Here is a 57,671-nt window from a genome sequence, read left to right on the forward strand (position 1 = left end):
CAAATGCTGCAGCTTTCGGTCTTTTTCCCAGACAGGGTCGGTCAACACTTGCGTTAGATTCGCGACTTCCCCCTCGGGGGAATCTGTGCTTAAAAGAGTTTACACAAAATTATTGACAGACCCCTCAACTTCATAACGTTCTGCCATTCTGCAAGTTTATTTTCTCAGTCCAATAATTAATTTTCTTCTAACAACTCAAAACTCGATAAGCTTAAACCATCACTTTAGTTTAATTAATTTTTTTAACAATATATCAAACTCTTTTATTCTTTTATTGTGAATTGTTTCGTCAGTAATGATTTCATATACATCCGATATATCGGAAACGTCTCCGTTAAATGGTATTTTGTTATTGATTATTTTTTCAATTTCTTTTAGGACATCATCATCTGAAAGAAGTGAATAATTTTTATCCTTAATTGAAGTCAAATTCGAAAATGTTTGATTCATTTGATTCAAAAAATTAATCATCGCATTATTGCTTTCTTCCATTTCTGGCCGCATGAAAACTTGTTTTGAAGTGTAGCCAGAAAAGTACTTATATAAAGCTTGATAATTCCCTTTCAGTGTCGATAATACACTGCAGATTTCTTCAAATACTTTCTTTACCTCTGAAGAGTGCACAGGAAGATATTTTTTTACTATTTCCGGGAAATTATCTTGAAGTAATTTTGAAATCTTAGAGTTTGAATAAAACTTGAACTCACATTCGTACTCCTTAGCTTTCACCTTGCACATTTCGATTTCAACATTCTGGGGATCGAAGTTCAGAAAAGCAATGCACAAAGCTCCAACGTTTTTATCTAAACTCTTTAGCTGGTTTAAACTTTTATTTAGATCGTCTATGATTTTACCTTTTTTTGGGTCACCTGTAGCCTGGATATAAACTAATGTACCATCCTCTCTCTCACACCAAGCATCAGGTGTACCCTTTCTAGTTTTGTTGGTGCCTTCTACTCCTCCGCTTTTATTAATTCCCTTCCAGTTTGTATGTAGAAGAGGAAGCATATCACAAGCTAATCTCTGCAGTGATCCCGAATCTAAGGCCCTTAGCATTATTTCAATTGCATCCATATAAATTTCTCCTCTTCATTAAGAATACGATGCATTTTCGATCCATGACTTCGGTCGAGACATCTAATCCGCTCTTCACACTAATAAGCCATGTTTAATTAGTTTTGTCCCTAAGTAAGTTACATAAAACTGAGAATGCTCATATATCTCACCTTCAAGTCCAAAAGCAGACAAATTAACTTGGCTAGGATTTAAGCTAAATCCTGTGTTTTCGATTAACATTCCAGTGGCAACTAGATGTTCATAATCAGTTCCCAATAACCAAACTTTCTGTGTACCCTCAATTGGCGACTCAAGTTGTCTCTGTTAGTTCAGAGTAACCTTAGCGAAATGCACTCGCTGCTCTGGATCATCTGCAGGCTGTTGGCTTACGCGGTCCCAAATCACTTGATAGCATAAGCAACCTCGGACACATGTCCTTCTTCTCACAACAACTCCGGGCGAAAATCCCAATGAATCCATCCTTACAGATGGCCTCAAAGGCATGTGCTGATCTTGTTCAAGTGCTTCGTACCATCCAGAAGAATACTTGGCCAGAGTCACCAGATGCATCCTAGCACCAGCCGCAAAAAATCAAATTATTACAATGAGCTGAGATCATCAAACGTCAGCCAGTTACAAGCCAGCTTCTGCTCGATGCTCAACCCACACTCCTGGTTTTTTCTGAATGTGCTGGGGTGCCGCGATTGACAAGCGGCTATGACGGGTTCAGTTTCACACTCGCTGCAGTTTAAAAAGCGCTTAGAGAATGTCTCTGTAAGTGGCTTGAAATTATTAATTTAACGCTCAAAAAGGAGGTTTTTCGAGGGGAACTTAAGTTCTTGTTGACGATACACTTGCGGTGACACTCTAAAGTAAAATCGAAATACTTTACCGAAATAGCTGGCACTGTTGAAACCACTCTCTAAAGCAATCCGATTAATCGGCCAATCCGTCGTTTTTAGAAATAAAGCCGCTCTTTCTAACCGACGTCTTTTCACATATTCAATAGGCGTGATATTCATGTGCTTCACAAATGTCCTGCATAAGTGGTGCTTGGAAATTCCTACGTATTCAGCAACCTCATCCAAGCTGAGATTAGTAGCAAGCCTTTCCTTCATAAAATTGATCGCATTATTTAAACGTTCATTCTTACCAGGAGGTATTTTATCCGGGCTTATTAGCCATCTTTCCATCACAAGAATCCAGTGAAAGAGTTGAGTGTTAACTTCTAATTGACTGTTCTCTTGCTCCTGAATCGAACGGTATAGGTTCCATAACAAGGATATAGGGTGCGAGTCGTGCGGAATATGAATGACTGACCCATCCTGTTGAAGAGTATAGCGCCAAATTTGCGTTGCCAAAGGACCTCTCACGTTCAACCATATAAACTCCCATGGATCTGAATTCTTCTCCGGATAATAGTAAATATGAGAGCCGGGGATCTCAACCAGAAAGGCCGTTTCTTTACTTAAAGTATGGATCTTTCCGTCAATTTTAATATAACCTTCGCCTGATAAGGTGTATTGAAAAATAACGTGATTCGTATCCGGACGGGTCAGGCCATTAAACGCATATGGTTGCTTTACAGATTCCCAGCCAATTGAATCAAGCATAAGCATAGGTGTTTTGCTGTCTGATTGAAAGAAGTACGATGTTGGATACACTTAGCTCTTCACCATCCTCTTGTTATCAATATTATACTATTAAAAATTCAATTTTTAAGATTGTAACACCAGACCGCCTTCCCTACAATCAAGTCATAAGGTGGATTTCTTTAAAGAAGTCTTCTTGGAATGAATATATCAGATGAATTGGAGGAATGAATTATGTTAAAGCTGAGAATAACTTTTTCATTATTAACTATTACCACTCTCCTGTTTACCATTTCATGGATGTCCGGCCAAGTGAAGGCGGCGGGCAGCACCACCTATCAACCAACCGAGAAAACCACAGGGTTGGTTAAAAATCCTGCAATGGGTTGGGTGCTTTATTGTGATGCATTTGGTCAAATGACCAACAATAGTTTTCCCGAAATGAACAAATGCGTTTCGAATCCCTCCTTATTTTGGGAAACATTTGACCAGTCCGGGGCTACAGCAAAGGCTAGTATTTTTTATTTACGGGCACCTTGGTCTTTCTATGAGCCAACTGAAGGCAACTACGGGTGGGAAAACAACGGAAACTTTACAGCACTGGTAGAAGGCGCAAAGAACCGTGGACTAAAGCTTGCTTTCCGTGTCTATGTCGATAGTCAGGATTCATACCAACAGGCCACTCCCCAATATGTGCGCGATGCTGGGGCAAAAGGCTATACCAACACTTTTTGGACTCCATATGTGAACGACCAAGTTTTCCTCAATAAACTTAGTGCTTTTATTTCTGCATTTGGCGAGAAATATAATGATCCGACTACTGTCGATTTTATTGACGGCATGGGTCTGGGTGCTTGGGGAGAAGGACATGATCTTCGAATTGACAGTACCCAGCCGGGGACCATCAATTCTAGTGTTGCTGTAGTGACGCAATCTTATCGCACCGCGTTTCCCAAAATACTCATTGGAGGCCAACAGGGTGGATCCTTAGCGAGCACTGCACAATCCTTGGCTGAATCAGATAAATTCGACATTTTGAGACGAGATAGTATTGGTATGGCCCAGTATTTTACGCAGGCAGACAAAAATTTCTATGTGAAAGAATTGCTTACGTTTGGCATACCTCTATTTGCGGAGAATGGTTGGAATTACTTCGCTCATGATTTTGCTGGATATATGAGTCGAAACGGTAATCCATTCTCTAACATCCGCGATATGTTGGTCTACAGTCTCAATGATGCAAAAGCCGCCCGGGCCAATACATTTGATTTACGAGTACCCGAAGATGCGGTTAAGTGGATGGAAAATGTGGATCTGGTAGATGATTTCATCATTAACGGAGGGTATAGACTTGTCCCCGTCCAATTTATAGCACCTGATGCGGTTACATCAAATAACTATGTAACTATAGAAAGCAGTTGGAAAAATACAGGACTGGGCAAACTGCCTAATAGCAGACCAGCCTGGAATTATAAATACAAAGTTGCATACGCACTTTTAAATTCAACGACCAAACAACCGATAATTACCCGTGTCACCAATATTGATCCGTCCGAATGGCTGAAGGGTAGTTTGTATGATTACGAAACCGCTTTAAGTTTCGGTAATATTGCCAATGGAACTTACGATTTAGCATATGCGATAGTGGATACAACCAGAGGAAATGTACCTGCAATTAATCTGGCAGTAACCAATCCGGTAAACACGAATGGGTGGTACAGCCTTGGACCGATTAACGTTTCCGGAATCGGATCGACGGCTCCCATGACGGATCTTCCTTCTTATCGCTTCTCAGAGGACTTCAATAATATTCAAGGCGCGAAGCAATGGTATTACATGCAGGGCTCCGGCTCTACCTTTACTAACATGACATGGCTATCAGGTACAAATCAGTGGAAAGGCGCATATGATTATAATCTTATTGGAGTAAATGGACTTATACATCCGGATACCAATGATACCGTGATAGCATGGAAAGCACCTCAAGCTGGAAATATCACTATCAAGGGAAGAGTAGCGAAGCAAAATTCCTCGTGCGGTGATGGAGTAAAAGTGAAGATATTAAAGAACAGCAGCCCGTTATGGCCAAATAGCGGCTGGCAAGATATCGCCGCAACAGATACTATAGGAGTGAACCATGAACTCATAACAACGGTAGCACAGGATGATTATATTTACTTTGTCCTCAACCGTAATAGTACGAATGCCTGCGATGGATCCCGATGGAATCCAGTGATCGAATATAGAGTACCCTCTGTGAATATTGCGCCTCAGGCAACTGTAACTACCACATCAGGTGCAAGTATAGGGCAAATTTCCAATATCAATAATGGAATCATTACTGACTCTTGGAGCAGCCAAAATGGAATTACTTTTCCTACTTACATCACACTAGATCTTAGTACAACAGCCAAGAGGACCAATAAGATAACCTTAGTCTCGCACTACGGGATAGGACAGGGGATCACCAATGTTGATATTGAAGTTAAGAATAATGGTCAATGGACCCCCGTTGCAACCCAAGTACCTATAACTTGGAATTCTAATACTGATGAAGAAGAATATCGCAATATCACCTTTAGTACTGTAACTACCAGCCAAATCCGCATTAAAGTTAACAACGGAAATCTTTCCTGGGGACACATTGCACTGAATGAAATTCAGTGGTGGAGCTTCTAAAATCAAGTAAATTGAAATTCTAAGGGGTTGTCCCAAACTAATATGGGTTGAAGGGCACCATCATGAAGAAAAATGTCTTGGCTTGTGAATCTGTGTCTTTCATAATGGAAGTGTAGGTCACAGGCCGAGACTTTTTGGGACGGCCCCTGCAATATCTCTCATACACTAATCAGTACGGCGGTATCTGGGCAGTCTCTCCAATGGAGCTTTAATGGAGATTGCGCAAGGACCGAAGACGATTTTCCCGTCGTCTCCGAGCCAGTTACCTTCTGGAAAAGACACAGTTCGACTGAGAGCCCCCTTCTCCAGAACCGGTGCTACAAGCACCTCATCCCCAAGCATGAATTGGTCAGTCACGTTCTCAAAGTTCTCCTCCGGAAATACATATGCCATGTGACGGAGGATAGGTTCCCCTGTAGCTGCCGCATGTTCGGCCAACTTCATGATCTCGGCTGCATAATCGGCGTGTAATCTCGCCGCCTCATAGCAAAGAGATGCATGCTTCTGATCCAACACCCTCCATGGCGCTGCCGAGAATTGCATCATCGGAAACAAGGCAGAGCACTGTGCGTATCTGACAAACAGTTCCTGATCCAGAGAATCGGCATTGGCTGTAAAATGGATGTATTCACCTCCACCGATCATATCCGGACAGGTATAAGCATAACCCATCAGCCCTTGCGCCAATCCGCATGGAATTAACGAGGCCAGACCATTCTCGTTCCAGCTATGATGCTTATCCATCAGTCGTTGTACTAGCGGCTGGCCTGCCATTTTCCAGCAAGCACGGTATTCGTTCAGCGAATACTCCAGTCCGATGTGCGCCCAAGCTTCGCACTGTTCGTTCTTCGTAGAAGGAAGATAGCTCCGGTCCGTTGAATCATAGGAGAACAAATCGCCGGCGTCAAATTTGAAGCCATCTACTCCATACCTTTCCTGCAGGCTGTTCAGCTGGGTACGCAGCCACTTTACCGTATCCGGATTGGTGCAGTCCAGCACGGCGCTATATCCGTTCCACCAGTGCCGGATCACCGTTTGCCCGTTATGATCTCCCAACAGCATTCCCGTGCTCTCTAATTGCCGAAATATCAAGCTATCGGGCGATACTAACGGACAAACCCATAACATCAGCTGAAAGCCCATTTGATGAAGCTGATCCGCCATCGCCTTCGGATCAGGAAACCGTCCGCTATGGAATTCCCAGGTTCCATAGGATTCATGCCAGTTATCATCAATCATAATTACGCCGACAGGCAATCCTTCCGAAAGTACCTTTTCCGCATATTTCAGCACTTTTTCCTGGGTAGGCTGATACAGCATCTCAATCCAGAGATTGTACTGCGGCGCCGTAAATAATAATGGAGCCGGTAAATCTCCGGTAGACGAAAAAAAGGTTAAGCTGACATATTGGTACACTTCTCTTAACGTGCTCCCCTGCTGCCCAAAATTCAGTTCCCCATCATATTGACCCTCTACAACTAATTCTGAATGGTCTATTCGAAAAGAAAAGGGCTGTTCGGACCAAACATATCTCCCCCGGTTCGAGAGTAATAACGGACAGGCTTGGTTCCCCCCTAGATCTTCTGACAAATCCATCTGAAATTCAGTTGGGGCATAAGGCATTAGCGTACCGTCAGCCACTCTTCCTCCCCACCAATATTCTTTTTCCAATAAAGACACGCGAAGTTTCTTCTGTTCCATAGACCCTTATCCTCCTACTCAAATCCTTCAAATTGCACAACTTCATAATGACAACCTTTAGAATGAACAATTTTGTTTGCAGTATAACTGCCTTCAGTAACAATTGCAGCTTCAACCGAGAACCGGTTTATCCACAAATGTAACGACTGGCTCCATTACACCGTGCAATTCAAACAAAATAAGTTCATTATCTCCTTGGCGCAGCAGCGGCGCTGGTACATACATCGTTTTTGTTGGACCTTTTTCCCAGTAACGGCCCAGATTAAAACCGTTTATAAAAACCTGTCCCTTGATCCAGCCATCCAACCTCAGGAACGTATCCTCCGGCTCATTGACCTGAAAACTCCCTCTATAGAAGGTTGTCTGAAGGCGAGCTCCGCAATTGCTTTGGGCAAATTTAAGTCCTTTCAGATCTGTTAACGGCAATGAGCGAATGCTCCAATTATGTAAAAATTGATAACCCAGCCTTACACCGCAAGTTATACCTTTCGGGTCACGAAGCTGTGGTCCATAATTTACGCGGCCCATGTTTTCCACAAGGATGTCAATTTGTAAGCCCTCGGCAGGAATCGTGAGTGGAATCCCATGCGGGTTCCAGCGTTCAACAGTATCGATGAATACACCATTGGCGAAAACAAGAGCCCGGTCACGCACTTCTTGCAGAACAAGCTCCATACTGCTGCGTGGCCCGGTAATCTTCGTTGAATACAGGATGAATCCATATGCCTGGCCAAGTTTCTCCATGGGCTCCGGATTTTCTCTCTGCACAGGATGCGACAAAGCGTCCAGCTGGGTCAATAAGGACGCTGATTCTGTCATCTGCACTTTGCCGTAAGCCCGTGACTTTATGACTGGGGGCAGCACCAATGACGGCAAATCTACATATTTCTTAATGATTTCTCGAGCTGCGTAGAATTTATCTGTAGGGTTACCGGATTCATCCAGCAACGTGTCATAATCGTAGCTGGATACAAGGGGTTCATACTCATCGAACAGGTTTGCCCCGTTCATAAATCCATAATTCGTTCCCCCATGGAACATATAGAAGTTGACAGAGGCGCCCATTGCCAGCATCTCATCCAGCGTCTCTGCCACTTCAGATGCTGGGCGGGTGTGATGCGGCTTCATCCAACGGTCAAACCAGCCATTCCAGAACTCCATACATACCAGCGGCCCCGCAGGCTGATACTCACGTAGTTTAGCGAAGGACTCCTTTGCCCGAGAACCGAAATTCACTGTGGCAAATACCCCTTTGATCATACCTCCTTGGAGCATATGATCTTCAGGCCCATCTGAAGTAAACAGCAGAACATCCATGCCGCGGGCGATCATGCCCTCTTTTAGATAATCCAGATATCCCTTGTCACTTCCAAAGCTCCCATATTCATTCTCTATCTGAACAGCGAGTACAGGCCCGCCATGAGTGCTTAACAGAGGCCGCAAACGTGGCAGAAGCTCATCGAAGTATGCATCTACTTTTTTTAAATAAACTTGATTATTACATCGTAGCTGCATAGTATCATCCGCGAGCAGCCAGGCAGGCAACCCGCCGAATTCCCATTCGGCACAAATGTAAGGACTCGGCCGCAAAATCACGTGTAAGCCAAGCTCTCCGGCAAGCCGGACGAAAGCCTCAATGTCTGTTTGGCCTTCGAAATAGAAGCAGCCTTCCTCTGGTTCGTGTAAATTCCAGGGAATATAGGTTTCAACGGTATTCAACCCGCATGCCTTCAACTTTAGCAGACGATCCTGCCAATATTCCGGCACAACCCGGAAATAATGAACCGCACCCGATAGCAACTGGAAGGGTTGACCATCCAATTCAAAACGATCGCCTGATATGGATAACTTCCGCATGACTTCATCCTCCAATGTTGATATATATTATTTAATTATATGAAAGAAAAATACGCTGCAGTATGGACAATACTAGTGAATGGCATGGAGAATCTATTGGTTGAAGGAGGCTTTTTGGACCTTTATACTATATTTAGGGGAGGTCATAATAATGGAAAGAAAAACTCATATCTGGTTAATTACTACAGATCAAATGCGTGCAGATGCAGTTGGAATTGAAAACGCTACCGTACTGACACCTGAGTTGGATAAACTTGCAGCAGAAGGAACCTTCTTCACCGGTGCTTATTGCGCCAGTCCCGTTTGTACACCCTCTCGTGCCTCCATCTTTACAGGAAGGTACCCGCATGTACATGGTGCCTGGAGCATTGGAACCACATTAAAAGAAGATGAAATCACCTTATGCGACCATTTAAAAAAAGCCGATTACAAAACCATAGGTATAGGAAAAATGCATTTCCGTCCTCAAATGAAAGAAGACTTCTCACAAGAATATGAGGATCCTATTCACCGGGATCGCGGTAGGTCTTTTGATGGTACGTACTATGGATTCGATGAACACCATATTACGGAAGACAACTGTATCGGTGAATACTTGGAATGGCTTAAAGCACAGGATCCTGACACAGCAGAGCGATTCCTCAAAGACCGCTTCAGATCCTCAGATGCTCAAAGTGACATATGGGAAAGCGAAATACCTCCCGAGCTGCATCAGACCTACTGGGTTGCTGAACGGAGCATCGAGGCCATTCTCTCTCACAATACAGACCAGCCACTGTTTTTGTGGTCCAGTTTCGTAGATCCCCATCATCCTTTCGACCCTCCAAAAGCGTATACAGATATGTATGCTAATATAGAAATTTCAGCGCCAATCAGAGAAGCAGACGATGTGAATCTACGTCCCCAGCATCTGTTGCGTCAGGGCCTGAGGGGTTATTGGCCTGGGGGCGGGCAGGAACATTCTCTAGATGAGAACAACATAAAACGGCTAATACGTAATTACTATGCAATGATTACCTTCATTGATGAGCAGATCGGACGGATTAAAAAAGCTTGGCGGCAAAAAGAAATTTACGATGATTTAATCATTTTGTTCACCAGCGACCACGGAGAATTACTTGGCGACCATGGACTCTTGTATAAAGGGCCGTGGTTTTATGAAGGTTTAACACGAATCCCGATGATTGTATGCGGCCCAGGGATAGCCTCCGGGCAACGCACATCCGCATTTATGGAACATGTTGACATTGTCCCCACACTGCTCGAAGCCGTAGGACTCAACAGCACCTACGGAATTCAAGGTGTGTCGCAGTTAGGGGTGCTTGCTGGTAGAGTATCTCATGTCCGTGACTCTGCCCTTACTGCTTATATAGCTCATGATCGGGGCATCAACGCCAAGTGCCTACGTACTTCACAATATAAGCTGGTTGTCTTCGCAGGAGAGACTTACGGTGAGTTGTATGATTTGAAAGAAGATCCCCAAGAAAACATCAATCGTTTTGAAGATTCAGCGTTTAGGGAAATCCGCAGTTTTATGATGGAGTTGCTCGCTCATCGGATGATTCAGGATCAGGATCCTTTGCCAGAACGCCGGAGTAGCTGGTAGCTTAAACTTATTCACCATAGTAACAAACATAGGACAACCTGACAGTTCAGGTTGTCCTATGATATCGGTCCGATTTCCCTTCCTTAAACCCCCGCGATTACGGATGTTGTAGCTATCGTATGCCATAAATTTGCACTAATAGCTCTAGGACCACCTTCATCAACGAGCCCGTCGAACGTCAGAATCTCCTCTTCCAATTCCGTAAGCTCATCTAATTCCCCTTCAGCATAGCGATTCAATCGGTGAATAGCCGTCTCAATCCTCTGAAGCATGCCCCCCATCCGCAGATCAAAGACGTCAAGACCGAACACTTTATTCTCCTGCTCCCATTGCACATGATAAACTTTGATAAATTGTCTCGCCAAACCGGAAAGTTTCGGTAAAGTCACAGCAGCAAAGTGAGCCAATTGCTCCACGTCACCATGTCTATAAGCTTTCCGAATAGAAATTCCAATTTCACTTTTCAGTTCGAGAAGACGGCACAGGCTGGCCTGGACAGAAAATAAGGATTTCCAAGCTGAATTTCGTGATACTGCCTGCTCGATTTTTTCTGCACTTTGCCGGTAATGCTCCGAATATGCATCCGGCAGGACGTGCCGGTCGAACAACCCGCACAAAATATCCTGGTACAGCAAATATTTAGCCGGATTAATGGAACAACCTCCAGGTGCGAGATTACCCGGCACCAGGTTAGCCGCATCGAGCGCCATGAAATCATCATAATTGCCCTCTGTGCAGGTGCTGAATCTTCCCCGGACATATTCTTCCTCGGAACATCCCATGTAGCATAATTCTGCCCAAAGCTGGAGAGAAGGAAGCACTGAGTAAACGGAAGCTTCAGCACCGTTATCCCCCCAAGCAGTCACCAGCATGTCTTTAATTCCATACTTAACACAGCTTTCATGAGCCAACAGACTGACCCGGCGGCTAAATTCATTGTTCGGAGTGAACCCCATCCATTTCCAAGCTCCGCCTGCAAATCCGATATGATCACTGAGCTGTTTGTGTTTGCGAATCATTCCATCGTATTTCTCCTGCGTTTCCGAGTAGTAATCCCAATAGACCAATGTAACATCCTCAGGAATCAGCTTTACAATATCGGAGCTAATTGGACTGTCTGCATCGTAATATTCTCCAGAACTGGCCAGGCGGAAAAACATATCGCTCCACATCATTGTGCAGTAACCATATTTTCTGGCAATCTCCATAACCTTGCCGAAGTGTTTCAGCATCAAGAAGGATCGGTCCTGGTACCCATGTTTGTCCAGGTACTTGCCAAGTCCCATCATATGCGCTTCGTCCATCCCTATATTTATACGGCGGCTGCGTACATTGGCCGACATGAAAGCAAACATTTGATCAATCAACGCATATGTCTGAGGATCATCAATAAGCAGAATATCCTGGCAATCCACAAGCGGCGCATGCGCCTGCCATTTCAATGCTTGGCCGAGGTGGGCCAGCGTCTGAATACACGGAACCAGTTCGATACCAAATAACGCGGCGTACTGGTCCATTTCCTGGGTTTGCTCCGCAGTGTATCTTCCTCTTAAATAGCCGAAATAAGGATATTGCTCCAGTTCGTATGTATCTTCTGTATACAGTTGAACCGTCGAATATCCCATGAGCGCCAAGCGCCGGATCAATTTCTTAAATCCTTCATAATGTAGAACAGCATTTCGCGAGCAGTCCACCATGAAGCCAAGCTGTTCATAAACCGGAAATTCCCTTATTTCGCCTGCCTCTCCCTGGCCTACGTATTCGACAAACCGGCTGAGTGCCCGAAATAATTGATGTTCCTTTTCATACTCAATGGTTACCCCAACTCCGTCGGCAGCGATTCGGATACCTGTTCCTTGGTTCCTACAAATCACCAGAAGTCCAGCAGAATCTATTGTAATCCCTAAAATTCCGGCTACCTCAGAGACAGCAGACAACTGCTTCTCGGTTAACCCCGTTAAGTTCATGTTAAGCATCATCGACGCTCCCTTCCAAATATATAAGGATGCGGCTACTGCCGCATCCTGTCTAATTTTGGTGATTATTCGATGCCTTCTGCCCTTGCCTTCTCATTGACTTCGTCAATCATTTTGTCGAGTCCCTTGGCCTTATAATCGTTCACGATTTTATTCCATTCTTCCTCAACCGGTTGTTTAGAAAGCATAATATTGAGGATATCGTCATGGTCAAGCACAGTAAACTTATCCTTGGTAGGTGTAGACATATAAGTCAGTCGAATATCGTAATCTGGTACTTTTGTGTTTTTCAAAATCCAGTCGATATAATCGACAGCTTCTTTTCGGATGGATTCGTTAGAAATTGTCGGATTTTCTAAGTTATAGCTATCCGAAGTTTCATATGCTACCAAATTCTTCAGGAATGAACGAGCGGGGTACTTCTCATTTAATGACCCCTTTTCAACCATAACTATTTTCCCATTTTCGCTTTTATAATCTTCGCCCTCGATTCCATAATTCAACAAATTTTTACCTTCTGGGGATAATACATAATCGTATAGCGCCATAATACGGTCCATTTTCTTATCATCAACCTTGCTGCTGAAGTAACTTTCCGACCAGTATGTTTTAAAGATGGCGTGGGAACGTTCTCCATCAGGTCCAATAAGCGGTTTGAGCACTTTTACTTTCTCAGTGATTTCCTGACCGGGATACGCTACTTTCCAGCGTTTTTCATAGATTTCGCTATCTAAATTGATAAACCCGCCAGCGGTTAGGAGGGCAGCCGATTTGCCTGCCACAAAATTATCGTAGGAATCCGCAGGCTTAACAAGCGCGATGTCAGAATTGATCAATCCCTTATCATACATATCCTTCATGTTCTGGAGCGCTGGAAGTGCGTTCTTCGAAAATGCAGCCGGGACATATTTACCATCCTCTTTAATCCATTTGAAATCACTGCCGCTGCCATCGCTCGTGGCGACCGGGTTGCCATACAGCCAGAAAAATCCACCCAGTAACTTCGTTGTTGTTGACGTAAGGCCGGAAATATTCTTACCTTCTGAATCGGCCTTTACAATGGCATCCAGCATGGCCTCAAATTCTTCCCATGTCTCTGGTTCTTTAGTGATACCAGCCTTTTGAGCGAGGTCCCATCGATAGAGGACGACACGGTCTAGTGCGCTCCAATCCACGCTTGGGAACATCCGGCGGGGAACCGTGTAATTCTTTCCGTCTACCGCTAATCCTTTAATATCCGGTTCTTCGAAGTATTCAGCAAGGTTAGGATACTTGGCAAGATCCGGAAGGGCTTTAACAACGCCTTGTTGAACCCATTTGCGCTGATACTGTGTGCCGACTGCATCGATTGCAAATATGTCAGGCAATTGGTCGGAAGCTGCCCACATTTGTATCTTCTGGGAATAATCATCCCAAGTATAATTGACCGGTTTTAAGGTAATGTTGAATTTTTCTAATATTTGTTTGGCGACTGCATCTTTTTCGATATTGGCAATTTCGGCCTCCGCGTCCCAGAAACCGACAGAAATGGTCATCGGATCTTTATAAGGATCGCCAGCTGAAGCAGTGTTGTTCTGTGAACTTTCTGTATTCGTTGCGGTTTGCCCGTTATCATTGTTGCCTCCCCCACCGCAAGCCGTGAGCAGTGAAGCAAACATGGTCATACACATTGCCAATGTCATCATTTTTTTTGTAATCAATACTTAAACCTCCCTTAAATTAGTTGTAGGATAATAACTTATATCTGAATACACTTATCCTTTAATTGATCCAATCATAATCCCTTTATCAAAGTGCTTCTGCAGAAACGGATAAATTGCAATAATAGGTATACTTGATAATACTACAGCTGCCATTTGTAAAGCTGGTGTATAGACCTTCGCCGCCTGTTCCTGTTCGGCAAGGGTCTGCGTCATTAAACTAAGCAGGGAATTTGATGTGATGAGCGTTTCCCGCAAATAAATTTGCAGCGGCGTTTTGGAAGCATCACTGATAAAGATCAGTGCATACCACCACTCATTCCATCTTTCTACGGCATAAAACAAGGCAAAGGTCGCTATAAACGGAGCAGAGATTGGAATAATGATCTTGAGCAGAATATACAGGTCATTTGCTCCATCCAGCTTAGCGGACTCTTCCAGACTTTCCGGAATCGTATTGAAATAATTTTTCATGATAATCAGGTAAAATGTATTAAGTCCCGCAGGTATAATCATGACCAGAATATTATTTACAAACCCCAATTCCTTAACGACCAGATAAAAGGGAATTAAGCCGCCATTAAAAAACATGGTGAACAATATCAAGCTTAGCATCGCGTTTCTGCCCGGCATTCCCCGCTTCGACAAAGCATAGGCTCCTGCGACAGAAATTGTCATACTAAACAGTACTCCTACCACTGTAACGATGACAGAATTTAAAATGGAAGTCCAAAATTTCATATCTTCAATCAGCAACTTGTAAGCAGCCAGATCAAATGAGCGCGGAAAAATATAAAAGCTGCTCTTACTAATCGTTTCAAATTTGGCAACAGAGATGATTAGAACATTATAAAAAGGGAAAAAGGTAATAAGCGCAAGAAGCCCCAAAAATACGAAGGCGCCAATATCAAAAGCACCCCACCTTTTTCTCTTTCCTACCGTTATGTCAGTCACTTGCTTCTCCCCTTTGCACACAAATTAATACAGTCCATCCTCGCCCATTTTCTTAGCGATTGAATTGGCCATCCACAAGAGGACCAGACTGATAACCGACTTGACGACACCCACGGCAGTCGTATATCCGAAATCCCCGCCTATGGTGAACGAAGTCCGATAAATATACGTATCGATCGTGTCTGCAACCGCATATACCGGTGAGCTATACATGTTAAAGATCTGATCAAAGCTTGATCCCTGTGTTAGTAGTTGTCCAACTTGCAAAATCAGCAGGATAGCCACCGTACTTTTCAGTCCAGGCCAAGCGATATTGAGGAGCCGGCGAAACCTACCCGCACCATCCACCTCGGCCGCTTCAAATAACTCCGGGTTGACCCCTGCAAGTGCGGCAAGGTAAATAATCGAATCCCAACCGATCTCCCTCCACACATGGGTGATGTACAGCACAGGCCTAAACATACCTTCATCGACGAGCGGGGAGTTCGGGGTACCACCGAATAACATAATAATTTGGTTATAGATCCCATCCTTGCTTAAAATATTGATAATAATTCCTGAAAGCACGACCCATGAAATGAAGTGAGGGAACGTCAGAATCGTCTGAAAGAACCTTCTTAGCTTCGTCTTCGAAAACTCGTATAACACGATTGCGAGAATAATAGGCATAGGAAAATGAGTGACCAGCTTCATTAAACTGATAATAATCGTATTCAAAAATGCCTTGCGAAAATCAGGGTCGGTAAGCAGCGTTTGGAAATTCTCCAAGCCTACCCAGGGACTTCCCAAAATCCCCTTGCTGTAGTTAAATGATTTGAATGCCAGGGTTACACCATACATTGGAGCATAACAGAATAGGGCATACCAGATTAACACAGGGAGAACCATGAGATAAAAATACTTGTACTGTAGAATTGTTTTTCCTAAGCTTTTCTTAGGCGTACGAACTGTTACAGGATTAGCCAATCTTCCCCCACCTTTTGTATGAGATTGCAATGCAGGTAAGCGCTTTATATAATTAATTATATTTGGTGTCCGGATGACCTGGTATAGAGAATCCAACTCCGGTGATGTGGACTTTTTACACCTCTCCAGAAGAATTCTTCACGACACGTAATATCCGACATAGTGAGCGTAAGATAATCCATACCCCCAAGCGTTTACTATCGCTAGGATGAAGCTAGAACTCCAAGAGACAGGGGGATTTGCATATGCATTCAGTGATAATTGCAGATGATGAGAAGTGGATCGTAGAAGGAATTAAAGCCGGAGTAAACTGGAAAAAGTACGGTTTCGAAGTCATCGATGATGCACGAAATGGGCAGGAAGCCCTTGATTTAATTCAATTACTTCGCCCCACTCTAGTTCTAACAGATATCAAAATGCCTGAAATGAATGGACTTGAGCTTATACAACGGGGTAAGACTATCGCGCCTGATACCATCTTTATCGTACTTAGCGGACATGCAGAGTTCGCTTATGCCCAAAAGGCGATGAATTATGGCACTTTCGGATACTGCTTAAAGCCCTTTGAAATCGAAGAAATCGAAGGAATGCTTGTCCGGATAGCCAACCAGCTTAAGTCGAAACCTGTTAAGGAACTGCCTGTCTCCCCCTTCGAACTGTATGATGCAGTCTGTTCAGGAGATCTGCAACGGATCAGCCAATGGCTGGATGAGAAGGAAATCCCCTTATCCCGCTCTACGCCACTCATAGCCATTGTTATACAAGGCTTAAGTTCACCTGTAGAAGCCCAGCAGTCCTCTCCATTAATCTTCCCGATGAGCGGTAGACGGTATGGTTACTTATTAAAAGAGAGTCAATATGAAGCTTTCCTTCAGAGCCTCGAACATACGGAAGTTTCACAAGAATGCGGTATCGGGATTGGTTCTCCTATAATGGACATTCGCCAATTGGATGCGTCTTTGGAATCCGCTTCTCTGGCTGCTTTCGCTATGTTCGCAACGGGCTTGCCTGGATGCTATCGTGTGATGGAACAACAGGAGAATCTGATCGACGAGAAGCTCAGGGAGATTTCTCAAACCGTTCATATCAAAGATCGACTTGAATTCATAGCAGCTATGGAATCTATCAAGAAGCTATTCAAAGAGGGAATGTTCACTATTAAAGAAGCTTATCTGCTCTATACATCGGTCCTTTACTTATTTCCCCGGGACGGGACACGGGTATATAGCCGTTTTTTTGAAGGTTATGAACAGCTCTACTACCGGTACGGAACTGCCGAAGCTATGATTGATGATCTGGTTCTTATGACGCTGGATATTTTCATGAAAGGAAACGAATCCAATATTTCACATGTCTCAAACAAAAAAGTAAAAGAAATCCTATTGTATATCCGTAACCATTTTAATCAGGAGATTTCCATCCAGCATTTAGCCGATCAGTTCTACTTAAGTCCCAATTATATATGTCAATTATTTAAGAAAGAAGTAGGCGAGACTATCGTTGAACATATCAGCCGTTTGCGGATTGAATATGCTTGCAAAATACTGGTGGAGACTGATCTCTCTATTTATCAAATCGGAGAAAAATGCGGATTCCAGGATTATTTCTACTTCACCCGGATCTTTAAACGGCATCTCAAAATGACACCATCGCAATATAGGGGAAAAAGAAATGAAAGCATTTAAGAGCCTATCCATCCGTACTCAGATTTTGATATTCGGCCTGTTTATTGTTTCCATTATTCCCATCATTATTTCACGGGTCTATCAACTATCAAGTGAGACTATCATCAACCAGAATACCCAATACAATACCGAGCTGGTTTCACTCCTTAAGCAGAAGATTTCTGATAACTATGCCACCATTTCCTCTATGATGATGAACGCAGGTTATGATCCAACCATCCAAAAGTTTCTCATCGAGAGTGATAAACTTCAGAGTTATGATCTATCCCAAAAGGTGGAGGGGACGTTGAGCATTGCTCGAAATATGAATACAGACATTCTGGATATCATTGTAATTGGGCGATCTAATACACGTATTTCATTAGCAGGAAGGACAAAATATGCTGCAGAACTGATGAAGAGTGCCAAGAGCGATGGAATGGTTCATTATGGCGGTTATAGGCCTCCTGATAGAATCCTCGACAAGAGTATCCTTTTGTTCGGAATGAATATTTTTGCTTCCGAAGATACAGCGTTATATGGAGAAAAAATCGGTTTCCTTACTGTTATTGTGGATATTAAGACCATTCAAACTGAATTTGCTGAAAACCCTCGCTTGGCTGGTACCAGCTTCTTCATGATGGATGATAAAGGCTTAATCTATTCCAATAGCGAGAAACCGGAAATTATTCTGGGTCAAATTCAAACCAAAGCAGCCGGAAGTAACGGGCAGTCAACCATCCAAACCATTAATGGAAAAAAGTTTGCCATCCAATCCTTTAACCTGCCGGAGATTTCGGGGAAAATTATAACCGCTGTTCCTGTCCATAATTTGATGCGGGAACTGGAGAAATTAAAGACAGTTAGCTTAGGGCTTCTGGCCCTAACCCTGCTCGTCGTCTCTTTTCCTTACTCCATGCTTATGATGAATATCCTTAAGCCGCTGTCCAGGCTAATCCAATATATGAATAAGCTGAAGGCCGGGAACCTGGAAGAGCTAAACAACAAGGTTGATTTAAGGGGCTATGCTGAGATTGAAATTATTTCCCGGCACTTTAATTTCACGACCACACGGATTCACGATTTGACGGGACAATTAATTGATGCAACCACTCAGCTTTACGAAGCTGATCTGGAAAAACAGCGGGCTGAGTATGCATATCTGCAAAGTCAAATTAATCCGCATTTCTTAAGTAATACTTTGGATTCGATCAAAGGTGTGGCCATTGTAAAAGGAAATCGGGATATCTTCGAGATGACCTCGGCTTTAAGCACCATGCTCAGGTACAGTATCAAAGGCAACGAAGAGGTTACTCTGGGGGAGGAGCTGAAAATCGCAGAAGCCTGTATGAAGATTTATCAGGGCCGGTTCCCGGACAAATTCACTTACAAGCTGTTTTGTCCGCAGGAATGGTTACATATCACCTTACCCAAAATGATCCTTCAGCCCATTGTAGAAAATGCGCTGGGGCATGGACTCGAAGCTCGCGGCAACGGAATCTTGCTGATCTCGGTGGAGAAAGGTGACAAGGGACTCCTTGAAATTACTGTCGAAGATAACGGGGTCGGCATCCATTCGGCTAGACTGGAACAGCTAACCGAGCTGCTGACAAGTAAAAATGTAGAATCCAGTGATCATATTGGTCTGCTTAATGTCAATAACCGCTTAAAACTGAAGTATGGGAATCACTGCGGCGTTCAGTTGTACAGTCAGGAAGGAATCGGGACGAAAACCGTGTTGACACTTCCTGGAACTTTGACAGGCCAACAGGAAGCCTGATCATGCTTAGAGGCTGCCCGCAAGGGCAGCCTCTTTCTTGGAATGCTACGCTTTCTTAATGGAGGAGTCCGCATATTCCTTGGCATGGTAAGGTCCGCCCTCTTGCAGCACCGTCCATAATGGATCGATATCACAGTCCATGGAGCCCATCATATTGTCATGCCATTCATTTAACAGATATACGGCTTGCCTGCAAATCTCTTTGTTGTCTTCGGCAGTATTATGTTGTTCATAAGGGTCTTGCTTCAGATTAAACAGCATCTCTTTTGGAAAACCGTGATGGCCGTCATGATAGGTGCGTATATATAGCCAGTCCTTGAAGCGAACGCTGCGCTGGCAGACGTGAGCGCACTGTGAGAGTACTAGATACTCCCGTCCAACCGAGCCCTCCCCCAATATGGAACCCGCGTAGCTTTCACCATCCCAGGATGGGGCCTTCTGCAAGTTCAATATACTTGCTAATGTCGGCGCAAGATCAAGGTGATAGTGCAGGCCGTCATCAAGGGCCCCTTTTCTGCCGCCCGGCCAACGGATGATCATCGGAATACGGCAGGTTGCCTCGTCTGCCGTGCCGTGTTCGGAGTATATCCCGAGCTCGCCCAAATTTTCCCCGTGATCTGCACTGATAATAATCGCCGTATCTTCCATTACGCCAAGTTGGCTCAGCTTGGCAAAGACCTGCCCGAGATGATCGTCCAGATAATGGACTGCAGCATCATAGTTATCAAAAATAACCCGCAGATCATCGTGATTTTCTATAAACCGTTTATGCCTGATATGCTTGCGGTAATGCGACTTGCCGAGTGCATTCATATCTTCAATACTATGCTGCCCCTTCTTATTCCTGTGGAGCTCAAAGACGTCTTCGGTAATCCACCCAAGTAAAGGCTCCCCTCCGAATGGATTACCGTAGTCCTCGGGTGTGCGGTAAGGCGTATGCGGATCCCAAAAATTCAGGTGCAGGAACCAATTCTCGGACTTTCCGTTATCTTCAAGCCATTTTAGCGCCACTGGAAGCACCTGCTCCGCGGTCTCATGCCCCCTTCCGCCTACATTGAACACCTCCTGAAAACCGGCGTTGAAGGTCCAGGCGGAATGCCGTTCGGAGAACGTGCTGATTGATGCGGTTTTCATGGCGGCTTGCCTTAATGTTGCAGGAAGGCTCTCCCTTCCCAGGCGGTCATTAAATTCCCGCGTTACCCCATCTCTGCGCATATCGGCAGTGGTGCCGCCATGTCCTACGATCCCGTTGTGAATGCCGAATCTTCCCGACATTAATGCGGAACGGGACGGCAAACAGGGTGCATCCGAACAATAGTAATTGGTAAAGGTGACACCTTCTTTGGCGATGGAATCAATATTCGGGGATGTATTCCGGTGATAACCATAGCATCCCAGATGGTCCGGGCGAAGCGAATCCAAATCCAGATACAAAATTCTCATGAGTGGTTCCCTGCCTTTCTTTATGGATAAACATGGTATGGGCCGAAAGCGGGCAGCTCGAAGTGCTCTGCTCATGTAATTAAGAGTAAGTGAATACGGAGGGTTCAGCTATGTAGATACGGTGTTTGTTTTTGTAAATTTGATACTTTTCCGGTACTCAGCCGGGCCCTTGCCGAACATGCTCCGGAATACCTTGCTGAAGTGCGAAGCGTCATAATAACCACATCTTTGAGCGATATACTCCACGGTATAGTCCGTACGCTCCAGCAGTTGTTTGGCATGCTGCAGCCGCAGCTTTCGAAGCATTTGCATTGGTGTAAGCTTATAGATTCTCTGAAACGCCCGGCTAAAATAGACCGGATTCATATGATAAAGATTGGCGAGTTCCTCGCGGGTAATCTCCTGTTCAAGCCGATCCTCCATATATTGCAGCGCTTCATTAAAACGGTCTGTGAAGAGAGGATCTGATAACGAAAGGTTCCCATCAGGTTTTATGCTCTCCACAATTTCATAAAGGAGGGTAAATATCAGCGAACTGACCTGAACGTCTCTGAAATCTTTTTCTTCCTGCAGCCACAGGCTTCGCAGCTCATCAAACCTTCGCTCATATTCGTTCCGATCCCGGATTTGAATCACTTTACCTATTGGGAATAACTCAAAGAAGTCCTCGCCGTCCCTGACATTAACCTGGATATTGAATAGATAATGAATACCATCCATTCTAGAGATAACATTAAAAGGCTCGTTGGGACGATGAATCATCACATCTCCGGCAGAAGCCACATATTCTCCTTCTTGGGATGTCGTCAATACCTCACCTTTCCGGATATAAGAAACGGTGTAGCACGACTGGACATAATCGAATATGATCCGCGTCTTATATTGAATTTTCAATACATCCAGCACCTTTATGCTAAGCTGACTTTGAATCATAGAGGACAATGAATTCCCTCCCGTGTCTAGTTTTTTGAAAAGGCTATTCCTGCCAGCATTTTTTTACGGCTTAGGATAAGCTATCATTATACGCTATAGTCGCTGACAGCAGTGCTTAAACTTTTTCCCGCTCCCGCATAGACATATCTCGTTTCGGCCCGGAAGTGGGTGACCGCTTTTTTTGTACGCCTGCATCTGCTGCCGTTTAAGCTGGTTCGCAAGCGTCATCATCCGGTCATACGCATGAGCATAGAACATTTTGTAGCTTTCGCAGAAATAATCAATCTGGGAACGATCGTTAACCTCTAACCAATTCCGGTTGCGAGGGCACCCCCCATGACAAAATGCTATGTATTCACATTTGCGGCATGCTTCATTCACCCTAGGTTTCATCTGCAGAAATTCATCGTATACAGGACTCGCAAGCAAAGAGTCCAAACCCGCTTGTCCGATATTGCCTAACCAATGGTCTTCATCAATAAAAAAGTCACAAGGATAGGCATCACCGTTTGTCTCCAGGACCATCATCTTCGGACAGCTTTCGCTGTGAACGCACAGCTCCGCTTGACGGTGCATAAATACAAGCAGCATATTCTCAAACATACGAATGGAAAGCTCAGGTTCCCCCTCGTTGTACCACAAATCAAAGGTGCGGCACAAAAACTCCCCATACTGTTCAGGTGTGATCCGGAAGCGCCCGGGTAACCCGCTCTTTTGCGAAACAAAATCCATGCATGGAATAAACTGTACATATGAAAACTGATGCTCCCGGTAAAATGCCATTAATTCCTCCGTTTTTGTCACGTTGTCTTCATGGATTACCGATAGAATATTATACTCCACATCCGCCTGCTGCAAATGCTGCACCCCGCGCATCACTAAATCAAAGCTCCCTTTACCAGAACCTGTCATCCGATGGGCATCATGAATAGACCTTGGACCATCCAGACTAATTCCAATCAAAAAGTTATAACGTTTGAAAAAGGACGCCCAGCTCTCATTAATTAACGTTCCGTTAGTTTGCAGCGAATTGCTTATTGCCGTATGCGGCGGCGCATACTTAGCCTGTAGCAGGATCACTTGTTCAAAATACGGAAGCCCGGCTAATAAGGGCTCCCCTCCCTGCCAGGAGAAGGTTGCCTGACCAGAGGAGTTGCTCATATACTGGGAGATAAACCGTTCCAGAAGAGCCGGCTCCATCACTCTAACTGGTTTATTAGGAACTCCTCCGGCTGTGCTGTAATAGCAATAATCACAAGCCAGGTTGCAATCCTCCGAAACTGTCTTCCACATGACATGAAGATGTTGTGGACTGGAAGTACTTGTACATTCGCTCACCGAACTTCGCTCCTCCGTTGAATTCGCTTTCATTTTAATCTGACTGAAAGATATGAGATAAAATGGAGACAGGTTCACGGCCGGTGATAAGACAGTCGTCTTCTACATATCCTTCTTCCCGCCCAGCTAGCTCCCGAATCAGGACTGAACGCCAATGCTGTATACGCTCCTGCATCGCAGGGTGAAAAATCAGGTTGTGCATCTCACTGGGATCCTGTGCTAAATCGAAGAATTGCTCCTCACCGGTTTGAGAGTACCAAATATATTTCTCTTTGCCGTTCGTTATCCATTGGGTAGACGCAGCACCTTGTGCATGCTCACCATGCAAATATTCCCGCCACGGCTTGTTCAGATTGTACTCCTTAGGGGCCCGCGCTAAATCCCATATGCTATGGCCCTCTACTGAACCAGGGATTTCTGTGGCGGCGGCATCCAATAAGGAAGGCATAATATCACGTAGTTCAATAACTTCAGGTACTATGGAGCCCGGTAATGTATCCAGATGGCCTCCAAGATCATTCACAATAAAGGGAATATGGGCACTTCCCTCGTAGGGTAACGACTTTCTATACATATGATGATCACCCAGTAGTTCGCCATGGTCAGAAGTGAACATAATAATGGTATTATTTCGTTCACCATATTCATTCAGCGCCTGCAGAAAACGTCCGATTTGATGGTCGATATGAGTAATTAAAGCATAATAAGCAGCCATCGCCATTCTCAGGCGGCGCTTGGGAACCATCCCCTTCGAAGTAACGGGATTGAACCCATTCCCATCAGGGTCTTCCTTCAGCGCCCATTCTCCTATAACCGGATCAGGAAAATCCGCATCTTTATATAGATCTAAATACGCTTGAGGCGGATCAAGGGGAGAATGGGGACGCACGAAAGACATCCACAAGAAAAACGGCTTGCCTGGGTCCCTCCGGCGTAAAAAATCAATCGACTGGCTCACGGTCCAATTTGTGGGATGCAGATGTTCCGGAAGAGCCCACGGCCTGGCCACAGTTGAGGCGTTACAATCCAGTCCCAGATCCAGCAGGTCTGCTCCCGGAGCCTGCCCGCGAAGCCATTGCAAGTAATCATCTACTTCATCATAATGCTCTTGAACAGCAGTATCATGTTTATTGCGATTATAGTGCAGATAGCCATCGTGCAATACGACATTATGGAATCCCAGCAGACTCCGCGCCGGATAGACATGCATTTTCCCGACACATTGCGTATGATAACCCGATTTAGATAATTCACCAGGTAAAGTAGTCGGGTAATTCCACGGTACGCGCTCCTGATAGCCGACTCTACCGTGGGAGGTTTGCTTCAGTCCTGTAAAAATAGCCGCTCGGGCAGGTACACAGGTTGGTGTTGCAGAATAAGCATGTTCAAATCTCACTCCGGTCCGGGCCAGTTCATCCAGATTAGGTGTCTCGACTATAGGATGACCTAATATACTAAGACAATCGTGACGCATTTGATCAACAGTAATCAGCAAAAGGTTAGGACGTTTAGAATCAGTTACTGATTTCACTTTGAGAGCCTCCTTGAAAAAATAGTATGTAATACGAGGAATGTCTAACTTTTTAAATCTGCCGCACACCGAAAACCGATATTCCCTGAGGAGCTGTCCGGCGTATTCTTGCTTCTTGCGGCGACCCGGTAGCGGTTGCAATAAGATTTATGGCATAAATAGGATCCTCCACGCATTGACCTGGCTGTACCGTTTGCCGGTCCTCTCGGATCCACAGATTCGGAGGACAGGTGATAGTCCTTAGTAAACCAATCCCCGCACCATTCCCACACGTTTCCTGATGTATTGTAAAGGCCATATCCGTTGGGCAGATATGATCTTACAGGTGCAGTCCCTGCATATCCGTCGCTGGCATGATTTTTATCAGGAAACTTCCCCTGCCAAATATTGCACCGATGCTCTCCGGCAGGTCTTAATTCGTCTCCCCAAGGATATCGTCTTTGAACGAGGCCTCCCCGGGCAGCATACTCCCACTCCGCTTCCGTTGGCAGACGTTTGCCGGCCCAGCGGCAATAAGCGTCTGCATCATACCATGACATATGAACAACCGGATGGTCCAGCCGCTCGTCCACATGGGAATCCGAACCCTCAGGATGCCGCCAGCTCGCCCCTTCAACCACCCACCACCATGGGGTTTGAGTAGCCACTTGAGTCACCTTCTTACCTGTATCCGCGGAAACAAAAGAGTGAAACACATACGACCAGCCGAAACGCTCAGCATCAGTAACGTAACCGGTAGCTTTGACAAAAGAAGCAAACTGCTCATTGGTAACTGCTGTTGACTCTATAAAAAAGGGAGAGACGGTCACCTCCCTGACCGGTCCTTCTCCATCCGACGGAAATCCTTCCTGGTCATCCGTTCCCATCAGAAAACGCCCCCCCGGGATTTGGACCATACCTGCCAAGTCCCTATTTGCCTGTACGCCTTGGGCAAGTGTGTTCTCCCTCCTACTGCCCAGAGGAGCTTTGACCTTAACTTGTTGACGGCTGGCAGAGCAGCAAGCTTTAAAATTCTCTGACATGTTCCGACCTCCAATCAGGATTGTTTTTTGCTTCATCTAAAAAAAAGCAATACCAAGAATTCCGGAGCCCACAATAATGGTGAGGGGGTGCAATTTAATTTTCATCAAACTGTAAAGGGCTGCGGATACAATAATCAGCGTTCCCAAGGTCTGCCAAGTAAATAAACTGTATCCTTTGCCCATAACGCCAAAACGAATGGCGGCGAAAGCGATTAATCCGGTAATTACCGGACGCAAACCATAGAATAATGATTTCATCCACTGGCTGTTCCTTACCCGGTAAAAGAAAACGGAAAGCAAAATAATAATAAGCAGAGAAGGCAATATCATACCCAGCGATGCTGCGACCGCCCCTCCCATTCCCGCCGCCCTATAACCGATCAAGGTTGCACTGTTGGTTGCGACAGGGCCCGGGGCCATCCCGGCGATGGATACCACCTCTTGAAATTCCATTTCAGATAGCCACCCACCCTTGATCGCTTCATGCTGAATCATCGGGATTATTGCGTATCCTCCTCCAAAGGAGAGTAAACCAATCTTGATAAAAATAAGGAATAAGTTCCAAATCACACAAGGGCCTCCTAGATGTAATATTCCGGATAGTTCGATTCCTCCTCTGAATAATCCTTGCACTCTCTTTCCGTCCTTATTGGAATCCCCAAGAGCTGTTTGACTTGCAGTAATACAAAGCCGATAAATAAACCGAAAAAAATCGCATAGACGGGATTGATTCCGGAACCGAGTAACACAGCCAATACAAGGATTGCTGTTGCAGTAGTGGCCTTATCAAATAGAGCATTCTTGGCCATCCGAAACGCAGCAGCGACGATTAGAGCAATGACTGCGCCATGAATGCCCTTCATCGCGGCAACCACCTTCGGATTGTCGGCAAATTGTGAGTAAACCGAGCTAAGCAAACAAGTAATAATAAAAGTAGGCAACGTAATTCCGGCAACAGCGGCGGTAACCCCTAACCCACCTCCAAGCCGGTAGCCGATGAATGCCGCAGCGTTTACTCCAACTCCCCCCGGTGCGGCGCCGGCCAAAGAGAGGATATCATCCATTTCTTCTTCATCCAACCATTTTCGTTTATGGGAAATTTCCCGTTCAATCAGCGGTATCATTGCATAACCCCCGCCGAAGGTAACCGGACTGATTCGCATAAACACCCAAAACAACTGGAACAGCAGCCTCGCCCTCATACCCGTACTCGTTATTGCACCATTTAATTTCATAGTTGTTCTCATGGTTTCCACCCTCATATATTTTGGAGCAATTTCATTATAGCACTTTATCCCAAAATGGAATTAAGTTTTTTGCGCAAGAAATACTTTTGTTTCAATATGAGTTATACTGGACTAGATTTGATAGTCATGTAATAAAAACTTGTTTGGAGGTAAATTGTGGTAAATCCGTCGGCACCTATTCCATCACCAAAGAAACTTATATATGACCGGATTGCAGAACATGGCACCCTGTCTACACTAGACCTTATAAAGACATTTTTGTTTCCTAAAAGTACGATGGCCCGATTGCAGGAAGCATATGGTACAGTTGTAGTACTATAGACTTTGGACACGCTTTTACCGCGACCAAACATATAGACGATTTAACGACTAGAGTTCTGAACTCCGACCAAAAAGAGTCTGTCTATAGACAGACCCGAGAAGTGTAGTTTTATGTGCTATTTGATTTCTATCCGGAATACATCAGAATATGGTACCCCTTGTGTTGTTCGAGATAAAACAGTAATTCGGAGCTTCCCTTCATCTACGTTTTCTGTCTTTACCTCCCCTTCATCGCTGAGCAAGGAGACGGACAACACCTCTCCAAAATTCGGAAGAGTGAATGAATGGCGAACTTCAGCCGAATTATCCGGATAGAGATAGAAAGCATAAACCTTGCTGCCCTTTCTCGTGTACGCAATGCCGTCCGCTAAGTAAGGCGCGCATTCACGGGTGCCGTAAACCGCCTCTCCATTTCGCTTTAGGAATGCGCCCAACTCCCTTATTGTAGCCACACCTTTGACCGGGAGCCTGCCGTCAGGTTGCGGTGCAATATTCAAAGCCAAGTTACCGCCTTTGGCAATTATGTTAATGAGCAAGTGGATAAGCTCTCTTGGTGTTTTGAAATCATCGTCGTAATTGAAAGAGAATCGCCTTCCAAGCGTAACACAGCTCTCCCATGGAACCAGAACGGGATCATCTGGTACCGTTTGCTCCGGCGTAATAAAGTTTTCATATGGGCCTCCAACAGTACGGTCTACCGCCATCAGATGCGGCTGCGTTGTTTCGCGGATACGTTCAACAATTTCCCCAATTCGAATATCTTGCCCTTTATTTTCAGGACGAACCCAACCGCCATCCAGCCACAGCGCTTCGATTCGGCCGTAGTTGGTCATAATCTCAGTTATTTGCCGATGCGACATTGCGACAAACTCTTCCCATATCTCAGGATGTTTCTCTACGTCATAATTAACGTTTCGATCTGTCTTGCCATCCGGCGAGGTGAATTCGGGAGACCAATAATACGGTGTATTCCAGTCCGGCTTGGAGAAGTAGGCGTGGATACTCATGCCACGCTCCCGGAATGAATCGAACAAGTGCCGACATATATCCGCATAGCGGTGCGAACTGAATGGGGTGTTCGGGCTAGTCACTTTGTAATCCGTCGTTTCGGTATCCCACATACAAAATCCATCATGATGCTTCGTAGTGAACAGCAAATACTGGAACCCGCATTCCTTAGCCAGATCCGCCCATACTTCAGGCTGAAAACGTATCGGATTAAATGTTGTTCTTAAATTTCGGTATTGCTGCCGGAACTCGTTCATATCATCAGTCCAATCAACATCTCCCTTCGACCAAGCGGCGCTATCATCAGACATACACCAGGATTCGTAAATGCCTAATTGGCTTGCAGGCGACCAGTGCATCATTAAACCAAGCTTGTGATCGCGAAATTTCTCTAGCGCCTCCAAAACTGCAGGGTTATCCGGATGTACATACAAGTTCTCTGCTGTATAATCGTGAACTCCGTTGTTCAGAGCGTCTTTTTTTGTTCCTGGCATTGTCGATTCTCCTCTCGTGAAGTGAAGCCTCCAACGAAATGGAAGGCTTCACTGTTAGGCTATAGTTGTGTTGCTTTCCAAGCGTCGTATTGCTTCTGCATCTCCGCAATCACCTTTTCGGAACCGGCAGCTTTCAGCTTCTCATTGACTTTCGGTAAGAACTGCTCCGGATCGATAGAGCCCGTAATTAGAGGCATTCTCACTTCAGCCGTTACGTTTTGAATCGCGGCAATCTCGGCTTGTACCGGAGCTGGGTCGAATACAAAGCCAACCAGCGGCGATACTTGCGCTTCGTCGTTAAATTTCTTGAACTGTTCCCACTTATCAGCAGGATCGGCTTCCGTCAAATAGTTCAGGAAGCCGTTGCCGAATTGGAACCAACCTGTGTTCCAGCGTTCTTTGCGCGCAGGCAAATCTTTCACTACGTTTTCGGATACTTTCTCATAATGCACGCCTTCAATGCCATACACGAACAAATTATGGAGAAAAACATCCGAATGCAGCATGTTAATGAACATCATCGCTCTTTCCGGATCTTCAGACGTCTTCGGAATCGTCAGCATTGCTCCCATGACGGAGTTCGTTGTGACGATCGGCTTCTCAACCGGATTATAGCTGACATCGAAGCCTGCGCGGTTCGACCAAATCACCTCTGCTGTAGGAATGCCGCCTGCGATTCCGGTCACCCACTTGCCTGCTTGTTCCTCGTTCTCCGGACGGGCGTAGGTAGCGATGTCAGGACGGATATAACCGGCCTTGTAATATGAGTGAACTGTTTCTAGTACCTGCTTGGCTTCAGGCGTCTCCCACATGCTGATAATTTTCCCGTCCGTCGCCATCGGTTCGTAGACCATCCCGAATGGAATGTTTTCATCCATGACGTAATCGAATGGTACATACCATAGGGATTGTTGAGTCGGCTCGATTGGATAGATCGTTGAGTCTTTTTCCTTCACCTGTTTCAGTACAGGCTCAGCGCTTGCAATCGAGTTCACGCCGGATGCGTCGATGCCGTACTGCTTCAGCAGAGGTTCATTAAAGCGCAATACCCATTGGGAAGCGATTTCCTTCGGATTTTGCACGCCATAGTTTTGGCCTTTCACTTTGGACAGATCTAGGAACTTGCTGTACATCGATTTCAACGCGTCTTGACCATACTTCTCCAGCAATTCATTTACCGGATGAAGAGCACCTTTGGTAGCAAGCGGAACCATATGTTTCGCTTGCGCAAATAATACGTCGATCTTCTGCCCGGACGCTAAAAATACCGGTACTTTCTGCTCGGCTTCGGCCCAAGGCACAAAGTTAATTTTGACTGTCGCGTTAATCTTCGGCTTAATATACTCATTCACTTTCTGCTCAATAAGTTCCGTATCTTTCTGAGGGTCGCCGAAGAAATATAGCACCAGTTCGTACGGATTCAATTGATTTCCTCCCGCCCCACCGGTTACTTCCGGCGACGGGGAATTGTTTGATCCCGATTGTACATTCTCGGTGTTGTTCTTACCGCCGCAAGCACTAAGTACGGCGGTCAACAGCAAGAGTGCCATTAATGAAACCAACCCTCTTTTCTTTCTCAGAAACATGTTATACCCTCCTGTTTTGTTTGTTTTTATTTAAAGCACCGTCCGCTTTGATGCGCCGGCTGCATTAAACAACTATCCTTTGATGGAGCCTACGGTCAATCCTTGGATGAAAAACCGTTGAAAAAATGGATACGCAAGTACTATTGGCGCTGTTGCCACCACAACCATCGCCATACGGATTGTTTCTTGAGGAAGATTCGCGACCAATGTTGCATCTGATGTGGATAACGAATCGGTATTTTCCAGTAAATACTGCAAGTTGTTCTGGATTTTTGCGAGCATGTATTGAAGAGGCGTCAGCTCAGGTTTGTCGATGAAGAGCATTGCATTGAACCAGTCGTTCCAATATGCCAAGGCACTAAACAAACCAATGGTTGCAATACCGGGCAGTGAAATCGGAAGCACCATACGAACAAAAATGGAGAAGTCTCCGGCCCCGTCGATCTTGGCCGCTTCAATCATCCCCTCTTCAACAGTTGTCCGGTAAAAAGTTCTCATGACGATAATATAGAAGGCGTTGACGCTGAGCGGGAGGATCAAAGCCCAAATTGTATCTTTTAAGTGCAGGACCTGCGCCACCATCATATAGAAAGGAACGAGGCCGGCACTGAACAGCATGGTCAGAAAGGCAATGAATGTGAATAACTTTCGGTAAGCAAATTCTGTTCTCGAAATAGCGTAAGCATAAGGCAGAATCAAGACCAAGCTTATAATTACGCCAAGCACCGTAACGAGGACAGATACAAGGAAGGAGTTCAGCATCTGGCCGGAATCCTCCAAAAGATACGAATAGGCGGACAGGCTCCACTGTTCAGGCCAAATCTGGTATCCGTTGCGCGTCAATGACTTCTCTTCAGTCAGTGAAATAATGATCGTAAATACAAACGGCATAATACAAGCCAGTGCAACCAGTGTGGCTATTATGTTCCAAAACCAGTTCCAGCCCCGGGAAAATCCTTCGATGTTCGTACTATTCTTTGATTTCATGCAAGCTTCCTCCTTCTAGAATAATGCATCGTCTTTGCTGATTTTGCGGACTGCGTAATTGGTCGTCAGTACCAGAATGCAGCCGACAACTGACTGATATAAGCCTGCGGCGGCGCTCATACTGAATTCGCCCATTTCTTTCATGCTCCGATAAACATACGTGTCGATAACATTCGTAACCGGGAAAAGGAGGCCGGATTCGCGCGGTACTTGATAGAACAGCCCGATATCAGAATTAAAAATTTGCCCAACAGCCAATATCGTCAAGATAATAATCAACGGCTTCAAGTGCGGAATCGTCACACTGCGGATTTGCTGCCACTTGCTCGCACCGTCAATGACTGCCGCTTCGTAATAGGTTCTGTCTATACCTGCGATAGCCGCTATATAGATGACGCTGGAATACCCGGCCGTCTTCCACACCTGTGCAATAATGAGGAAAAACGGCCAGTAAGCCGGTTCGTTGTACCACATCTTAGGCTCTGCCCCCAAGCTCACAAGGATGTTATTGACAAAACCCTTATCCATGCTGAGAAAGGCGAACACAAAATATCCGACAACAACCCAGGACAGAAAGTGCGGAAGCATCATCCCGGTCTGATAAAACTTGGACGTCCGCTTATTGTTAATCCCGCTGACCACAATAGCGAGCGCCACCGGAATAACAACGCCCAAAATAATAAAGATGAGATTATAGAGCAGCGTATTGCGGGTGATGATAAATGCATCGTTCGTTTGGAATAGAAATTTGAAGTTATCAAATCCGACCCATTCCGCATTCCAAATGCCGTTGAATATCCCTTTTGCATTATAAGAGAATTTCTGAAAGGCAATTAAGTTGCCAAAGATCGGTAAATACTTCATAAAGATGAACCATATAGTTGCCGGAAGCACCATTAACAGAAAAATTCGATTACGTTTGAGCATTTTCCATTTTTTTGACATTCTCCACACTCCCATTTCCTTTCCAAATTATCTGGACCATTTTTTTGAAGCGTTTTCATCTTGAGTTTATTATCTATCCTGCTCCATGCTGCAGAAAGAGGAATTATTCAAGAAGAACCGTCAGAATTAAATGAGAAACTCTTTGAAAAGGATATGTGGACAAAAAAAGGCCGGTTTCTCAAAAAGAAACCAGCTGACAAGCGATATAGCTAGTACTCTCACTAGACTTTCTTACCTTTTCGCCCCCTTTTGACGAATGGAACGGAATTCGGTAGGCGATACACCTGTAAATTTCGTAAAGAGTTTGTAGAAGTAGTTAGGATCAAGACAACCCACCTTCGCCGCAATCTCGTTTCCCTTCAGATCAGTCTGAAGAAGCAGCTCTTTAGCAATTTGAATTCGATAACCATTGACGTAGTCTGTAAACCCGACGCCTATCTCCTTCTTGAACAACAGACCCAAATACACGGGATGTACGTTATGCATTTGACCAAGCGTCTTCAACGACAGTTCCGATTCGTAACGCGTATGGATTTCCAGAACAACTTTGCTAATGATCGGACTTCGGTTCTTTTCCACTGCAAAAACAGCATCAAGCGATTCGGCTATAAAATGCTGTATGTATTGTTTGATCTGTTCTAGGTTTCTTAAGTGGAATAAATGTACGAAACTTTCCATAAAATTGTTGCGCCCGGTTTGCCTTGCGACTTGAAGTATAATTTCCAGTGCCCCGTTTTGCACATCTGCAAGCGAAGCACGCTTTTGTTCTTTTAATCCATCGAACGAAGTGTCGATCCACTGTTGGAGCCCCTGGCGATCATTCTTGGCGAGCAGCGAAGTCAGTGTCTGCAGCTCCTGCAGGAATTCAATACTGGAAGTCCGCGTGCCGGCATGTTCCCCGTCGACGATAAAACGGTCACCGTTAATCATCCTCTGGATCTGTATTTCCTTTGCCTGCCGGTAACTTTCAGGCACCTCACGGTAACTCCTGACGGAAGCGCCTATGGAGAACAGCATATCAATCCGCCATCGATTTCGGATGCACTCATGGAGACTTTCCAGTTCACTGTGCAATATTTCGCGTTTCAGACAACCGCTCTGTTCCGAAAACAAGATCACGACGTCGCCTTCGAAATCTAAAAATTCGAGTGTCGTGTACGTAGAGAGCAACTGCGAAGCATCGGAGCGGATCAGTTCACATATTTCGGATACGATCTCGATACGGACTTCAGGCGGAAAATTTTCTCCAACCTGATCGCTTCGTAGAAGACTGCCTGTCACGACAGCATACGCACGATGATGAAGAGGAATGTCAATTATCTCCGCACGCTGCTTCAACTCCTCCATTGGAATGGAACGATTCATCCATCGGTTAAGTATATTTATACGTAATATCTGCTTCTCTTCAATAGAGCGAATGCGTCGCTGACCTTCAAGCTCCAGCTTCCTAATGACAGTAGTAACTGTTGCAGTTAATTCGTTCACGTCGACAGGTTTAAGCAGGTAATTTTCGATACCGAAACGGATTCCTTCCTTCACATACTGGAAATCTTCGTAGCCGCTTAGAACGATGAATTTGACGTTAGAATCGATAGAACGGATCGTCTCGATCAGCTTCAAACCGTCCATGCCAGGCATACGGATATCAGTCATAACAACATCGACCGGATGATCCAGAAATTGCTCCAAAGCTTGCTCCCCGCTCGAAGCTTGCGATGTGATCTTAAGCCCCATCTTCTCCCAATTCATGATATAATACATGCCTTTTAAGATAAGTGGTTCGTCATCTACGATCATAACTTTGTACATTCGCTCACTCCTTGATGACGGCAGGGATCTTCAAAGTAATCTCCGTCCCCACTCCGTCTGTGCTTTCGATAGATAAACCGTATTCGTTACCGTACATCATCTGCAGTCTCATATGAACGTTGCTTAATCCAAGAGAATCAGACTTTGACTCCAGTTCACTATTTTCGGTCAGAGATTGGCGAACTTTCAAGAGCTTAGGAGGCGGTATCCCCTTGCCGTTATCGCCTACCCGCAAAATAATAACGTCTTCTATCAAATTTCCTTCGATGTAAATCCGATTGTCCAGCTGGTTAGCTCTAAAGCCATGCAAAACATAATTTTCTATCAGCGGCTGCACTGACAGCTTTAAGATCTCGTAACCCCCAAGTTCTTCGGGAATATCGAACTCCGCCTGCAATTGGCTCGGATAACGGATCTGGAACAGCTCCAGATATACACGGCAGCGCTCTATCTCCGCCGCAATATCCACAATCATCGCACTCTTCATCGTGGTGCGGAAAAGATATGCGAGCAAAAAAATCATATGCCCCGCTTCCGGCGCCCCTTGTGCTACCGCATTCATGCGTATCGCTTCCAGGGTGTTATACAAAAAATGCGGGTTCATCTGCATCTGCATGGCGACAATCTCGGCGTTCTTCTGCCTTATTTCGGAGACGTATACCTTCTCAATATAATCATTGACACGCTCACACATCCTGTTAAAATTTGAGGAAATTTGGTACAACTCATCACCTTTGGTCAGCGGAATACGTACATTCCATTGACCGTCGTCAAGCTTCTCCATTGCTCGAACGATAATCCTGGTCCGCTTGGAGAACCGCAAAATCAATGTGTACGTCAGCAGCAAAGCAACGGCCATAAATAGCCCGGTCAAAACCGTAATCCATCGCTGAAGCGACTTAGTACCTGAACGCATTTGCTCACTGGACATGATCCCTGCTACAATAACGCCTGCCTTGTTCGCAGTAGATACGATATAATTCCTCATCGGCTTGTGGTCATCGTTGTCCAGCAAACGCTCGACCGGATAGCGGATACCGTACCATTGCATGGAAGAATCATAGATTACGTCTCCATTACGGGTCAGAACCATAATCTCCCCTTTTAAACCGTAAGGAGTGCGCTGATTTGACTTCATAATATCATTCGCTTTGTATTGAATTACTATCTTACCGAATGGCTTAAGCGTATCTGAATTTTTTAACTCGGCAGCGTAGATATATAGCGGTTGACTCCCCGTACCATGGTTAGTCGTGACAGGGAAAATGGGTACAGCTTCATGACGATCATTCTCTTGAACTATCAGATCCGGCACTTCACTCGGCGTAACAATCTCTAGCGAAAGCTGGGAGGTAAGCCGATAAATCTCTCCCCCATTGCTTAGAAATAGGATAGAGTCGAGGTCAAGCCCGTTGTTGAAATATGCGGACAGTGACTTTAAGGGTAATTTAATGGGGGTATTGCTGCTGAGGTATTGTTCGAATTGGTAAGATAAAAATTCTGCATAGCCCTTTTCAAGCAGCACCTCGAAATACTGCAGATAGCTTTCGTTCGCATATAAACTCTCCACCATCATCTGTGACACGTCTATGCGCTGGTCGATATAAGCGCTGACATTGGCGGATGCCTCTTGCATCCGTATAATCTCTTTGTTAATCATATACTGTGTAAAATATTGGTATATAAAGAAGGAAAGTGCAATCAAAGTGGCCATTATAATAACAGAATATGTCAGTAATATCTTATTAAACAGCTTCTCTGCAAAATGGGTGCGGTACAGCTCGCCGATCATACGAGTGAACCTTTTCATCCGTCTCTGCCTCCCTCTCTGCAGCACTTAACCTGAAGCGTTTTCATATCTGGGCATTGCATTAACCGGTAAAGTTTGGAAGTTTCTGTATTCGATCCTATCAATATGAACCCACTGCAACTTTACAATATATTACTTCAAAAAAACAGTATCTTATCGTTTTTTATTAAATTATGACGGTCAATCTTTAATTTCTCCCCTTTCGAGTTCAATATGATATGTTGATAATTAAACTTGTAAGCGCAACCAAAATCTATGGAGCGAAGGGGATGAATGAAGATGAAACGTTTGATTATGGCTGGATTATCCGCACTGCTTGCACTTACTTCTTTCGTACTGGTTCCGCCGCAGAACAAAGTATCAGCAGCCCCCAATCAGCAAGTTTACGAGGCCGAAAGCGGTATAATTGGCAACGGAGCTACAGTGGGAAGCGATTCGAATGCATCCGGCGGCAGTGCTATAGGAAGCATGCATCTCGTCAATGCTTATAGCCAAATACAGAACGTAAACGGCGGACCAGTAGGCGGCAAATATGAATTGACGATTCGATTCGCAACAGGTGATAATGTCGCTACAAAAGCTCTGTATGTGAACGGCGCCAGAGTGTCTGACTTGGAGTTCAAATCGACGGGCGGATGGAATACTTTCGTAAATAAAACGGTGGACGTGACGCTGAACGCGGGCTTAACAAACACTATCAAGCTCCAAAATGATAGTGGACAAACCTTTTCTTATGGCGTCGAAATTGACAAGTATACGCTGTCTCCGAAAACCTTCAGGGTTGCTGGTTATATTCACCCTGCGAGCTTCAGCAACAACGACATCGATTCTGCAGCATTCGATTACATCACAGACGTGATACTTATCGGTTTTCATACTTTAGATCCTAACGGTAATATTATCACAAGAACTGATGATCCGGCCTTGGCGAATTGGCCCCAGTACATCAACACGATGAATCAAGCTGTTGGCAGCAGGCCTATAAAAAAGTGGATTACGCTTAACGCAGATGCGAGCACGATGGCACAAGTAGTCGGTAATTCAACCGCCCGAGCGAATTATATTTCGAAGGTGAGCGACTTCCTTAGCCAATATGGCTTTGATGGAGTGGACATCGATTGGGAGTATCCAAGCAACTCGACACAATGGAACAATTTTAGCACTACCATAATTGAAATGCAGCAATTGCTTGGTAAGAAAGGCAAAAGTATCTCACTCGCGTTGTCCGCATGGGGCGTGAATTTAAGTGCTAACGCATTCGCAAGCGTTGATCATATTAACTATATGAATTATGACTCAGGATACTATCATGCTCCTTTCGAGAACTCTCACTCTGGCATTAATTATTTCATGAATCTCGGCGTGCCTAAAGAAAAGATCAATCTCGGCCTCGCCTGGTACGGCAGACCGTTCGACGGCTCCTCCTACTGGCTCGACTATGATCAAATAAATGCTCAAGTTGTCATTACACCGGAAACGGATATCGTAAAAAACTTTACTGTAGGGACTACCAATGGCAATCCAGTTGTAAAAAACATTTACTTCAACGGCATTGATATGAACAAAAGAAAGATGCTTCTCGCTCAGGATATGAATGTTGGAGGAGTCATGCTGTGGCATCTGTTCGCCGACACATCTGTGAATGATTCTAAATCGCTGTTAAAAGCAATTACAAATGAGAAAAACAGCCATCAAGTATATCGGAGCATGACAAACCTGGCCGCAGGTCAATGGTATTTCGCAAATGTCAGTGATTCCGGCTATACGGTACATCAGGTATTCGACGGCAACGACAAGACGACGTACTGGCAAGCGCCAGCGGGTGTAAGCAGCAATGCCTACTTACAGCTGGATTTCAAACAGGCGACGACATTAAATACGGTAGTGCTGAAAGAACACGGCAACAACGTTCGCTCGTTCAAAGTGCAGAATTGGTCCGGAGGACAATGGGTAGATGTATACGAAGGCGGGCTGATGGGACCTTATAAAGTGATTAGCTTCCCTTCCATCACAGCGAACAACATTAGGGTGCTTATTACTTCGGCTGAACTGCCGAATATTCCAAGCGGCAGCTTCACACAATTCAACCAACTGGGCGTCTATGAATTCGAAGTATATAATAAGTAATTCTAAGGGCCAAACTGTAAAAAATAATAGAAATATTTTTCGTAATTCTTTATAAAACTTAGATTTCACTTTTTCTCTACGCCTCATTTCCTTATAAAACTGAAACCATTTCGTTCCCATATATACATTAAAGATCCCTTACTTATGGAGTAAGGGATCTTTCTTAAACTATCTTTTCATTTAAATTCAGCCAATCTAGAATAATTCTCTTATAATCTAAACCGTCTAACCAATTCTCTTAATTCTTCAGATAATTTAGCTAGTTGGTCCGAACTTCCAGATACCTCCTTAGTTGAGAAACTTACTTGTTGAGCAGAAGCCGCGGTCTGTTCAACACCTGCAGCTGCTTCTTCAGAAACAGAGGCTATATCTGCAATAAATCCATTCATTTCTTTACTGCTTTTCGAAATTTCTAAAAGATATTGAGAAACAACGAGAATACTTTCAACCATTTCAATCACTTCAGAATTTATTTCATTAAATGTTTCACCTGTTGTATTGATTTGAGTTGTTCCTTGTTCGACTTCGTCATATCCATTTCTTAAAGATTTAACTACAATGCTAGAATCAGATTTTATCTTTGTTACAAGCAAAGTAATATCATTAACTGATAAAGCAACCTGTTCTGCAAGCTTTCGAAACTGATTTGCGACAACAGCGAATCCGTTGCCTTTCTCACCCGCTCTAGCAGCTTCAATTGCAGCATTTAATGCAAGTAGATTTGTTTGCTCTGCTATTTCTTCTACAAATAAGACAAGCTTGGATATTTCTTGAGACTGTGTGTCCAATTCCTGCATTTTTTCCATGGATTCTTTAACAATGATATTTATATTTTCCATCTGACTGGTTGAAGATTTCATTAATTGGCTTCCTCTATTAGTCAAGTTTAACACCTTTTCAGAATTAACTTGTATATGTTCTCCCTCTCCATAAGCCTCGTTCACTTTATTGATAAATATATCCATATAGGTTGATAAATCACTTGTACTGTTAGCTTGAGTTTCTGCTCCTAGCGCCAATTCTTCCATTGTAACTGCAATTTGTCCTGTTCCTACCGTTACTTCATTTGCCGCTTGTGTTAATTCTTCACTATGGCTTAAAACTGTTTCGGATACCGTATTTATCTGGTTCAAGAGTTTTTTAGTGTTATTTGTCATTTCATTAGTGGCTAAAGCTAGATGACCAATCTCATCTTTTGAATTTATTATCAATGATTCTTGACTAAAATCACCGTCTGCGATTGCCTTCATTCTGTTCATAACCGAAATAATTGGTTTCGATAGCATTTTGGCTGTAATCATTGCTATTGAAATTCCTATGACAACAATGAGGATTGAGATAATGATATCCACCAAGAGGGAACTCTTTCCATACGATTCGACGTAGTTAGCGAGGTCTGATATGGATGTTTGTCTTGTCGAAGATAGCTCTTTAAAACCATCTAAGATTTCACGTTCTAATGGTCTAACTTCTGATACTAAAATTTCCATTGATCTTTGTTTATTTCCAGAATCATACTCCTCGAATACCTTATTGATCGTTTCCCCCCATAATACTTTCTTTTCTAACAACTCTTTTACTTTTTCTGAATCACTCAATTCTGATAACTCATTCTCTAATTGAATACTATCATTTGTAAAACTATCGAATTCATTCTTTAGATCAGGGTCTCCATAAAGTATATATCCACGAACCAGAGAAGTTCTCTCCGACATATTTAAAACAATTTTCTCATCAAGTATTAATCGAGGCAGTTGTTTCTTTACAACCTCGTCCATATTGGTATTTAATGCCTTTATAGCAAGAAAATTATAAACACCTAGTATGATAACAAAAAACATAACTAAGGAGAAACCAAATAATATTCTTTTTCTAATACTGTTAAATTGAAATATCTTACGCATTCTTAATCCCCATGCCCTTCTGTCAACTATGATGTAGTTCAAATATTATTCCTATTCATATATCGGTAAGATTGATAAAAAACTAAAGTGAGATTTGCTTCCATTTTTTTGATAAACTAATCATAACCGATCTTCTCTGTCTCGCCAGTCTGAAGCGTTGACTCCGGTTGCTGTGATTTCGACAAAGGCTTTGAATCCTGATAGGTTGAACTTGCACCCCTTCCACTTGTAGGAGGCTTGAAATGGTACAGGATTTGCACAAGAACTTGATCCCATAAAAAAGAAAACCCGCGCCAGGCGCGGGTTCCAATGTGACTCTGTTCTTGTCCTTCTGCACTTGGCTTGTGCACTGACAATGAAAAAAAGTAAAGACTGTCGCCACACGCTAACACCCCGAGCGGGACAGCTCTTGAACTCCAATCTTCACTTGAGATAGTGTGTTCTCCGCTATTAATCTGCTTTTTCTCCAATAAGCTGACCTTCATAATAATGCGCGATTTCTACGATCAAAGCACCCATTCGTTCTTTCTCCGGCACGACAATCCGTCTTATCCCTTCATCTCGAAGCGCTTCAGCCGTTACTTTGCCGACAGCGTCAGCCAGTACGTCCTGTTCAAATACAGATTTCAACTCTTCTTCATGCCCATGTTCTTTCGCATAATCAAATAAATATCCTACTTGAACTCTTGTCGTGAAACAAACGGCATCGACTTCTCGCTGAATCAGCTCATTTATAATCAATGCAAGCGTCTCCTGCTCAGGAGCATGATAACGATAAGGCAGTACAACCTGAACATCCATGCTTCCCTTGCTTTGGATAAACTGATATAACTGCGACGACAACTCGCCATGAAGCTGAATCCACACCTTTTGACCGTTAAAATCAAACACCTCAAGCTTTTCAATCATACTGGCAATCGTTCCATCGTCATCACAGACGACCGGATGAATACCAGATTTCTTTAAAAAAGTGTTTGTTTTGTAACCGCGGCAGGCGATCTTGGTTTCTTTCAATCTCTCTTCAAATTCAGATACAGCGTTAAGCCTCTCCGCAGCTTGAATCATGGCTTCAAATCCAATACCTGTCGTGAAAATAAACCAGTCTGCCCCCTGCTCGATAAAACGTTTTACATCCTCTTCCACTTCAACCGGATCAGAATCCGTTAATCCCTGGAGTGACCGAACAATGGAGACTCCACCTCTTCGTTCAATAATTTCAGCCATTTCTTCCGTCTTTTGCGAGCCGGCAATAACAATTTTTTTGTTCTGAAGGTCTTTACTCATGGTATTGCCCTCCCCCATTCTTAAGTAATCCAACGCGTACCTCGTTTCCGAGAACCTGAATCGGATAGGTCCGAATCTGTCCCGTATCAGGATCGAGCACCTGACCATCCGTCAACGAAATTTTCCAGTCACAGATCGGGTCGAATAGGACCTCGCCGGATATAATTCCCTCTGCAATCGTGCCTCCTCGCGGCCCAGGGCTTTTATTCTCAAGTGCATAGATTTGTCCGTCTGTTGTCTTGAATACCGCAATCTCTTCTTTATCCAAGCGCACAACCCGTCCCTGTCTCTTCATGAAATCATCTACGTTACCAACAAGGTAGTACGTGTATTCATTTCTATTCAATATCGGTTCCATCTTGCAGCCCCTTCCTGTTTCTAGTCCTGTTTTGTGGAAACAATGATCTCATCAAACATCCGTTCCCTTAAGTTTGAATTATTCAGGATCTCACTCCAAGGTTCCTTCACCTGCGCCAGAGCGACCTCCATTCGCTCAGCCAAAGCCCGGCGGTTATCTAGATCATGGACTACAGCTTCTGTGACGGATTCCAATCCCATCCGTTCGATCCATTCCGAGGTCCGCTCCAGATATTTGCCTGTCTCCCGGTAGTACTGCATGAATGCGGAGACTATCTCCAGAAGTTCTTCATCTGTTCGCACCTTACACAGCAGTTCAGCAAGTCGGGCTTTAATCCCGCCATTGCCGCCAACGTAAATTTCCCAAGCCCCCTCATTGCCTACGATCCCAATATCCTTGGTTGATGACTCCGCGCAGTTACGTGGACAGCCGTTTACGGCAAGCTTGAACTTCGCTGGCATATCTAACCGCTCGAACTTCTTCTCGAGCATGATCCCCATTCCCATCGAATCTTTAGTGCCAAAACGGCAGAACTGTGATCCCACGCAGGTCTTGACCGTACGCAGCGCCTTCGCATACGCATAACCGGACGGCATGCCAAGGTCCTTCCAGATCTTCGGCAGGTCCTCCTTTTTGACCCCAAGCAGGTCAAGCCGCTGCCCCCCGGTTACCTTAACAAGCTTGACGTTGTATTTCAGCGCAATATCAGCAATAAGTCTAAGATCTTCAGGTGTGGTTACCCCGCCGTACATTCGCGGCACAACGCCAAATGTTCCGTCCTTCTGGATGTTCGCATGCATCCTTTCATTCACAAAACGTGAATCCTTCTCGTCCACATGCTCAGCAGGCCAGATCATACCCAGATAGTAATTCAGCGCAGGGCGACATTTAGAGCAGCCCTCAGGGTTATCCCATTCCAACGCATATCTTACCTCTTTAGATGTGATCAGCCCCTTTTCTTTAATTGCCGTCACAACTTCATCTCTGCTCAGTGTGGTACAGGAACAGATTGCTTCCTGTTTCGCCGCCGCTGAATCATATTTGTCCCCGAGCACATACTGAAGTATCTGCTCTACAACAGGTCGGCAGCCTCCACAAGAACGCGATGCACTTGTTGCTACCTTGATCTCCTCCACCGTGGTTAATCCTTTTTCGTTAATGGCATCCACAATGTGTTTCTTTGTCACACCGTTACAACCACATACAATTTCCTCGTCCGCCAGCTCTGCGGCCGTATTCCCGGTTTCGACCGAGGCTTGTCCCACAATCGCATTATGAATGGCTTCTGTCATCACGGCGCCTGTTCGAATCCACTGCTGCAGTCTGGAGGATTCCTTTCCGTCACCGATCAGAACACCGCCGACGATCCGTCCGCCCCGCAGTAGCACTTTTTTGTAAATACGCAGCCAGTCATCATCATCCGCACAATAGACAGCCCTTCTGCATCCATAAACTCACCAGCAGAGAACACGTCTACGCCAGATATTTTGAGTTGCGTAGATACCACAGATCCTTCGTACGGCTTCGTATCCACTCCGCTCAGATACTTCGCAAGAACAGCCCCCTGCTCAAACAGTGGAGCCACGAGCCCATATGTAATGCCTCGATGCTCGTTACACTCCCCTACCGCATATACATCCGGTACTGAAGTACGCATAAAATCATCTACAAGAATACCGCGATTAACCTCAATGCCGCTTTCCTTGGCTAAAGCAGTATTTGGTCGAATCCCGACTGCCATGACTACGAATTCCGCATCCAGCGTCGTTCCGTCTGAAAAACGAATACCGCTAACCCGATCTTCTCCCAGAAATTCCTCAGTCTGTTTGCCGGTAGCAAATTTCAAGCCCTGGCTTTCCAGCTCTGCCTGAAGCATCAGTGAGGCGGTATGATCGAGTTGACGTTCCATTATCTCATCAAACAGATGGACTACAGTCACATCCATCCCCAGTTTAAACAGCCCCTTGGCTGCCTCCAATCCAAGCAAGCCCCCGCCAATAACAGCAGCCTTCTTGTATTGATCTGCTGCATGCAGCATCTTCTGGCAATCTGCGATATCTCTGAAACCTACAATTCCTTCTTTATCTGCTCCTGGAACCGGAAGTATAAACGGGTTAGAACCGGTTGCAATGATGAGTGTGTCATATGAAACCTCCATACCATTGTCTGTCTTCACGATTCTTTGTTCCGTCTCAATATGCGTAACAGTCGTTCCCGTATATAACTCTATTCCGTTCTCTAAATACCAATCCCTGTCATTTAGAATGATGTCCTCTACTGCTTTACTCTTCTCTAGCACATACGATAATTGAATACGATTGTAGTTGGGGTAAGGTTCACTCCCAAATACAGTGATCCTATAGGCACTGGGTGCCAGTTTTATGATTTGTTCCACCGTGTTGATGCCAGCCATCCCATTGCCAATCAGGACTAGATGCCGACGTTCTTGTACTTTCACCATGCAGAAACCTCCTAAATATATATATCTATCCATGCAAAAGAGAACTTGTAACCTACTAAACATCACCCATACATTTGAACCATTTTTAGCAGATTTATTCAATTTCTATCACAAGAAAGGAGGATAAAAGGAACCCCATTATTTTAATCTCTAACTAATGTTTCATATTACGGTAACCAGAGGTTTTCCACTAGCTTGGCATGCTCATGAATAATTAGTTCGGAATATATATCGTCTGTAACAGCTCTAGGGCGAATTGCTGAGGAGTTCATCGTTGGGATTTGACGCAGCTCGTGCTTGGGTCTATCGATTCGAATTGCCCAGGACATCTATGCAAATAACTTGAGCAGCAGCCTCGCTCCTGGATAATGTCTTTTGTTATAATTCCAAGTGAGGTTTCGAGGCTCCCAGACATCAGGAATTAATCGCATCCTTCTTTTCGCACCTAAATTCCAAACCCACAGAAAGATGTACAAAGACATGAACCTTTGTATAAAATTGTTTGGCGCCAAAGAAATGGGCAAGTCAGAAGACGGCACCACAATTTACGGCCATGACGCTCCGGATGAGAGGCAGCTTATGCCTCCACCCGAGATTATGTACATGGAAGAATTAAATGAACATTTTCATAAACTCTTTCCTAACCGGGAGACCAGCGCGTTCCATGAACTGATCTCAAACATCGTACATATTGATGTGAACATTATGGAGGCTACACCTAACGAGCCATACCGAGTGCTGTATACCAATGGAATGAGCGACCTGCCGTTGACCCTCCCACAGGAGGTCCGCGAAGATTTAAGCATCTTGAACGCTCGGAATTGATGATGTCTTTGCCGGCGAAGTGACCGCTTACGCAGAAGCTCTGTCTCCAACTTTGTTTAATGGGTCTACCACTTTATTTCCAGTGTAGAGCTTTACTTTCTTTTGACACATGTATTATTTGTTATTTTTCAAATCGGCAATAGTACCATGTTCTTGTCCATTTTCGGCAATGGGACCAAGTTCTTGTCCAGAGAAAAGGACAAGAACTTGGTCCCTTAAAACAGAAAATCCGCGCTGGGCGCGGGCTCTTATGGGACTATGTTCTTGTCCACCGACAAAAAAATTAGTTGGGTTGTTTTCTTTTTTGGCCTTTGTCGGTCACAGCGACGGTTATAAAAATTATTTCTCATATAAGTTCATTCTATACATAAGACTTGAAAACCCATCTATCTTATTTTAAGTATTAGACTGCTTGAAAAAACTGTCCTTGCTTGTAGCAACACACTTCTTTTTAATGTTCTTCCTACATTAATGACGCAATGTTACCTACATTATATGCAAACATATATTTTGTTGCAGTTTCTGGATTTAGATCCTCTTGTTTTTTTGAGGCCATCCGAAATTTGGTTTTGCAGTTCCTATTCAGCTTAAATTTAAACGGAGCTGCAATGGCAGCTCCCGTTTAAATCGGAAATGTAACGTGCTATTAAGAAATGGAATAAGGTTTAGCTTGGATCTCTACTCCAAATTCTCATTGAAGAAGGACTCAAGCTTGTCAAATGGAATTAAGTTTACCCGGTCATACAAATCCACATGTCCGGCGCCAGGAACAATATAAAGTTCCTTTGCTTCTCCTGCCAGCCTGTAGGCTTCTTCGCTAAACCCTCTGCTTGCTGCATTCTCACCGGCGATAAACAGCATAGGACGTGGAGAAATCGTTTCAATGTCTGAGTATGGGTAGAAATTCATAAACTTGACGTTACTGGTCAGCGTAGGATGTGTCGTGAGTTCAGGTGATGAGCCCTTAGGAGTGAACTCACCTCTTGGAGTGCGGTAGAAATCATAAAACTCACGCTGCATTGCGGGAGTGTTCTCATCTATTTCATGTACTGTTCCGCCAGTGTATTTGGTTTCACCACCTGTAAACTCCACATAACGCTGTTCCGCGGCCTCATCGAGAGTCTCCTTTCGCTGCCAGCTTCGGCTGGCCGTGCCCATATCAACCATACTAACTGTCGCAATGACTTTCAGTCTGGGGTCGATTTTTGCTGCGCTAATGACAAAGCTGCCGCTGCCACAAAGGCCGATAACCCCAATTCGCTCTCTGTCAACAAACCCCTGAGTACCCAGGAAGTCCACTGCAGCACTGAAATCTTCTGCATAGAGATCCGGCGAAACTGCATTGCGTGGAGATCCCTCGCTCTCCCCCCAAAAAGACAAATCTATAGATAAAGTAACGAACCCTCTTTCAGCCATTTTAGTTGCATATAGATTGGCACCTTGTTCTTTTACTGCACCCATAGGATGCCCTACAATGATTGCTGAATTTTTGTTGTTCAAATCCAGTCCTTTCGGAAAGAAAAGATTACCCGCTACATTCATACTGTATTGATTTTTAAATGTAATCTTCTGCTGGGTTACCATTTCACTCTGGTAAAAGTTGTTTGCTCCATTAGACATGTCTGGTGTATATGAAGATTTATTAGTTTTACTCATTGATTTTTTCATTACTTTCTATGCCCCCAATAAAAATGTTTAGCAATCCTGAAATTGCCGTTCCATGGTTTCAATTATAGAGTTACTCTTTTGGATAACTAATTCTTTTGGATTACTAATATGTTATCCTACCCCAATCTCCTCCACTTAATTCAAACTCAACAGTCTGATGCCTTTCAATGGATAAAAGCCACTATGAATCCTTGTTTAAAGTACCAGTGATACTATAAACAAGGGTCGCATCGTGGCTTCTTCATACAGTAAATGGCACCCCATCTAATTCGGCTTGTTTGTTTGACTCAGCCTGGTGTCTTTCACCAGATTGATCAAATAATCGACACAGTCAATATGATCTTGAATGATGTGTAATTTCTCAAGCAATCCCCGCCTATGAGTCCCCAGTAATGGCAGGGTTTCAGGAAAATGTTCTTCTTCTACGTGCCTTAAAATAATTGCAGTTATCTCATCATCACAACCGCAGTCCTTTAAGCACTGCAAAAGATCAATGGGGGAATCGAGTATTTCTTCCATATTATTTTCTGTTACGCCTCAAATGCATCTTTGAAGAAGCTCTCAAGTTTGTCAAACGGGATTGAATCCACTTGATCATAAAGATCGACATGATTCGCACCAGGTACAACTACAAGTTCCTTAGAGCCGCTCAGCTGCTCATATACAACCTCGCTCAAACCTTTAGTCATCGCATTTTCACCAACAAGAAGAAGCACCGGACGCGGAGAAATGGTGTCCAAATGATCCAGCAGGTTGTAGTTCATAAAAGTTGTAGTGCTGGTTGTAGTGAAGTTTGCGGTAGCGTTAGGATGATGTCCACGCTCCAATCCATAATAGGAGTAAAATTCAGCTGACATAGGATCAAGACCTTCGGGGATTTGAGTATCGGGCTCACTCGGGAAGGTCGGAATATACTCCGGCTCTCCGTTTTCAAAATCCACCCAACGCTGCTGACTGACCTCATCCAGCATTGCGGTGCGCTGTTCAGCGGTCAGCGCGTCGAAGTTGCTGCTGATGTCAATTAAGCTTGCCGTGGCTATTGCTTTAATGCGAGTGTCGACTTGGGCCGCAGAGAGCGCAAATCCGCCACTGCCGCAAATGCCAATGGCCCCGATTTGATCGCGGTTTACAAATGACCGAGTTCCGATATAATCAACCGCAGCGCTAAAGTCTTCGGTAAAAATATCTGGAGAAGAAACATGGCGAGGCTGCCCTTCGCTATAACCGTTAAAGGAAGGGTCAATAGCCAAAACTACAAATCCTCGCTGAGACATTTGATTGGCGTATACTCCCGGTCCCTGCTCCTTAACACCGCCATACGGTGGGCCAACAACCAGTGCTGGATAATGCTTAGTTTTGTCCATATTTTTAGGTGTGTACAGATCTGCAGCGATAGTAATACCATATCGGTTTTTGAAAGAAACATGCGCTCTTTCTACATTTTCGTTTAGTTCAAAAGTGTAATATTCATTTATCATTGTTTTATTCTCCTGCTCTTTAGTATTAAGTATATTCGAAGAAGACATCACCATTTCAGATTGAGCCCCTACGTTACTTTGAGTTGTAGCTGAAGTCGAATTCCCGCATGCGCTAAGTGTCAGCATCCCAGTAAGTAACAAACAAATCATACTCGTTTTTATCAAGTTTCCTTTCACTCCTTAGTTAAAATTTTCATATGTGCACCTTTAATATATCAACGCTTATTCACTATGTAAAATTCTTATGAAGTATCGTGTATCATAACTAATAGTTATGGTATAATTTTATACAAATATAAGTTTTATTAATTAGGGAGTGCTTATAATGCTTGAAATCCGTGTACTTTCTTATTTTTTAGCAGTTGCAAGAGAACAGAATATTACAAGAGCTGCAGAATTTTTGCATATCACTCAGCCTGCATTATCAAGACAGATGATGGACTTGGAACAGCAACTGGGTAAACTACTTTTCATTCGAGGGCGAAAAAAGATCACTCTTACTGAGGATGGCGAGTATCTAAGAAAATGTGCACAAGAAATTGTAGAACTCAGTGAAAAAGCCGAAAGCAACTTTTTAGATCATACAACTCCCATTAGCGGTGACATCTACTTGGCCTGTGGTGAATCACAAGCCATGGAGTATATTGCTGCGATATGTAGAAACATTCAACTGGAACACCCCAATGTCCATTTTCGATTTCATAGCGGGGATGCTGATACAATTTTTGAACGTTTAGAGAAAGGTCTGGCTGATGTAGGAATGCTGCATGACCCAATACGTTATGAAAAGTTTGACTATGTAAAACTTCCAACAACCGGGGACCGTTTAGGAATTTTAATGCCAAAAGATAGCCATTTTGCTAATTCAGAGTATATAACAAGCGAAATTTTCAGCGATTTACCTATTATTCTTCCTGATCAAGCTTTCTATGGTAATCCAAATCCCGAATGGATCGGTGGGAATCGATCAAATTTAAACATTGTCGCTACCTATAATCTGTTATACAATGCCACATTCCTAGTTGAACAAGGTGTTGGATTCGTAGTATGTCTTGAAGGACTGGCAGACACGAGTGGTAACCGCAACCTGATCTTTCGGCCTTTATATCCTGAACTAAGAGCGGATATGTACATGGTTACCAAAAAGTATAAAACCTTCTCATCTTCAGTAAAAATGTTTATAAAAAAGGTCATAACATTGTGAAGCAGCAAAAAGTGGGGAAACCATTTATCTGGTTTCCCCTTTTCTTTAGCGCTAAATCTGAGGTTGCTAAGCTACTATACGTTTTTAGAATCATGAATAGAATAAATTAAACTCTTTCCGGAGGTTACAACCTATTAAACTTATTACTGTCCTGAGCTGACCTTAATTGTCCCAGTTAGATTTCGGATATTCTCGCTGCCGGATATTGCATGACCAAGCTCATAAAGTCCGCTACCAGGGCTAGGTCTGAAACTTCCATACAACATAACCACATCGTCCCACGGCGCATAATACGCAAGGCTCCCAAACGACCCTGTGGCCTCAGGGGCATCACTGGTATCCAGTGGTTGTGGGGGATAGAATATTTTTTCATTATCACTATAGTTTTGTACTTCAATGAAAATAGGTAGTTGATTTATAAGATCCTTTACGGCCCGACTGTTATTCAGCTCAAAAACGATGGTGTTCTCATTGGATTGAACAGTGATTTGCATATTTATTTCACCAACCTTTATATGTTAGAAAAGAAGGAGCATATCAGGCATTCGTTCTGACATTGGTAAGAAGAAAGGCATCAGCGTAAAGTCCGGCGTCATTTAATTAACTGCTTCTATTGATATCTTCCCTTCTTTCATCGACTGAATATGCTCGTTTCCGGACACTACCTGTCCGAGTTCATATAAACTGCCGTTTGGGTCAAAATCATCGTAAAACATGATGACATCGGCCCAGGGTTCATAATACGCCAGAACGCCCAATCCCCCCCTTGCCAGCGGCGCATCGCTGACGTCCAACGATTGTGGCGGATAAAAGATCTTTTCATTGTTGCTATAGTTTTCAACCTCCAAGGACAGAGGTAACTGCTCATAGAGATTCTTTGCGGCTATTGAGTCGTTAAGCCGGAAGATGACAACATTCTCTTCTGCACTGATCCGAATCACCATACCTAACGTTTTATCTTCTGTTTGTAAATGCTCTGCTGAGAATGGTAACTCAGATCCTTTCTTTGTTTGTCCGCTTTCCACTGAATTAGGTGCTACCACAGACTCTGGTTCTTTGCTGCAACCAACTATAGCGCTCAAGAGTAATACAAGCAGTATTGAAACTATTTGTTTTCCCAACTTTCCCCTCCTCATTAAACAAAATCAATTTTGCTATAGAAATTTCCGGATTTTCATTTTAGTCAAGAGTATTTCTTGCATTTATTGCGAAACCGATGCTGGCTTTTTAATCAGTAATGCGTACGAGATAACAGCCAATATACTCGTCATGAAAATCGTGACTCCGAAAGGCATTGCGGAGTTCTCTCCTGCGAGTCCCACAAGTGGAGAAGTGACAGCTCCTAAAGCGAATTGCAGCGCGCCCAACACAGCGGCAGCGCTCCCCGCAATATGCCCTTGCGACTCCATAGCAAGCGTAAAGGATACAGGGCCGATAATGCCTATCGATACCGCGAATAAGAAGATTGAAATAAACAAGGCAAAAAATGGCCAATTAAATATAATAACAATCAGGACAGCAGCGGTAGTTACAAAGGCTAACTGCAGTCCGAGTCGAAAAATGTGATGTTCTACCATGCGTCCGGCCAAACGTTTGACAACCTGCGATCCCAGAATAATCCCGAGACCGTTTAAAGCAAACAAAACCGAAAACAGTTGAGGGGATATGCCATACATGTTTTGATAAATAAACGGGGTGGCTGAAACATAAGCGAACACTCCTGAGAACAAAATACCATTGACAATCGCGTACCCCATAAAATTCCGATCCCGGAGTAAGGCAACGTAATTTCGGAATACTTCCATAAAACTGCCTGTAACTCGCCGCTCTACAGGCAAGCTTTCTTGGATACCCCATATAGTCATACCTGTTAGAAAAAGTCCCAAAAGCCCTAAGAAGATGAACACACCGATCCATGAAGTGAATGTAGTGACCAGGCTTCCGGCTGTAGGAGAAATCAATGGTGCGATATTGCTGATCATCGTCAACAGTGCAATAAACTTGACCATTTCAACGCCACTATACTGGTCGCGAACGATTGCACGGGAAATGACAATTCCCGCGGAGGCGACAAATCCCTGTATAAAGCGCATAGCAACAAAAATACCCACGTTTGGAGAAAAAGCGCAGGCTATAGAAGCCAGCACATAGAGAACCATGGAAATAACTAAAGGTTTTCGTCTACCATACACATCACTTAAAGGGCCTGTAACCAGCTGCCCTATACCCAATCCCAGCAAGCTTGACGTTAAGCTCATTTGAATTACAGATGCATTTGTGCCAAAATAACTTGTCATTTGCGGAAGCGATGAAAGATACATGTCCACCGTAAATGGGCCTAATGCCGAGAAGGCAGATAACATCAAGGCAAATAAAACAGGATGACTATTGTTTTTACATTCATTTCGATAACTCCCTATCGCCATTCGATTTATTTATTCTCAAATCCCCTGAACGGGAAAATCGGATCTTTAAGATAAAAGTCATATGTAGACTCGTCTACAATGCCTACTGTTTTATCACTATCAAAAAGGGCTAGCATAAAACCGGCCATTTCTTTAGAAGTGTGAAATTTAGGGAAGTGTCCTTCATATTGAAACTCATCTCTTTCCAAGGAACGAAGTTCAAATTCGGTTTTTGTTACTGCCGGGGCCAGAACCTTGGCCTGCATTTTTGAACCTCTAAGTTTTAACTCTTGTGCAAGACCCTCTGTAAATGCATTTACATAAAATTTGGTTGCCGAGTAAGTTACAAAATCTGAGATCATAATATAGCCGCCAACTGAAGAGACATTGATAATCTGTGCACCTTCGACATGTTCATAATCTCTCACAAACAGAGAAGATAGAATGGTTAATGCTCCGATGTTCAAGTGCAGCATCGATTCAATTTTAGTTAGGTTTTGTTCACCTATAGAAGCAAAATTTCCAAAACCAGCGTTGTTAATCCATGTCTCTAACTCAAATCCTTTTAAGGAGTCGTAAAATGCATGGACATTTTCTGCTATTGATAAATCAACCGGCTTGAGGACTACAGCCAGGTCTTTATTGATCTTTAGTACTTCATCTTTAACTTCTTCTAACTTGTCTTCTCTACGGGCAGCCAATATCAGATTTTTCCCACGTTCTGCAAAAGCTAAAGCTGTTGCATAGCCAATTCCTGAACTTGCTCCGGTGATTACGGTATATTTCATCCTTTTAAATCCCCCATTAATCATGAAATTTCATGTTACTAAGTCGTTTCACGTTTTCAGGATCATGAAGTGACAGAATTAAGCTTTCCTTGGTATCCAAAGCAGCGATCTTCTCCATATCTTCCAGACTTAATTCAAAGTTGAAGATGTTGAAGTTTTCGATAATTCTTTCCTTATGAACTGACTTTGGAATGGCAACAATCCCGCGTTGAATCAACCATCGTAAAGCCACTTGAGCCACAGATTTATGATGTTTTTCCGCTATCGAGATTAACACTTCATTTTTGAAAAGATTATTTTGACCTTCCGCAAATGGCCCCCACGACTGAATTTGAACACGGTGTTCCTTCATGAAATGAGCATTTGCTAATTGTTGTGTAAAGACATGAGTTTCAACCTGATTTACGGCAGGAACTATTTTATGGTGAATAATCAGATCCATGAGGCGGTCATTTAAAAAGTTGCTTACCCCGATTGCCCTGATCTTTCCTTCAAGATATAACTCCTCCATTGCACGCCATGCACTATGAACATCACCATATGGCATATGAATGAGGTAGAGATCAAGGTAATCCAGTTGCAACCTCGTCAAAGAAGCTTCAAATGCATGCTTTGCGCTCTTATAGCCGGCATCTTGAATCCACAGCTTTGTTGTGACAAATATTTCTTCTCTGGGCACACCACTTCGCTTGATAGCACGACCTACTGCTTCTTCATTTTCATAGACAGCAGCAGTATCAATTAAGCGGTAACCTTCGATAAGAGCGTTATAAACTGATTCTTCGCATACCTCATCATTATCGATTTGAAAAACACCAAATCCCAGTATCGGCATCTTAACGCCATTATTCAGTGTGACTGTTTGCATTTTTTGCATTATAATCCTCCTTTTTGATTTATTTTTTCAATTTCAATCATTATTTTTATGCTTAACTTTTTCACTCCGTAAGATTAGCTGTTTATTTCTTGAAAGGCCTCGACCCCTCTTTTTAGGCGCTGCAATCCATCTGCCAGTCTTTCTTTAGGACAAGCGTAATTCAATCGAATAAAGCCATTTCCATTCTCACCATAAATAGCTCCATCTGAGACATACAGTCCTGTCTCTCTCCTGATAAACGAACAAAGGTCGTTAACTTGATCAGTGACATTTCGGCAATTGATCCAGGCTAAGTATGTGGCTTCAGAATGGATGACCTGAAGCTGCGGCAGCTGAGTGGTAAGAAATTGTTCGAGATACAGCTTATTAGCCAGAAGATATTCCATTAAGGCTTGCAGCCATGGCTCCCCTTCCGTATAGGCAGCGATTGCAGCTTCGATCGCAAAAACATTAGGCTCAGCCACCTCATCCGTATTAATACCACGATGAACAAGATTCCGGATTTCCGGATTTGGCACGATAACACTCGAGGTTTGAATGCCCGCAAGGTTGAACGTTTTTGATGGCGCCACACAGGTAATGCTATTTTGAGCGATTGCATCCGATATGGAAGCAAAAGGAGTGTACCGGTGTCCTGGGTGCGATAAATCGCAATGTATTTCATCGGAAAGGATTAGAACCTGGTGCTTGATACATAGCTTACCAAGCCTTTCAAGGACTTGTTTGTCCCAAACTTTACCTATAGGGTTATGCGGGTTACAAAAGATCATCAGTGAAGTATCAGGTTCGGCTAACTTACCTTCTACATCGTCAAAATCGATCGTGTATTGGTTGTCGTTATAGATTAACTCACTTGTAAGAACTTCCCTTTGATTGTTCTTTATTGAGTTATAAAAAATATTATAAACAGGCGAGAGGACGAGCACTTTCTCTCCTGGTCTGGTCATCTTACGGACAATCGAAGAGATCGCCGGCACTACCCCGGTACAAAACATGATCCATTCTTTCTTAATCGTGAAGTGATGTCTAGTTTTCCACCACTGGATGACTGCCTCGAAATACGTATCCGGTATTGAAGTGTAACCAAATATGCGGTGGTTTAATCTCTTATGCAGGGCGTCTACGATTGCAGGGGAGGTCTCAAAATCCATATCGGCCACCCACATAGGAAGCTCTCCGGAATCGACATCCCATTTATACGAATTTGTTTTCAAACGGTTTGTCATGTAATCAAAATCAACTAACAGAACATTCACCCACTTTACTCAATTCGTATAGGGTATCGGATGTAATGATTTTCTCGTCGTCGGTAATAATCTCACCAATATCCTTTGCGATGATTTTTCCGGAGATCGGATTTTTCACACTATCGATCGTGGTCTTGGATTCTACTTGAATTGTTGAATATTCGAATGCTAAATCGGTATTTAGTATCGTACCATTCTCGATCACCAGCCGATCCACGTAGCACATGCCTTGGTTGCTTTCGATCGTGCAGTTAATAAAGGTAAGATTCTTGGAGTTCCAGCCTAAATATTCCCCTATGATATGCGAATCATAGACAGTAACATTTTCACAATTCCAGAAAGCATCTTTCGAAATCAGCCTTGCATTACGGATTTCAATATTTTTCGCTCCATCAAAGGCGTAGTTACCCGTTAAGGCGAGATTCTCGATCCTCACTTCTTCACTGTTCATCCCAAAGTAATCGCCTCTTGCAGTCACATGATTCATATAAATAACTTTACAATTCCACAAGGTTTCTTGAGCGTTAGGAAAATTCACATTGCTCAGACGGATCCCGCTGGAGCGTCTGAATGTCTTGGGGGCCTCAATGACACAATCGCTGACTGAAATCTGATGGGTGTACCAGATTCCAGACCGTGCCGTTTCCAATAAAGTACTGTTATTCAAACGAATATCTTTGGAATACCACAAGGGATACTTCCATTTAAAGATACTATTGATAATGTCAATATTGTTGCTTTCCTTTAGAGGAGACTCTCCATCCGCGAAGACAGAATTTTTTATGAATAAATTACTACTCTTAAAAAGAGCTCGTTCTCCGGTTAGAATTTGTTGGTCAATGGTTGTCATCGACTCTTCACTTCCTCAGTCTTTAGTAGTTTTTTGTTAAACGGCAGCCGTGTTTCAGATGCCGGTTGTTGTGCTGGTTTTATCTTTTTTTAAAAACGGTTATACTCTTCATCCGTTACGGGTTCTAACCAGTCAGTCTGTCCAGGTGTTAAGGCCAAGTGAACAAACCAGCTGTCCTTTGTTGCCCCATGCCAGTGCTTTACATGAGGCGGGATATTGACTACATCACCGGTTTTGAGTAACCGTGGCGCTTCCCCTTCTTCTTGATACCAGCCTTCACCTCCGGTTACTAACAAAACTTGCCCTGCATGATGGGAATGCCAGTTATTGCGGGTTTTTGGAGCAAAAGTTACATTTCCGATCGATGTATTGAGTGGAGCCGGATCCATAAACACCATCTGTAAGTAAGCATCACCGATAAAATTTTGTTCCACTTTTTGTCCCAGCGGGAAAATGATGCTATTTTCTAAGTGTTCATTCTTCATATAAATTCCTTCTTTTCTTGGTTTAGTTGGTCACTTTGAAAGCGTAGATTTAAGCTAACCTGCATTTGTGCATTGAAGTGCGTTCAACGTTCTTGGAAACCCGCTATAAGGAAGACAATGCATGACCGCAGAAATCAATGTTTCCTTCTCATTGCCGACATTGCCGAGGTTTTAGGATTCGCAACGATTGGATTGGATAAAGATGTTTACCTTTTACTTAAAGAGGCACACCGTTTAAGGCGCGCCTCTTCGTAAATGAATCAGTTTCTTCAAAATATATCCGCTCAAAATGAGGGATATTCTTTTTCTGCTATTCCTGCATCATCGTACTAATATCAATTACAAAGCGATACCGGACGTCCGAAGCCAGTACACGCTCCCATGCTTCGTCAATCTGATTAGCGGAAATGACCTCGATTTCCGGAGAAATATTGTGCTGAGCACAAAAATCTAACATTTCCTGCGTTTCACGGATACCACCGATGGATGATCCGGCAAAAGAACGACGCTGAGGGATCAGTGAGAACACTTGAACGGGCAGTGGCTCCGATGGGGCGCCGACGTTCACCAAAGTACCATCTACAGCCAGCAGCGAAAGATAAGCGTTGATATCAATTTTTGCACTCACCGTATTAACGATGAGATCGAACGAACCGGCCAGTTTCTTGAATGTTTCCGGGTCGCTTGTCGCATAATAATGGTCCGCGCCTAATTGCAGACCGTCCTCTTTCTTCTTTAAGCTTTGCGACAACACCGTAACCTCTGCTTCCATGGCGTGAGCAAGTTTCACAGCCATATGTCCCAGACCGCCAAGGCCTACAACCGCGATTTTTTTTCCTGGACCCGCACCCCAGTGACGTAGCGGAGAATAGGTTGTGATACCCGCACACAAAAGCGGAGCGGCAGCGTCAAGCTCTAAACCGTCAGGAATACGGACTACGAAATCTTCTGTTACAACGATGTGAGTGGAATAGCCCCCTTGGGTATACTGCCCGTAACGGTCCACAGATCCATAGGTGCCGGTCATTCCATGAAGACAATACTGCTCGTCTCCATTATGGCAATGTACGCATTCCCCACAGGAATCAACCATACAGCCCACTCCTACTCGGTCGCCTGCAGAATACTTTGTGACTTCCGAACCGACCCGGGTAACGATTCCGGCAATCTCGTGTCCTGGTACAAAAGGATATTGCACCGGTCCCCATTCGCCGCGAGCGGAATGGATGTCAGAGTGGCAAATACCGGCATATTTAATCTCAATGAGAACATCATACGGCTGAAGCTCTCTCCGTTCGATTGCGGTCAGTGTGAACGGTCCTTCTTGATTGAATACAGCACGTGCATTAGCAGTAATCATATATATCCTCCTAAATGAATGTTTGATATGACTTTAAACAAGCCATATAAAACAAAATGTATTGTTTAATCAACGCGTGTCTAATAATAAAAAATATATAGCTCACATTCAATGGTTAAATAACTGCAATTTGTTGATATTTCAACATTTCGATCAAAAATGTCAATTATCTTTAACTCAAAAAAGAGGTATTCTGAACCTAATAGATGAAACAAAAAATGACATCACTATACGGTCTATATTACCGGGTTGCAAGCAATTCCAGTTCAGAATTCAATGCATAAGCAATGTAGTCCTTGGCACTTTGCTCGAGTTCCTCATCTGACAAGTGCTGCATCACTCCAT

At 44.0% G+C, this 57,671-nt stretch carries 44 protein-coding genes and 1 pseudogene (1 of these 45 running past the window's edge); 7 read left to right on the forward strand and 38 right to left on the reverse strand.

The window, feature by feature from the left end:
- Positions 1–219 precede the first annotated feature (219 nt).
- Positions 220–1,074 carry a hypothetical protein gene (locus AWJ19_RS21500; protein ID WP_068726908.1) on the reverse strand — a complete coding sequence of 285 codons (855 nt, stop codon included), beginning with the start codon at positions 1,072–1,074 and terminating at the stop codon, positions 220–222.
- 779 nt (positions 1,075–1,853) lie between these two features.
- Complete coding sequence (locus tag AWJ19_RS21505) at positions 1,854–2,720, reverse strand: helix-turn-helix domain-containing protein (protein ID WP_068726910.1); 867 nt, start codon at positions 2,718–2,720, stop codon at positions 1,854–1,856.
- 162 nt (positions 2,721–2,882) lie between these two features.
- On the opposite strand from AWJ19_RS21505, the gene AWJ19_RS21510 reads away from it, so the two are divergent.
- Positions 2,883–5,327 carry a discoidin domain-containing protein gene (locus tag AWJ19_RS21510; RefSeq protein ID WP_068726912.1) on the forward strand — a complete coding sequence of 815 codons (2,445 nt, stop codon included), beginning with the start codon at positions 2,883–2,885 and terminating at the stop codon, positions 5,325–5,327.
- Between the two features lie 165 nt (positions 5,328–5,492).
- On the opposite strand, the gene AWJ19_RS21515 is transcribed toward AWJ19_RS21510, so the two are convergent.
- A complete protein-coding gene (locus tag AWJ19_RS21515) occupies positions 5,493–7,028 on the reverse strand; it encodes a glycoside hydrolase family 31 protein (RefSeq protein ID WP_068726914.1) in 1,536 nt (511 codons plus the stop codon).
- A 111-nt stretch (positions 7,029–7,139) separates the two neighbouring features.
- The gene (locus tag AWJ19_RS21520) at positions 7,140–8,885 is read right to left on the reverse strand and encodes a beta-galactosidase family protein (protein ID WP_068726916.1); all 1,746 of its coding nucleotides are present in this window, start codon (positions 8,883–8,885) and stop codon (positions 7,140–7,142) included.
- Positions 8,886–9,036: 151 nt separating this feature from the next.
- On the opposite strand from AWJ19_RS21520, the gene AWJ19_RS21525 reads away from it, so the two are divergent.
- Positions 9,037–10,491, forward strand: a complete 1,455-nt coding sequence (locus AWJ19_RS21525; RefSeq protein WP_068726995.1) for a sulfatase-like hydrolase/transferase — start codon at positions 9,037–9,039, stop codon at positions 10,489–10,491.
- An 83-nt stretch (positions 10,492–10,574) separates the two neighbouring features.
- On the opposite strand, the gene AWJ19_RS21530 is transcribed toward AWJ19_RS21525, so the two are convergent.
- From AWJ19_RS21530 to AWJ19_RS21545, 4 genes are all read right to left on the reverse strand, one after another.
- Entirely contained in the window at positions 10,575–12,470 is a 1,896-nt protein-coding gene (locus AWJ19_RS21530; protein ID WP_128083662.1) for a family 20 glycosylhydrolase, read from the reverse strand.
- Between the two features lie 62 nt (positions 12,471–12,532).
- A complete protein-coding gene (locus tag AWJ19_RS21535; RefSeq protein ID WP_068726918.1) occupies positions 12,533–14,167 on the reverse strand; it encodes an extracellular solute-binding protein in 1,635 nt (544 codons plus the stop codon).
- 54 nt (positions 14,168–14,221) lie between these two features.
- A complete protein-coding gene (locus AWJ19_RS21540; RefSeq protein WP_068726920.1) occupies positions 14,222–15,121 on the reverse strand; it encodes a carbohydrate ABC transporter permease in 900 nt (299 codons plus the stop codon).
- A 24-nt stretch (positions 15,122–15,145) separates the two neighbouring features.
- Positions 15,146–16,087 carry an ABC transporter permease subunit gene (locus tag AWJ19_RS21545; protein ID WP_068726922.1) on the reverse strand — a complete coding sequence of 314 codons (942 nt, stop codon included), beginning with the start codon at positions 16,085–16,087 and terminating at the stop codon, positions 15,146–15,148.
- 245 nt (positions 16,088–16,332) lie between these two features.
- Here AWJ19_RS21545 and AWJ19_RS21550 point away from each other — a divergent pair, with 245 nt between their 5' ends.
- Complete coding sequence (locus AWJ19_RS21550) at positions 16,333–17,772, forward strand: response regulator (RefSeq protein WP_068726924.1); 1,440 nt, start codon at positions 16,333–16,335, stop codon at positions 17,770–17,772.
- On the forward strand, positions 17,759–19,531 hold the full coding sequence (locus AWJ19_RS21555) for a histidine kinase (protein WP_068726926.1): 1,773 nt from the start codon (positions 17,759–17,761) through the stop codon (positions 19,529–19,531). The genes AWJ19_RS21550 and AWJ19_RS21555 overlap by 14 nt, the downstream gene beginning before the upstream one ends.
- A gap of 45 nt (positions 19,532–19,576) precedes the next feature.
- Here the strand turns inward: AWJ19_RS21555 and AWJ19_RS21560 are convergent, their stop codons facing one another.
- The 13 genes from AWJ19_RS21560 to AWJ19_RS21620 form a co-directional block, all read right to left on the reverse strand.
- Positions 19,577–20,974, reverse strand: coding sequence for a sulfatase (locus tag AWJ19_RS21560; RefSeq protein ID WP_068726927.1), 1,398 nt, complete (start codon positions 20,972–20,974; stop codon positions 19,577–19,579).
- A 108-nt stretch (positions 20,975–21,082) separates the two neighbouring features.
- The gene (locus AWJ19_RS21565; RefSeq protein WP_241781836.1) at positions 21,083–21,907 is read right to left on the reverse strand and encodes an AraC family transcriptional regulator; all 825 of its coding nucleotides are present in this window, start codon (positions 21,905–21,907) and stop codon (positions 21,083–21,085) included.
- 93 nt (positions 21,908–22,000) lie between these two features.
- A complete protein-coding gene (locus AWJ19_RS21570) occupies positions 22,001–23,245 on the reverse strand; it encodes an anaerobic sulfatase maturase (protein ID WP_068726931.1) in 1,245 nt (414 codons plus the stop codon).
- A 34-nt stretch (positions 23,246–23,279) separates the two neighbouring features.
- Positions 23,280–24,776, reverse strand: coding sequence for an arylsulfatase (locus AWJ19_RS21575; RefSeq protein WP_277815831.1), 1,497 nt, complete (start codon positions 24,774–24,776; stop codon positions 23,280–23,282).
- Positions 24,777–24,820: 44 nt separating this feature from the next.
- Positions 24,821–25,798, reverse strand: coding sequence for a formylglycine-generating enzyme family protein (locus tag AWJ19_RS21580; protein WP_068726932.1), 978 nt, complete (start codon positions 25,796–25,798; stop codon positions 24,821–24,823).
- Between the two features lie 36 nt (positions 25,799–25,834).
- The gene (locus tag AWJ19_RS21585; RefSeq protein ID WP_068726934.1) at positions 25,835–26,368 is read right to left on the reverse strand and encodes a chromate transporter; all 534 of its coding nucleotides are present in this window, start codon (positions 26,366–26,368) and stop codon (positions 25,835–25,837) included.
- Between the two features lie 11 nt (positions 26,369–26,379).
- On the reverse strand, positions 26,380–27,045 hold the full coding sequence (locus AWJ19_RS21590) for a chromate transporter (protein WP_241781834.1): 666 nt from the start codon (positions 27,043–27,045) through the stop codon (positions 26,380–26,382).
- A 437-nt stretch (positions 27,046–27,482) separates the two neighbouring features.
- Positions 27,483–28,868, reverse strand: coding sequence for an alpha-L-fucosidase (locus AWJ19_RS21595; RefSeq protein WP_068726936.1), 1,386 nt, complete (start codon positions 28,866–28,868; stop codon positions 27,483–27,485).
- A gap of 59 nt (positions 28,869–28,927) precedes the next feature.
- Positions 28,928–30,454 carry an ABC transporter substrate-binding protein gene (locus AWJ19_RS21600; RefSeq protein ID WP_068726937.1) on the reverse strand — a complete coding sequence of 509 codons (1,527 nt, stop codon included), beginning with the start codon at positions 30,452–30,454 and terminating at the stop codon, positions 28,928–28,930.
- Positions 30,455–30,526: 72 nt separating this feature from the next.
- On the reverse strand, positions 30,527–31,441 hold the full coding sequence (locus AWJ19_RS21605) for a carbohydrate ABC transporter permease (RefSeq protein ID WP_068726939.1): 915 nt from the start codon (positions 31,439–31,441) through the stop codon (positions 30,527–30,529).
- A 15-nt stretch (positions 31,442–31,456) separates the two neighbouring features.
- Positions 31,457–32,386 carry an ABC transporter permease subunit gene (locus AWJ19_RS21610; RefSeq protein WP_068726941.1) on the reverse strand — a complete coding sequence of 310 codons (930 nt, stop codon included), beginning with the start codon at positions 32,384–32,386 and terminating at the stop codon, positions 31,457–31,459.
- A 231-nt stretch (positions 32,387–32,617) separates the two neighbouring features.
- Positions 32,618–34,195: a response regulator transcription factor gene (locus AWJ19_RS21615; RefSeq protein WP_068726943.1), complete on the reverse strand. Its 1,578-nt coding sequence runs from the start codon at positions 34,193–34,195 to the stop codon at positions 32,618–32,620.
- Positions 34,196–34,199: 4 nt separating this feature from the next.
- Positions 34,200–36,005, reverse strand: coding sequence for a histidine kinase (locus AWJ19_RS21620; protein WP_068726945.1), 1,806 nt, complete (start codon positions 36,003–36,005; stop codon positions 34,200–34,202).
- Between the two features lie 279 nt (positions 36,006–36,284).
- Between AWJ19_RS21620 and AWJ19_RS21625 the strand changes: the two genes are divergently transcribed.
- Positions 36,285–38,132 (forward strand): glycosyl hydrolase family 18 protein, encoded by a 1,848-nt coding sequence (locus tag AWJ19_RS21625; protein ID WP_068726946.1) that lies wholly within the window; start codon positions 36,285–36,287, stop codon positions 38,130–38,132.
- A gap of 209 nt (positions 38,133–38,341) precedes the next feature.
- On the opposite strand, the gene AWJ19_RS21630 is transcribed toward AWJ19_RS21625, so the two are convergent.
- The 4 genes and pseudogenes from AWJ19_RS21630 to nirB all read right to left on the reverse strand — a co-directional run bounded on the left by AWJ19_RS21630 (position 38,342) and on the right by nirB (position 44,139).
- Complete coding sequence (locus AWJ19_RS21630; RefSeq protein WP_068726948.1) at positions 38,342–40,036, reverse strand: methyl-accepting chemotaxis protein; 1,695 nt, start codon at positions 40,034–40,036, stop codon at positions 38,342–38,344.
- A gap of 450 nt (positions 40,037–40,486) precedes the next feature.
- Positions 40,487–41,320, reverse strand: coding sequence for a uroporphyrinogen-III synthase (locus AWJ19_RS21635; RefSeq protein WP_068726950.1), 834 nt, complete (start codon positions 41,318–41,320; stop codon positions 40,487–40,489).
- A complete protein-coding gene (locus AWJ19_RS21640; protein ID WP_068726951.1) occupies positions 41,313–41,678 on the reverse strand; it encodes a nitrite reductase (NAD(P)H) small subunit in 366 nt (121 codons plus the stop codon). Before AWJ19_RS21640 ends, AWJ19_RS21635 begins: the two co-directional genes overlap by 8 nt.
- A gap of 20 nt (positions 41,679–41,698) precedes the next feature.
- Positions 41,699–44,139, reverse strand: a pseudogene (nirB, locus tag AWJ19_RS21645) (nitrite reductase large subunit NirB).
- A 516-nt stretch (positions 44,140–44,655) separates the two neighbouring features.
- Between nirB and AWJ19_RS21650 the strand changes: the two are divergent.
- Entirely contained in the window at positions 44,656–44,964 is a 309-nt protein-coding gene (locus AWJ19_RS21650; protein WP_128083663.1) for a hypothetical protein, read from the forward strand.
- Positions 44,965–45,642: 678 nt separating this feature from the next.
- Here the strand turns inward: AWJ19_RS21650 and AWJ19_RS21655 are convergent.
- The 3 genes from AWJ19_RS21655 to AWJ19_RS21665 all read right to left on the reverse strand — a co-directional run bounded on the left by AWJ19_RS21655 (position 45,643) and on the right by AWJ19_RS21665 (position 48,275).
- A complete protein-coding gene (locus AWJ19_RS21655; protein ID WP_068726954.1) occupies positions 45,643–46,632 on the reverse strand; it encodes an alpha/beta hydrolase in 990 nt (329 codons plus the stop codon).
- A 264-nt stretch (positions 46,633–46,896) separates the two neighbouring features.
- Positions 46,897–47,151 carry a hypothetical protein gene (locus tag AWJ19_RS21660; RefSeq protein ID WP_068726956.1) on the reverse strand — a complete coding sequence of 85 codons (255 nt, stop codon included), beginning with the start codon at positions 47,149–47,151 and terminating at the stop codon, positions 46,897–46,899.
- Between the two features lie 11 nt (positions 47,152–47,162).
- Positions 47,163–48,275, reverse strand: coding sequence for an alpha/beta hydrolase (locus tag AWJ19_RS21665; RefSeq protein WP_241781835.1), 1,113 nt, complete (start codon positions 48,273–48,275; stop codon positions 47,163–47,165).
- Positions 48,276–48,435: 160 nt separating this feature from the next.
- Between AWJ19_RS21665 and AWJ19_RS21670 the strand changes: the two genes are divergently transcribed.
- Positions 48,436–49,314, forward strand: coding sequence for a LysR family transcriptional regulator (locus AWJ19_RS21670; RefSeq protein ID WP_068726959.1), 879 nt, complete (start codon positions 48,436–48,438; stop codon positions 49,312–49,314).
- 143 nt (positions 49,315–49,457) lie between these two features.
- On the opposite strand, the gene AWJ19_RS21675 is transcribed toward AWJ19_RS21670, so the two are convergent.
- The 10 genes from AWJ19_RS21675 to AWJ19_RS21720 form a co-directional block, all read right to left on the reverse strand.
- Positions 49,458–49,808, reverse strand: coding sequence for a cyclophilin-like fold protein (locus AWJ19_RS21675; protein ID WP_068726961.1), 351 nt, complete (start codon positions 49,806–49,808; stop codon positions 49,458–49,460).
- A 102-nt stretch (positions 49,809–49,910) separates the two neighbouring features.
- The gene (locus AWJ19_RS21680; protein ID WP_068726963.1) at positions 49,911–50,435 is read right to left on the reverse strand and encodes a cyclophilin-like fold protein; all 525 of its coding nucleotides are present in this window, start codon (positions 50,433–50,435) and stop codon (positions 49,911–49,913) included.
- An 81-nt stretch (positions 50,436–50,516) separates the two neighbouring features.
- Positions 50,517–51,740, reverse strand: coding sequence for a multidrug effflux MFS transporter (locus AWJ19_RS21685; RefSeq protein ID WP_068726965.1), 1,224 nt, complete (start codon positions 51,738–51,740; stop codon positions 50,517–50,519).
- A 5-nt stretch (positions 51,741–51,745) separates the two neighbouring features.
- A complete protein-coding gene (locus AWJ19_RS21690) occupies positions 51,746–52,507 on the reverse strand; it encodes an SDR family NAD(P)-dependent oxidoreductase (RefSeq protein ID WP_068726967.1) in 762 nt (253 codons plus the stop codon).
- Positions 52,508–52,523: 16 nt separating this feature from the next.
- Entirely contained in the window at positions 52,524–53,375 is an 852-nt protein-coding gene (locus AWJ19_RS21695; protein WP_068727002.1) for an aldo/keto reductase, read from the reverse strand.
- Between the two features lie 83 nt (positions 53,376–53,458).
- On the reverse strand, positions 53,459–54,610 hold the full coding sequence (locus AWJ19_RS21700) for a MalY/PatB family protein (RefSeq protein WP_068727004.1): 1,152 nt from the start codon (positions 54,608–54,610) through the stop codon (positions 53,459–53,461).
- Positions 54,611–54,620: 10 nt separating this feature from the next.
- Positions 54,621–55,481 (reverse strand): DUF3737 family protein, encoded by an 861-nt coding sequence (locus tag AWJ19_RS21705; protein WP_068726969.1) that lies wholly within the window; start codon positions 55,479–55,481, stop codon positions 54,621–54,623.
- 89 nt (positions 55,482–55,570) lie between these two features.
- On the reverse strand, positions 55,571–55,966 hold the full coding sequence (locus tag AWJ19_RS21710) for a cupin domain-containing protein (protein ID WP_068726970.1): 396 nt from the start codon (positions 55,964–55,966) through the stop codon (positions 55,571–55,573).
- Positions 55,967–56,276: 310 nt separating this feature from the next.
- Positions 56,277–57,326 (reverse strand): NAD(P)-dependent alcohol dehydrogenase, encoded by a 1,050-nt coding sequence (locus tag AWJ19_RS21715; RefSeq protein ID WP_068726972.1) that lies wholly within the window; start codon positions 57,324–57,326, stop codon positions 56,277–56,279.
- Positions 57,327–57,567: 241 nt separating this feature from the next.
- On the reverse strand, positions 57,568–57,671 hold the final stretch of the coding sequence (locus AWJ19_RS21720) for an NAD(P)H-dependent oxidoreductase (protein ID WP_068726973.1). The gene runs 445 nt beyond the window's last position; 104 of the gene's 549 nt are visible here — the last part of the coding sequence; its start codon lies off the right edge, out of view; it ends in the stop codon at positions 57,568–57,570.

Origin of the sequence: Paenibacillus sp. DMB5 (assembly GCF_001517085.1) — a bacterium.
Lineage (GTDB): Bacteria > Bacillota > Bacilli > Paenibacillales > Paenibacillaceae > Paenibacillus_AQ.

Coding starts and splice junctions, on each gene's coding strand:
- AWJ19_RS21625 (WP_068726946.1), top strand. CDS start 36,285: ATGAAACGTTTGATTATGGCTGGATTATCCGCACTGCTTGCACTTACT.
- AWJ19_RS21530 (WP_128083662.1), bottom strand. CDS start 12,470: ATGATGCTTAACATGAACTTAACGGGGTTAACCGAGAAGCAGTTGTCT.
- AWJ19_RS21515 (WP_068726914.1), bottom strand. CDS start 7,028: ATGGAACAGAAGAAACTTCGCGTGTCTTTATTGGAAAAAGAATATTGG.
- AWJ19_RS21670 (WP_068726959.1), top strand. CDS start 48,436: ATGCTTGAAATCCGTGTACTTTCTTATTTTTTAGCAGTTGCAAGAGAA.
- AWJ19_RS21630 (WP_068726948.1), bottom strand. CDS start 40,036: ATGCGTAAGATATTTCAATTTAACAGTATTAGAAAAAGAATATTATTT.
- AWJ19_RS21715 (WP_068726972.1), bottom strand. CDS start 57,326: ATGATTACTGCTAATGCACGTGCTGTATTCAATCAAGAAGGACCGTTC.
- AWJ19_RS21500 (WP_068726908.1), bottom strand. CDS start 1,074: ATGGATGCAATTGAAATAATGCTAAGGGCCTTAGATTCGGGATCACTG.
- AWJ19_RS21560 (WP_068726927.1), bottom strand. CDS start 20,974: ATGAGAATTTTGTATCTGGATTTGGATTCGCTTCGCCCGGACCATCTG.
- AWJ19_RS21580 (WP_068726932.1), bottom strand. CDS start 25,798: ATGTCAGAGAATTTTAAAGCTTGCTGCTCTGCCAGCCGTCAACAAGTT.
- AWJ19_RS21620 (WP_068726945.1), bottom strand. CDS start 36,005: ATGAAAAGGTTCACTCGTATGATCGGCGAGCTGTACCGCACCCATTTT.
- AWJ19_RS21525 (WP_068726995.1), top strand. CDS start 9,037: ATGGAAAGAAAAACTCATATCTGGTTAATTACTACAGATCAAATGCGT.
- AWJ19_RS21710 (WP_068726970.1), bottom strand. CDS start 55,966: ATGAAGAATGAACACTTAGAAAATAGCATCATTTTCCCGCTGGGACAA.
- AWJ19_RS21705 (WP_068726969.1), bottom strand. CDS start 55,481: ATGACAACCATTGACCAACAAATTCTAACCGGAGAACGAGCTCTTTTT.
- AWJ19_RS21655 (WP_068726954.1), bottom strand. CDS start 46,632: ATGAAAAAATCAATGAGTAAAACTAATAAATCTTCATATACACCAGAC.
- AWJ19_RS21610 (WP_068726941.1), bottom strand. CDS start 32,386: ATGTCAAAAAAATGGAAAATGCTCAAACGTAATCGAATTTTTCTGTTA.
- AWJ19_RS21520 (WP_068726916.1), bottom strand. CDS start 8,885: ATGCGGAAGTTATCCATATCAGGCGATCGTTTTGAATTGGATGGTCAA.
- AWJ19_RS21595 (WP_068726936.1), bottom strand. CDS start 28,868: ATGCCAGGAACAAAAAAAGACGCTCTGAACAACGGAGTTCACGATTAT.
- AWJ19_RS21695 (WP_068727002.1), bottom strand. CDS start 53,375: ATGCAAACAGTCACACTGAATAATGGCGTTAAGATGCCGATACTGGGA.
- AWJ19_RS21660 (WP_068726956.1), bottom strand. CDS start 47,151: ATGGAAGAAATACTCGATTCCCCCATTGATCTTTTGCAGTGCTTAAAG.
- AWJ19_RS21565 (WP_241781836.1), bottom strand. CDS start 21,907: ATGATTCAAAGTCAGCTTAGCATAAAGGTGCTGGATGTATTGAAAATT.
- AWJ19_RS21675 (WP_068726961.1), bottom strand. CDS start 49,808: ATGCAAATCACTGTTCAATCCAATGAGAACACCATCGTTTTTGAGCTG.
- AWJ19_RS21600 (WP_068726937.1), bottom strand. CDS start 30,454: ATGTTTCTGAGAAAGAAAAGAGGGTTGGTTTCATTAATGGCACTCTTG.
- AWJ19_RS21550 (WP_068726924.1), top strand. CDS start 16,333: ATGCATTCAGTGATAATTGCAGATGATGAGAAGTGGATCGTAGAAGGA.
- AWJ19_RS21555 (WP_068726926.1), top strand. CDS start 17,759: ATGAAAGCATTTAAGAGCCTATCCATCCGTACTCAGATTTTGATATTC.
- AWJ19_RS21635 (WP_068726950.1), bottom strand. CDS start 41,320: ATGAGTAAAGACCTTCAGAACAAAAAAATTGTTATTGCCGGCTCGCAA.
- AWJ19_RS21650 (WP_128083663.1), top strand. CDS start 44,656: ATGGGCAAGTCAGAAGACGGCACCACAATTTACGGCCATGACGCTCCG.
- AWJ19_RS21700 (WP_068727004.1), bottom strand. CDS start 54,610: ATGACAAACCGTTTGAAAACAAATTCGTATAAATGGGATGTCGATTCC.
- AWJ19_RS21640 (WP_068726951.1), bottom strand. CDS start 41,678: ATGGAACCGATATTGAATAGAAATGAATACACGTACTACCTTGTTGGT.
- AWJ19_RS21605 (WP_068726939.1), bottom strand. CDS start 31,441: ATGAAATCAAAGAATAGTACGAACATCGAAGGATTTTCCCGGGGCTGG.
- AWJ19_RS21615 (WP_068726943.1), bottom strand. CDS start 34,195: ATGTACAAAGTTATGATCGTAGATGACGAACCACTTATCTTAAAAGGC.
- AWJ19_RS21690 (WP_068726967.1), bottom strand. CDS start 52,507: ATGAAATATACCGTAATCACCGGAGCAAGTTCAGGAATTGGCTATGCA.
- AWJ19_RS21590 (WP_241781834.1), bottom strand. CDS start 27,045: ATGAGAACAACTATGAAATTAAATGGTGCAATAACGAGTACGGGTATG.
- AWJ19_RS21685 (WP_068726965.1), bottom strand. CDS start 51,740: ATGGCGATAGGGAGTTATCGAAATGAATGTAAAAACAATAGTCATCCT.
- AWJ19_RS21510 (WP_068726912.1), top strand. CDS start 2,883: ATGTTAAAGCTGAGAATAACTTTTTCATTATTAACTATTACCACTCTC.